Below are 57,671 nucleotides of genomic sequence, written 5' to 3'. Positions count from 1 at the left end.
CAACGCGCAGGATTTTCGCCGCGGCGCCCGATACGCTGGGTGACATCGCGTGTCGCGCGGGTCGTTCCGTTCGTGGCCGGGCGCGCGCACGGTTCATCACGGAGAACTAATGAGGAACATGTCCCGGCACGCGTGCGTTGCGCATGCGGCCCGTTTGCTGATCGTGGCCGGGTGCGCGGGCCTGTTGGCGCCCGCGGCGTTTGCGCAGGCCGGCGTGCAGCCCGACGCCCACGCCAATGCGCAGCCCGAAGCGCAATCCACGGCGCCAGCCCCTGCCGCGGGCCAGCAGCCCCCCGGCTTCTATCGGCAGAAGATCGGCGACTTCACGGTGATCGCGCTGTCCGACGGCACCCATCCGTTTCCGGTCGACACGGTGTTTCGCGACATCTCGAAGGACGAGATCCGGCGCGACCTCGACCGCGCATTCCTGGAGCCGCCGGTGCAAGGGTCGATCAACGCATTCCTGGTCGATACCGGATCGAAGCGGATCCTCGTCGATGCGGGCGCCGGCACGTTGTACGGCGACTGCTGCGGCAAGCTGCTCGACGACCTGCGCGCGGCCGGCTATGCCCCCGGGCAGATCGATGAAGTGCTGCTCACGCACCTGCACAAGGACCATGTCGGCGGCATTGCGTCGAACGGCGCGATGACGTTTCCGAATGCCGTCGTGCGGGTGAACGCCGTCGAGGCCGCGTATTGGCTCGATCCCGCCAACAAGGCGCAAGCGCCGGCGTTCCTTGCGTCGTTCTTCGATGCGGCCGCCGCGGCGGTCGCGCCTTACGTCGCGGCCGGCCGTTTCAAGACGTTTCGCGGCGAAGCGACGCTCGCGCCCGGCATTCGCGCGGTGCCGATGCCCGGCCATACGCCGGGCCATACGGCTTATCTGATCGAGAGCGGCCATGCAGGCCTGCTCGCGTGGGGCGACATCGTGCACGTGGCGGCGATCCAGTTGCGCGACGTGAACGCGACGGTGCAGTACGACAGCGATGCCGGCACCGCCCGCCGCACGCGGCGGGACACGCTGAAGCGCGTCGCCGATCGACGCTATCTCGTCGGTGCCGCGCATATCGCGTTTCCCGGGCTCGGCCACTTGCGCCGGGACGGCGCGCAATACGACTGGGTGCCGGTGAACTATGACGCGACGCCGGTGCGGTGACGGCCCGGCGTGCGTCCCTGCCGCCGATCAGCGCGACCGTGCGCGCCGCCACGCGCCGGGCGGATGACCGACGATCCGCGCGAAGACGCGGTTCAGATGGCTCTGGTCGGCGAAGCCGCACGCGACCGCGATGTCGGCCAGCGTCATGTCGGACGTCTCGATCAGGTCGCGCGCGCGCATCACGCGCTGTTCGAGCAGCCACTGGTGCGGCGTGCGGCCGGTGGTGCGCGAGAACGCGCGGATGAAATAACCGCGCGACAGATCGCATTCGTTCGCCACTTCCTCGATCGATACGCCGAGGTCCGCCTTTTCCATCAACAGTTCCTGGGCGAGCGCCACCTTCGCGGGAGACAGCACGCCCTTGCGCTCGAGCTCGCGCGTGCGCGCGTTGCCGTAGCGGCGCACCAGATGCGTGCCCATCGCGAGCCCGATCTGCTCGATGAACAGCGCGTTCAGCGGGCCGCCCGCGTCGAGGCTGTCGGCTACCGCGTGCGCGAGATGGCCGAGGACCGGATCGCGTACGTCGGGGCGGCACGTGAGGCCGCCGATCGCCTGGCCGCCGTGCTCGGGGCCGACGCGTTCGAGATACGCATGCGGCAGCTCGACCAGCACGAAGTCGAAGTTGCCGTACAGGTCCGCGTGGAAATGACGGGAAAAGTCGCGAATGTAGATCGAGTGATGCTGGAACCGGCGCTCGCTCGCGCCGGCGCGCCCATAGAGCGTGCGGCGGTGGCCGCCACTCAGCGACACGCCGACCAGGAAGCCGCGATCGCACGCGGGCATCTCGATGCGTTCGACGTGCGCTTCGCGCATGCATTTGCGGTGCAGCTTCAGGCCGCCGGATGTCGTTTCGACATCCTTCGCCAGCAGGCTCGACACGCAGCCGAGCGTGTCTTTCGGCCGCCGTGGAGGCGATGCCACCGGCGCGGCGATGACGGAGTCTGACATGGAATTCCCCAGCGAGGGACTCGGAGCGTGAAACGACGAGTCCAGTTTAGATGCGCACGCGAACGTTCAAAATGAATTTGCATAAACGTCCGCTCGTCATCCTGACAAATTGATTTCAATGCGTGCGTGCGGTGACTGCGTGTCCCGGCGCAACGCCTGCGCGAGCGGCCCGGCAGAGTATAGCGCCCCACTTTTACATGCAAGTGATCGTGCCGGTCGCGTTCGCCCGGAATGCGCGGGCAGCGCATTTTCCTTCAAGATTTTCTGCGACTGTCCGTCTACACTCGGTCCGGAATTCGATATTTTCCGTCCGGTGCAACGGTGCGCCGGACGCGGACTTCCTGCCGGGTGAACTGCCGCGTTCATCCGGCAGTCATCCCGAGGGACCGGAGGCGGCCATGATCCAGATCGGAACTTTGTCGGTGGATTTCGAGCAACGCGACATTCGCCGTCACGGCGCGTCGCTGCGCATCGGCGCGCGCGCGCTCGACATTCTCGAAGTCCTGCACCGCGCGAGCGGGTCGGTCGTGTCGAAAGACGACATCATGGATGCGGTCTGGCCGGGCCTGATCGTCGAGGAAAACCGGCTTCAGGTGCATGTGGCGACGCTGCGCAAGGCACTCGGCGCGAGCCGCGATCTGATCAAGACGGTGCCCGGCCGCGGCTACCTGCTGGTGGCGAGCGCGTCGTCCGGCCCGGACCTCGTGTCCGCGGCCGAGGCGCCGGCCGTCGAGCCACCGCCGGCCGTCGACGCACCGCCCGATGCCGCCGTGTCGTCGCTGCTCGCGCCGCTCGTCGGGCGCGACGCCGAACTCGCGCAGATCGTCGACATGCTCGAACGCACGCCGGTCGTCACGCTCGTCGGCGCGGGCGGCATCGGCAAGACGAGTCTTGCCGTGCGCGTCGCGCACGGCGTGCGCAGCCGTTCGCTCGAGCGCGTGCTGTTCGTGGAGCTGGCGCGCGCGTCGACGCGCGACGACATGCTGATCGCACTCGCCACCGAGCTCGGCCTCGATACGCAGGGCGTGCCGGCCATCGAGCGCATCGGCGACGCGTTCGCGACGTCGCGCTGCCTGCTCGTGCTCGACAACGCGGAGCACATCGTCGATCTGGTGGCGAGCCTCGTCGAAACGCTGACGTCGAGCGCCGGCTCGCTGCGCGTGCTCGTGACGAGCCGCGAGCCGCTGCACATCTCGGCCGAAGCGGTGCTGCGCATGAGCCCGCTCGCTGTGCCGGACGGCAACGCGTCCGTCGACGAAATCGTCCGCTGTTCGGCCGTCGAGCTGTTCCTGGAGCGCGTGCGCGCGGCCGCGCCGGATTGCGCGATCGACGAAGCCGGCGTGCGGCTGATCGGCGACATCTGCCGGCGCCTGGACGGGCTGCCGCTCGCGATCGAGCTGGCCGCGGCGCGCGTGGCGACGCTCGGGCTCGCGGTCGTCGCATCGCGCCTCGACGACCGGCTGAACCTGCTGACGGGCGGGCTGCGCTCGGCGCTGCCGCGGCATCAGACGCTGCGCGCGACGTTCGACTGGAGCTACGTGCTGCTCGATCGGGCCGCGCGCGCCCTGTTTCGCCGGATGGGGTGCTTCATCGGGCCGTTTTCGTTCGATGCTGCGCGCGCGGTCGCCACCGAGCCCGGCACATCGGCCGCGGACCTGATCGCGGTGCTCGGCGAGCTGGTGGCGAAATCGCTGGTGACGGTCGAGTTCCATGGCGCGTATGCGCGCTACCGGCTGACCGAATCGACGCGCGCGTACGCGCTGGAAAAACTGCACAACGAAGGCGAGTTCGAGCGCATCGTCGCGCGCCACGCGGAATACGAGCGCGAGCGTGCGCCCGTGCGTCTCGTGGCGCCCGCGACGCTTGCCGACGCGCCGCCCGCGGATGCGCCCGCGCCGGCCGTGGACGAACCGGCGGACGCCGCCGAGGCTGCCGGCGTGCCCGAGCCCGACCGGCTGGCGCGCGCGCTGCTGGAGCCGTCGCGGATGCGCGCGTGCACGGCGCGTGCGCGCGAGGTGCTCGACGCACTCGACACGGGCGACGCGGGCCCGGTCGACGCCGCGCGCGAGATGCGGCTGCGGGCGGCCTGCGCGTCGGCACTGCTGCATACCGACGGCGACGCTCTGGCCGCGGCCGCGATGTGGGACCGCACGCTCGGTCTCGCCACGCACATCGGCGACGATGCGTTCGACGCGCGCGCGCTGGTCGGGCTGTGGAACACGATGCTGACGCTGTCGGACATTCACGAATCGCTGCGCTACGCGACCCGCTTCGAGCGGGCGGCCGAGCGGCGCGGCGACCGATCGCAGCGGTTGCTGGCGAATACGATGGTCGCGACGTCGCTGCATTACTTCGGCGAGCACGCGCAGGCGCGCGAGCGGCTGGAAGCGGTGATGGCCGAGCTCGCCGACGCGGGCGAGCCGCCGTGCGCGCAGGCCGCGCTGGGCGTCGACATGGCGACGCTGGGGCGCACGATGCTGATCCGTCTGCTCTGGATGCAAGGCGAGCCCGAGCACGCGATGCGCGTCGCCGCGCAAGCGGTCGAGCATGCGCATCGCAGCCCGTCGCCGCTCACGCTGTGCATCGTGCTCGGCGCGGCCGCCGTGCCGATCGCGCTGCGCTACGGCGATCACGACATCACCTCCGACTATCTCGCGACGCTGCGCGCGACCGCCGACGCGCACGGTTTCGACATCTGGCGCAGTCACGCGGAATGCCTGACCGGCCAGTTCGACATCCAGGCCGGCCATCCCGGCGCCGGCCTCGCCCGGCTCGAACCCGCCCTGCGGCGCGTCGAGGCGAGCGGATTCCGGCGCGTGCTCGCGCCGTTGACCGTCGCGTACGCGGAGGGCCTCGTGCGGACCGGCCGCGCGGATGAAGCGCGCACCCGGCTCGATGCGACGCTCGCGCGCTGCCGCGCGCACGGCGAGCATCTGTTCGTGCCCGAGCTGCTGCGCGTGAGAGGCGTCGCGATGCTCGAACAGGCGCGCACCGTCGGCGCGGATCTCGCCGCGGCGTACGAGGCCGACGGGCATCGCCATCTGCAGATGGCGATCCAGACCGCGAACGCGCAGGGCGCCGCGATGTGGGCGCTGCGTGGCTCGCTCGATCTCGCCGATCACCTGATCGAACGCGGGCACACCGCGCAAGCGTCGGCGCTGGTCGCCGGGGTCGCGCGGCACTTCGATCCGCATTCGCGCGCGCACGACGTGCGCCGCTTGCTGCGGGTGCAGAACTTCGTTCGTCAGGATGCGCCGCTCGCGCCATGCCTGACGCGCACGCGACGCGATGCCGCCGACGCGGCGCAGCAGGCGGCATAACGATGCGCGCATCGGGTGCAGCCGCGCGGCCGCGCGATCGCAGCATGCGTGCCGATGCGCGCGGTGCGGCCGCTTTCCAGGCAGCGGCGAGACGCAGGATGTGCCGCGCGGCGTCGCACGCAGGCGCGCACGGGAGGCCCGACGGTGCTTAGAGCGACGGAACCCGCGCGTTCGGCGGACCTCGTCGTGTTCAACGGCAAGATCGCGACCCAGGACGAACAGCGCTCGTTCGTCCGCGCGCTCGCCGTGAAGGACGGGACCATCGTCGCGACCGGCGACGATCGCGACGTGCTGCGCCATGCGCACGACGACACGACCTGCATCGACCTGAACGGCCGTACCGTGATTCCGGGCCTGATCGACGCGCACCTGCAGGCAATCCACGGCGGCATGAACTTCAACCTCGAGGTGCGCTGGGACGGCGTGCCGTCGCTGGCCGACGCGCTCGACCTGCTGGGCCGGCAAGTGCGACGCACGCCCGCGCCGTACTGGGCGCGCGTGGCGGGCGGCTGGACCGCGCTGCAGTTCGCGGAAAAGCGCGGCCCGACGGCGGCCGAACTCAACGAGATCGCGCCCGACACGCCGGTATTCATCCAGCATCTGGGCGACTGCGCGTGGCTGAATGCGGCCGCGCTGCGCGCGCTCGGCTACGGGCGCGACACGCCCGATCCGCCCGGCGGCGAACTGCGGCGCGACCGCCATGGGCGGCCGACCGGGCTGCTGCTCGCGCGAGCGGACCCGGCGGTGCTGTTCGCGGCGCTCGCACGCGCGCCGATGCTCGATGCGGCCGACCGGGTCAACTCGACGCGGCAGTTCATGCACGCGCTGAACCGCGTCGGCGTGACGAGCGCGATCGACGCCGGCGGCGACGGCCTCGCGTATCCGGACGACTATGCGGCGGTCGCGACGCTTGCGCGGCGCGGCGAATTGACGACGCGTATCGCCTATGCGCTGGGCGCGCGGCACGCCGGCCGCGAGCTCGACGATTTCGCGAAATGGATCGCGCTGACCGCGCCCGGCGACGGCGACGCGTTCCTGCGCGCGAGCGGCGCGGGCGCGCGGCTGCTGTGCTCGGCAGTCGATCTCGGGAATTTCCTCGAACCGCGCGTCGACCTGCCCGCGTCGATCGAGGTGGAGCTGGCGGCCATCGTCCGGCTGCTCGTGCACCATCGCTGGCCGTTCCGGTTGCATGCGACCTACGACGAATCGATCGGCCGCTTCCTCGACGTGTTCGAAGCGGTGGATCGCGACACGCCGTTCGGCGGGCTGCGCTGGTGCTTCGACCGTTGCGAGACGATTTCGGATGCCAATATCGCGCGGGTCGCGGCACTGGGCGGCGGCATCACCGTGCAGCCGCGCATGGCGTTCCAGGGCGAAGCCTTCATCGCGCGCCATGGTGCGGCAGCGGCCACGCGCGCGCCGCCGATCCGCGCGATGCTCGCGGCCGGGCTACCGGTCGGCGCGGGTTCCGGCGCGACGGGCGCGGCGAGCTACAACCCGTTCGTCGCGCTGTACTGGATGGTGTCGGGGCGCTCCGTCGGCGGTACCGCGCTGTATCCGGCGCGCAACCGACTCGGCCGGATGGAGGCGCTGCGCCGCTACACGGTCGGCAGTGCGTGGTTCTCCGCGGACGAGCATCGCAAGGGCGCGCTGGTGCCCGGCCGGTACGCCGATTTCGCGGTGCTGAGCGACGACTACTTCACGGTCGACGCGCGGCGCATCCCGGCGTTGACGTCGGTGCTGACGGTCGTCGACGGCAAGGTCGTGCACGCGGAACAGGAGTTCTCGCCGCTTGCGCCGCCGCCGCCACCCGTCAGCCCCGCATGGTCGCCGGTCGCCGCAGGCGGCGTCGACGATGCGGCCTGCGCCGACGCAGCGAGCGCCGACGCGCGCGATGCTCCGCACGCATCGGCGGCGGGCGACGCGTGCGCGGTGCCCGGCATCGATGCGTGCCGTGCGCGCGGTCACGGACGCCGCTTCGCGCGGCCGCGCTATCCGACCGCAAGTGCGGCCGCCGAACGCTGCGAAGCCTTCGGCCGCTGCTGCGTCGCGTTTTGAGCGGTGCGTGCCGGTGCGCGCCGCGCTGCACGTCGGGCGCCGCCGGGCATTGAACGATTTTCCGCCCCTGCTACGGGGCATGAAGGAGACAGAATGAATGTTGCGCACCCGCGCACATCGGTCACCGGCGACGAAGTGGCCGGCGTTCGCATTCCGCGCACGCCCGTTGCGGTCGAGGCAGCCGACGCGGCCCGCGCGTCGTTGCCCGCCGCGCTCGCCGATCATGCGGCGCGCGTGTTCGTGTTCGCGTCGCTCGCCGCGCGGCGTGCAGGCGACGCATGCGACGCCGACGCACTGTACGTCGCCGCGATGTACGCGAACATGGGGTTGAGCCCGGCGTACTGCCGGTCGACCGAACGCTACGAGCTCGACGGGGCGGATGCCGCGCACGCGTTGCTGCTGCGGCACCGCCGGTCGCGGCGCATGCGCGACGACGTGTGGCATGCGATCGCGCTGCATACGACGCCGGGGGTGGCCGCCCGCGCGTCGCCGCTCGCGCGCGCGTTGGCAGGTGCGGTGTCGACGGACCTGATGGCGACCGACTTCGACGCCTATACCGCCGACGAGCGCACGGCGCTGCTCGCGACTTACCCGCGCGGCAGCGGTTTTAGCGAAGTGTTTCTCGACATGGTCGCGCGCGGCGTCGCGCATCGGCCGCAGTCGACGTTCGGCACGTGGAGCGCGGACGTGCTCGAACGCGCGGATCCGGATTGTCATCGGCCGAATTTCTGCGGGCGCGTGCTGGGCGCGCGGTGGAACGACACGTGACGGCGCCGGTCCGGCGTGCGGCAGCCGGACGTACGACCGGCTGCGTCGCGACACCGCGCCCGGCATGCCGAACCTTGCACGCCGCATGCGTGGGTCACGCGTGCGATTGCGCCGCGTCGTGCCGCGCATAGTCGACGTAGCCGGCGCGGTCGCCGCCGTACCAGCCGGCGGCCTTCGGTTCCGCGAGCGGCGCGCGGGCCGCGATGCGCTCGACGAGATCCGGGTTCGCGATATACGCGCGCGCAAACGCGACGAGATCGGCGTCGCCCGCGTCGATCAGCGCGTTCGCCGCATCCGGTGAAATACCGCCGTTGACGATCAGCGTGCCGTGGAACGACCGGCGCGCGTGATCGACGATGCGCGGCAGGTCAGGTTCGCCGCTCCAGCCGTTGGTATCGGCCGCGTGCAGATAGGCGACGCCCGCTGCGTCGAGCATCCGGCCGACGTACGCGAGTGTCGCGTCCGGATCGGCGTCGCGCACGTTGTTGTATTTCGCGTACGGCGAGATCCGCACGCCGACGCGGCTCAACGGCATCACGCCGCCCACCGCATCGACGATTTCCTCGAGAAAACGCGCGCGGTTCGCGACCGATCCGCCGTAGCGATCGTCGCGGCGGTTCAGCGTCGACGACAGGAACTGGTGCGGCAGGTAGCCGTTGGCGGCGTGGATCTCGACGCCGTCGAAGCCCGCGGCCATCGCACGCGCGGCCGCCTGCCGGAATTCGTCGACGGTCGCGACGACTTCATCGGTCGTCATCGCGCGCGACGGCGTCGCATGAATCTTCGTGTAGTAGCCGTTCTGCAGCTGCGCCCAGACCTGCAACTGTTCGAGGTCGTCGTTCACGCCGGACGGCGACAGCGGCGCGGCGCCGTCGAGCAGCGTCAGCGAGCTGACGCGGCCGCCATGCCACAGCTGCGCGAAGATGCGCCCGCCGTTCGCGTGGACGGCATCGGTGACGATTTTCCAGCCGGCGGCCTGGGCTTCGTCGACCAGCCCCGGCGTCAGCTCGAATGCCGCGGAGGCCCGGCTGACGTTGGTAGCTTCGGTCACGATCAGGCCGGCCGACGCGCGCTGCGCGTAGTACTCGGCCATCAGTTCGGTGGGCAGCCCGCGCGACGGCGCGCGCGAGCGCGTCATCGGCCCCATCACGACGCGGTTCGGAAGCGCGAGGCCGCGCAGATTGTAGGCACTGAGCAGGGAAGACATGATGGACTCCTTTCCTTTGACGAAGGGCGGGGCAACGACGCACCCCGCGAACGGATCGGTTTGACGAAGGGGCGGCGGGTCAACCCGCGGCGTGACGTTGCGCGTGCGGCCGCCCGACGAGCAGGTAGTGCGCGAGCGCGACGATCGGGAATGCGCCGGCCACCGCCGCGACGAGCGGCCAGCCGCCATGCGCGTACAGCGGGCTCGCGAGCGCGGAGCCGACGGCGCCGCCGACGAAGATGCTCGTCATGTACAGCGCGTTCAGCCGGTTGCGGCTGGCCGCATGCAGCGCGTAGATCTCGCGCTGGCCGAGCACCATGTTCATCTGCACCGCGAAGTCGAGCACGATGCCGGTGACGACGAGCCCGTACAGGCCGGCGCCGTGCACGAACCCGACCGCATACGCCAGCGCGCCGGCGACGAGCGCGATCAGCGTCGCGCGCACCGTATGGCCGGCGTCCGCGAGGCGCCCGGCCACCGGCGCCGACGTCGCGCCGATCGCGCCGACCAGCGCGAACAGGCCGATCGCCGATTGCGACAACCCGTAGTGACGCGTCAGCTCGACGGGCACGGCGGTCCAGAACAGGCTGAACGACGCGAACATCAGGCCCTGGTAGAGCGCGCGGTGGCGCAGGACCGGCATCGTGCGAACGAGGTGCAGCAGCGAGCCGATCAGTTCGAAATAGGTCGCGCGGTGATCGGGCTGGCGCGACGGAATCGTCAACGCGAGCACGACCGTGACGAGCGTCATCAGCACGGCCGCCGCCGCGAACACGAAGCGCCAGCCGAACGCGTCGGCGACGACGCTCGACAGCGGCCGCGCCAGCAGGATGCCGAGCAGCAGCCCGCTCATGATCGTGCCGACCACCCGGCCGCGCGAATGGTCCGGCGCGAGGTGCGCGGCGAGCGGCACGAGGATCTGCACGGCCACCGAGCTGAACCCGATCAGCAGCGAAATCGCGAGAAAGAGCCCGGGCGTGCGCACGAGCGCCGCCGCCGCGAGGCTCGCGATCGACACGACGGCTGTCACGATCATCAGCTTGCGGTTCTCGAGCAGGTCGCCGAGCGGCACGATGAAGAACAGGCCGAGCGCGTAGCCGATCTGCGTCAGCGACACGATCAGGCTCGCCGTGTTGCCGGACATGTGCAGGCCCGGCGCGATGAGCTCGGTGATCGGCTGCGCGTAGTACAGGTTCGCGACGATCGCGCCGCAGCTGAAAGCGAACAGCAGGATCAGCCCCTGCGTGAGTTTGACGCCGTGCGCGGGCGGCGCGAGCGGTGTTGAATCCGTTGACATGGTCGACTCCTGGAAAAGAGAAAGGCCGGACACCGAAGCGTCGCGCCGGCGTTGAACTTGCCCGGCCGCGCTATGGTGCATCGCATTGCCGCCAATACTATTGATCAATCGATAAAGCCGGAAGCGAGACGCCGCGCAATCGAGCGTTGCGCGGCACGCAAAGGTGCCGCGCCGCATGGGGTCAGCCGCGCTTGCCCTGCAGCGTCGGAATCTGCTCGAACAGGCCCGCGAGCCAGTCGACGAACACCTTCAGCTTGACCGGGATGTGGCGATTGGGCGGATACAGCACCGAGATCGGCTTGGGCGGCGCGTTGAAACCGGTCAGCACCTCGCGCAGCCGGCCCGACTTCAGGTACGGCTCGACGAGGTACAGCGACGTCTTGATCAGGCCGATGCCGGCGACGCCGCACTCGATGTAGTTGTCCGCGTCGTTGACGGCCACCGTGCCGCACATCTGCACGATGCGCGGCTCGCCGTCGACGACGTAGTCCCACACGCGCGGCCGCCCGGTGTCGGCCGAGATGTGGCTGACCGCCAGGTGCTGCGCGAGATCGTCGACGGTCGCGGGCTCGCCGCACCGCGCGAAATACGCGGGCGAGCCGCAGGTGCAGGTGGTCAGGCTGCCGATCCGCCGCGCGATCATCCCCGAATCGTCGAGCGCGCCGATGCGCACCACGCAGTCGACGCCTTCGCCGACGAGGTCGATCTGCCGGTCGGTCACACCGAGTTCGATCATGATGCCCGGATGCGCGTCGAGAAACGCCGGCAGCGCGGGCACCACGACCTGCTTGGCCATTGCCGGCGGCAGGTTCACCTTCAGCCGGCCGCGCGGCACGTTGCGGGCCTGCGACACCGACGCCTCCATGTCGTCGATCTCGCGCAGCACCGCGACGGAACGTTCGTAGTAGGCCTGACCGTCCTCGGTCAGCGAGATCCGGCGCGTGGTGCGGTTCAGCAGCCGGCAGCCGAGATGCTGCTCGAGTGCGCTCAGCAGCGCGGACACGCGCGGCGTGGTGAGGCCGGTCGTGTCGGATGCACGCGTGAAGCTGCCGGTTTCGACGATGCGCGTGAACACGCGCATCGAAAGCAAGGTATCCATCGTCGGAAGTTCTCCAGCCTGTCGGCTCGCCGCGCCGGGACGTGTCGGCGCTGTCTTGTCCAATATCGGGTATCGCCCGCCGGGCGAACCGCTATGCGTCGATGCGCTTTCTCAGCGCGTCGCCGGCAAACGGCATTTCGCGCATGCGCTGGCCGGTCGCGTCGAAGATCGCGTTGGCCAGCGCGCCGGCGGTCGGCCCCATCGACGCCTCGGCCGCGCCGAGAAATGGCGCGCCGGGGCGATTGACCAGATGGACCTTCACGTTCTGCGGCACGGCCGAGAAGCGCAGGATCGGGTAGCTGCTCCAGTCGAAGCTGCGAATCCGCTCGGTGTCGTACTTCAGCGCCTCGTACAGCGTCCAGCTCGCGGCCTGCACGATGCCGCCCTCGATCTGGTTGCGGATCCCGTCCGGCGACACGATCTGGCCCGCGTCGACGGCGGCTTCCGCGTGTTCGAGCGTCACCTGGCCGGTTTCCGGCACGACCGACACCTCGACCGCGATCGCGACGTAGGCCATCAGGTTCTTGTACTTGCCGAACGCGAAGCCCACGCCGCGGTTGCGCGCACGCGGCGGCCGCGGCCAGCCGAAGTGCGTCGCGGCGAGCTTGATCACCTGCCGCGCGCGATGGTCTTCCATGTGACGCAGCCGGAATTCGACCGGATCGACGCCGGCCGCATGCGCGAGTTCGTCCATGAAGCTTTCGATCGCCCAGACGTTGGTGTGCGCGCCGAGCGAGCGCATCGCGGACGTCTGCAGCGGCATCGTCGGCGAGAAGTTGTTGACGATGTGCTGGTTCGGCAGCGCATACAGCGGGATCGCGTTGCGATCGCCGCCGCCCTCGGGCTGCAGCATCGGCGTCGACGGCGCGGGCACGAACGGCGGCTCCAGCATGCGCGCGGGCAGCAGCCGGCCGGCGTTGACGATCCGCTCGTTGTGCGAGCTGCTCCACAGCGCATAGTTCCAGTCGACGATGCGGCCGCTCGCATCGAGCGATGCGCTGACCTCGGTCACCATCGCCGGCGTGAAGTGATCCCACGTGTGTTCCTGTTCGCGCATCCATTGCACGCGGATCGGCTTGCCGGGCATCGCGGCCGCGATCAGCGCGGCATGTGCGGCTGCGTCGTCCGCCGCGTTGTGTCCGTAGCAGCCCGACCCTTCGGTGTGAATGCAGCGGATGCTCGCCTTCGGCATCGACAGCATCTCGGCGAGCGCGTCGCGCAGCGGGTAGACGCCCTGCGAGTGGGTCCACACCGTCATCGTCCCGTTCTCGATATGCGCGACTGAACACGACGGCCCGATCGACCCGTGCAGCAGGTAATTCTTGAGGAACGTCGCGTTGAGCGTCTTCGTGGCCGGCGCGGTGGCCGCGTGCGTGTTCGCGATCTCGATGCGCTGCGTCGAGATCCGTTTCAGGTCCGCGTGCACGGTGCTGCGCTCGGGCAGCTTGCGGCCCGGCGACCAGCGGCAGCCGGCCGCGAGCGCGCGCTGCGCGACCACCGCTTGCCACTCGCCCTGCGCGACCACCGCGAGCATGCTGCCGTTGCGCACGATCCGCACGACGCCCGGCAGCTTCAGGATCGCGGCTTCGTCGAACGACAGCAGCTTCGCGTCGTACACCGGCGGCATCACGACGCGCGCGTGCAGCATGCCGGGCAGCTGCATGTCCTGCACGTAGCTGACGCCGCCCGTGACCTTGTTCGGGATGTCGACGCGCGGCAGCGACGTGCCGATCACGGCGAACGTCGCCGGGTTCTTCAGCGGCGACGTGGGCGCCGCGTTGCGGTGCAGGTCGACCGTGCGGATCGCGTCGCCGTAGGTCATCGTGCGGCCGTCCGGCGCCGTGATCACCGCGTCGGCGGTCGTCAGCGTGCGCGGGTCGACGCCGAAGCGTTTCGCCGCGCCTTCCACCAGCAGCGCGCGCACCTGCGCGGTCGCGTTCAGCAGTGCGGAGCCGCTGTCCGCCATCGTATGGCTGCCGGCGGTCAGCCCTTCGTCCGGCGACGCGCCGGTGTCGGCGGTCAGGAACGTGATCAGCGACGGCTTCATGTCGAGTTCCTCGGCGGCCACCTGCAGCAGCGCGGTGCGCACGCCGGTGCCGAGCTCGACCTTGCCGGTAAACACGGTGACCTTGCCGTCGGGCGTGATCTTGACCCATGCATCGAGCAGCGGATTGGTCTTCAGGCTGCCGGCCAGCGTCTGAGTGGCTTTTGCCACGTGCACGGCCGCGCCTTCGTCGGCGATCACCAGCTGCGCGGCCGCGCGCGACGCAGGCGCGAGACTGAACGCGACGAACAGCGCGCCGGAGACGATGAAGTGCCGGCGGCCTTCGTCGATGTCGTCGTGGGAATTCATCACAGCCCCTTGCTGATCGTGACGGGAGCGGAAGCCGGTTCGGGGGGCGGCAGCCCCGCGACCGAGCGCACCGCCGCGAGAATCCGCATGTGCGTGCCGCAGCGGCACAGGTTCGGTTCCATGTGCGTGCGCAGTTCCTGTTCGGTCGGCTTCGGGTTGCGTTCGAGCAGCGCCTGCGCGCGCATGATCATCCCGGCGATGCAGTAGCCGCACTGCGCCGCCTGATGCTCGATGAACGCGCGTTGCAGCGGGCCCGGATGCTCGGCGGTGCCGAGGCTCTCGATGGTGCGCACGCTGCGCGCGCCGACCGCGGCCACCGGCATCAGGCACGAGAAGGTCGGCTTGCCGTCGACGATCACGGTGCAGGCGCCGCATTGTCCGAGGCCGCAGCCGAACTTCGCGCCATGCAGGTGCAGGTCGTTGCGCAGCGCATACAGCAGCGGCGTGGACGGATCGATGTCCAGCGTGTGCCGCACGCCGTTGACGGTGAGGGTGATCATCGTACGGTGTCCTCTTTTCTGAGCTTCGCGGCCATCGCGTCGACGCCCGACCAGGCGGGACGATCGGTATAGGTCTCGCGCACGTACGCGGCGAGATCGGCGATCTGCGCGTCGTCGTACTGGTCGATGAATGAAGGCATGTAGTTCAGCGTGTCCTCGCCGTGCCAGCCGATGCCGTTGAACATCATCTGGATCGCGTTGCGCGGCGTGTCCGCGTTGACTGCCGTGCTGAACGAAAGCGTCGGCCGCTCGCCGATCGACTGCATCGGCGCGGCCGGCCCGTGGCACTGCGCGCACGACGCCTGGAACAGCGTCGCGCCGCGCTGCGCGGCCGGCGTCGTCGCGGCGCGTTCGACCGGATTCGCAGCCGCACGCGCGTTCGCCGGCTTCTGGATCGACAGGATGTACGCGGCGATCGCTTCGACGTCCTCGACCGGCACCGTCGCGAGGTCGCGCGTGACCGGCAGCATCGGGCCGGCCGCTGCGCCGTGCTCGCTCGCACGGCCGGTGCGCAGGTAGGTGACGAGCTGCGCCTGCGTCCATGGCCGCGCGGCACCGGCGAGCGTATTGAGCGGCGGCGCTTCCCAGCCGTCGACGATGCCGCCGTCGAACGCGCGGCCGCTGCGTTCGCCGCCGATCGCGTTCAGCGGCGAATGGCACGACGCGCAGTGGCCGAGCCCGTCGACGAGCATCCTGCCGCGGTTCCATTGCGCGGACTGCGCGGGGTCGGCTTGGTACGCGCCTTCGCGCAGGAACAGCACGTTCCAGAACGCCACCAGCGGCCGGAAGTTCAGCGGAAATATCAGGTCGTTGGCGGGCGTCGTCGCGTGTACCGGCTCGCGGGTCATCAGGTACGCGTAGGCGGCGGCGATGTCGTCGTCCGACATCCGCGTGAAATGAATGTACGGAAACGCCGGGTAGAGCGGCTGCCCGTTGCGTCCGATGCCGGTGCGCAGCGCACGGGCGAATGCATCGCGCGACCAGCGGCCGATGCCCGTTTCGGCGTCCGGCGTGATGTTGGTCGCATAGATCGTGCCGAACGGCGTCGCGAGCGGCAGCCCGCCCGCGAACGGCTTGCCGTCCTTCGCGGTGTGACACACGATGCAGTCGCCGAGTGCGACGACGCGCGCGCCGGCGCGCACCAGTTGCGGATCGAACGAAGCAGGAGCGGGCGGATCGATCGGCGCGATCGACGGCCGCACCATGATGCCGATCGCGACCGCGATGCCGACGACCGCGACTCCCGCCGCGCCGAACCAGAGTCGTTTGTGCTTCATGCGCGCTCCACGCGACGTGGTGCGCCGCAAGTCATGCGATGCGCGGCAACACCGGACGATGCGTGTCGGCCATGCGTGGTCGTCCGATGCGGCCGCGACCGTCTTGCGGCGCGCCGGTGATTGGCGACGGGGATCATTTTGTCACTCCAGCAGTCGATAACGAGCGCAAGCGCGGTCCTGCGCGGCAGCTCATGAACGCAGTCTACGCAGCGGCCGCGATCATTGCCTGAAGCGGCGCTGAAACGTTCTGAACGGTGTCCGGCGCCGGATCGGCCGGGGTTCGGCGCCGCAGACGGATGACGGACGCGCACCGTCGCGGCCGCCCCGCGCGTCGCGTCACGACGGAATCTCGCCGGCGACGACTTCGTCCGCGTAGCACCAGATCCAGCGCTCGCCGGGCTCGATCGAGCGGACGAGCCGGTGGCCGGTTTCGCGGAAATGCCGGCTCGCGTGGCGATTCGGCGACGAGTCGCAGCAGCCGACGTGCCCGCAGACCAGGCACATCCGCAAATGCACCCAGCGGCTGCCCGATTTGACGCATTCCTCGCAGTAGTCCTTGTCGGTGTCGAACACGCGTGCTTCGTCGAGATGCGTACAGGCGTTGGCCATCTTGCGCTCCGATGCCGGCGCGGGGGTGATGCTTGCGGCGGGGCCGGCGCGAGGCCGCAAGCGGGACGGATACGCGGCATTGTGCAGCGTCGCGTCGCGGCCGGACCTTAATTGTCATGAAGCGGCCCGCGCGGCGCGCGTCGGCGGCGTACAGTCGCGATGCGTCCGGCCGCAGCACCGGCCGGGCCGCATTCGACATCGACATCATCGGGAGGCGCTCATGGATCAACCGCAACACGTGCGGATCGTCGGCCTGCCGCGTAGCAGGGACGCGTACGCGATCCGCGATTTCCTGCAGCGGCGCATGATTGCGTACGACTGGTGCGAGCTGACATCCGACGCCGACTGCGCGCAGGCGCTCGGTATCGCGCCGCTGCGCGACATCCGGCTGCCGGTCGTGATCTTTCCGGACGGCTCGCGCCTGTATCAGCCGACCCTGGCCGAGATCGCCGCGCGGCTCGGCTGGGTCGCGCGCCCGCGTTTCGTCGAATACGACGTGTCGATCTACGGCGCGGGGCCGGCCGGGCTGTCGGCGGCGGTCTACGCGGCGTCCGAAGGGCTGCGCGCGGTCGTGATCGAGCGCGGCGCGGTAGGCGGGCAGGCCGGCACGAGTTCGCTGATCGAGAACTACATGGGGTTTCCCGACGGCATCCCGGGCGCGGAGCTCGCGGAACGCGCGCGCGAGCAGGCGGTGAAGTTCGGCGTCGAGCTGCTGACGATGCGCGAAGGCGTGCATGCGACGTTCGTCGACGGCAAGATCCGCGTCGAGCTCGCCGACGGGTCGATCCTGGTCGCGCGCGCGAACATCTGCGCGACCGGCATCGAATATCGCAGCCTCGGGCTGCCGGAGGAATCGGCGTTTCTCAACGCTGGGCTGTTCTACGGCGCTGGGTCGAGCGAAGCGCCGATGTGCGCGGGCGAGCAGGTCTTCATCGTCGGCGGCGGCAATTCGGCCGGCCAGGCCGCGATGAATTTCTCGCGGCATGCGCGTCAGGTGACGATGCTCGTGCGCGGTGCGTCGCTCGCCGACACGCTGTCGCGCTACCTGATCGACCGGATCGAGCGGACGCCGAACATCGAGGTCCGCTACCGGTCCAGCGTCGCCGCCCTGCACGGCGACGGCTGGCTCGACGCGATCGAGCTTTGCTCGGCGGACGGCACGCGCGAACGGCTGCCGGCCACGCGCCTGTTCGTGTGCATCGGCGGCGCGCCGAACACCGACTGGGCGAAGGACACCGACATCATCCGCAATCCGGGCGGCTATCTCGTGACCGGCGGCGACCTGTACGACTGCCCGGCGTTCGAGCGCGTGTGGCCGCTCGAGCGTCGGCCGTACCATCTGGAAACCAGCGTGCCGGGATCGTTCGCGGCCGGCGACGTGCGATCGGGGTCGGTCAAGCGCGTCGCGTCGGCGGTCGGCGAAGGCGCGATGGCCGTGACCTTCGTGCACCGGTTTCTCGGCGAGGATGCGCACCGGCTCGCGGGCGCGTGACGCGGGGCGCGGGCGCGGTTCGCCCCGCCCGCGCCATGCACGCCCGGTCAGCGGGCGGCCGCCACCGGCAGGCGGAACGTCAGCGCGGTGCCGCCCGCATCGCGCGGCACGGCCTCGAGCGAGCCGCCGTGCGCCTCGGTGATCGATCGGCAGATGGCGAGGCCCATGCCCATGCCGTCCGATTTGGTCGTGAAAAACGGATCGAAGATGCGGCCGGCAATCTCCGCATCGATACCGGTTCCGCGATCGGCGACGGTCACGACGACGCGATCGCCGTCGCGGGATGACGTGATCTCGAGTTCGCGCGGCGTCCCGAGGCCGCCCATCGCATCGAGCGCGTTGGTGATCAGGTTCAGGACGACCTGCTGGATCTGCGTGCGATCGGCCATGACGCGCACGTCGTCGCAGCGCAGGTCGACGTGCAACGCGACGCGTTGCGCGTCGATCTCGGTCGCGGTCAGGCGCAGCATGTCGCGGATCAGCGCGTCGAGCGCGAGCGGCGCCATCGCCGGCGGCGCCTGCCGCGCCAGCGCGCGCAAGGCGCGCACGATGTCGGCCGCCCGCACGCCGGAGGTGCGGATGTCGTCCAGGCTCGCGAGCGCTTCGCCGATATCGGGCTGCTCGCCGCGCAGCCAGCGCAGGCATGCGCCTGCGCTCGACACGATGCTCGTGAGCGGCTGGTTGATCTCGTGTGCGATCGATGCGGCGAGTTCGCCCATCACCGTCGTGTGCGCGGTGCGCGCGAGCTCGGTGCGCGCGTGCTGCAACGCGGCCTCCGTCTCGAGCCGCCGCGCGCTCTCGTCGACCAGCTCCGCGTAAAGCCGTGCGGATTCCAGCGCATTGGCGGCTTGCGGCGCGAGCATTTCCAGCATCGCGATGCGCCGCGCCGAAAACACGCCGTTGGCCAGCGCGTTCTCGAGATACAGGATACCGATCAGCGTGCCCTGTTTCAGCAGCGGCAGGCAGAACAGCGAACGCGTGGGGTGCGTGCGCAAGCTCTCGACGTGGTCCGGCATGCCTTCGCGCTGCGCGTCGGCGAGGACGATCGGCTTGCGGGTGCGCGCCACCGCGTTCAGGATCGACAGCGGCACGTCGTCGCCGGTCGGTTCGCTGCGCGCGATATCGACGATCACGTCGCTGTCGACGACGCGCGCGGCCGCCTCGATCGTGAGCCGGTCGTGACGCGCGAGCAGCAGCAGGCCGGAGCGGGCGCCCGCGTGGACGAGCATGTTGCGCATCAGCGTCTGGATCAGGCGCTCCAGCACGATTTCTTCGGACAGCGAATGCGCGGCGCGCATCGCGAGCGCGAACTCCGGGTCTTCGTGCGCGGGCGCGGCCGTGCCGCCGGCGCCCGGGGCCATGATCAGGAACGGATGCCGGCTTTCCATCGCCCCCGTCTTGCCGAGCGCGCCCCAGCGCCGGTAGCACGCGTGCGCGAGCTGAAACTGGTGGCGCGCGCGCCCGGTCAGCTCGAGCGACGCGGCGTGGTGTCCAGCCAGTTCATGCGCGAGCGCCTGTTCGTGCACGAAGCCGCCTTCCGCCGCGAGCCCGGCCGCCGCTTCGTACTGCTGCATCGCGACGACGTGCTCGCCGCGCACGCGCGCGAATTCGGCGTCGATCAGCGCGAGCTTGTTGCGAAACGTTCGCGGATTGAGCGCGCTCCACGCGGCGAAACGCGCGCGCTGCGGCGCGTAGCGTTCGAGCAGCTGCTCGGGCGGCGTCGTGCCGCGCTCGCTCGCGATGCCCGCCAGCACGGTGAACAGGTGGAAGTCGGACAGCATGATGTGCGCGGGTGTCGACCACGCGAACGACGCGGCCGCGTCGAGTGCCGCGCGTGCGGCGTCGGCATCGCCGAACAGGAACGCGGCCTGGCCGTCGAGCACGCAGGTCCAGAACTGCAACACGGACATCGGCGTTTTCGTTGCCGCGCGCGTGCGCCACGTGCCGACCGGCCGGTCGTATCCGCGCTGCAGCGCATCGACGAATTCCGACTGGGTGGACACGAGATCGACGATGTCGTCGTAGCGCGCGCCGCGCGCGATCGCCAGCAGCGGATCGATTTCGTCGCGGATGACCGGCAACGCTTCGCCCATCGCGAGCAGGTCGCTCACGATGTGGTTGCAGCTGTAGCACATCCAGCGCAGCTCGGCGCTCGCGTTGCCCGCTGCCTTCGCGTCGCGGGCCCGCTCGAGCGCGTATGACAGCGGCTGGGACCAGACGCTTACCTGGTCGAGCGCGATCAGCGCCGCGGAGCGGTAGCGCTCGAACCCGTGGCGCTCCACCAGCGCGAGCGCCACCTTCGCGAATTCGAAGCCGGCTTCGTACGCGGCGTCGTGTTCGGCGATGCTCACGCCGTACCACGCGAGCCCCTGCACCGACGCGGCCGTGACGCCGTGGCGCAGCGTGAGCTGCACCATCGTCGCGAAGTGCAGCAGCATCAGCCCGTTGCTCGGATAGAACATCGCGGCCTCGAGCGCGGTCAGCAGCGCCATCGTCGCTTCGACGCGCGCGTCGGTCGTCACGGGCAGGTCGACCAGTTCGCCAATCGCGCGGCCGGCGAGGGCGTCGCGCACCGCGTCGCGCGCTGCTTCGAGGTCGGCGTCGGATGGGCGCTCCGGTAGATGAACCCCGAGCACCGCAAGACCGGCCAGCGCGACGCGGACCGCCTCGCGGTAGTTCGATTCGACCGTGAGCTGCGCTGCCTTGAGCCGGTGTGCCTCCGCGCGATCGGCCGGCGTGCCGGCACGCGCGAGCAGTTCGTCGATCGTGTCGGCGGCCTGCGCCGTTTCGCCGCTCGCGAGGAGCAGGCCGCCGCGCAGCCTGCCGATCCGGCTCATCACGTCGTAGTGTTGCGACCACGCGTGCGGTCCGAGCAGCGTTTGCGCCGACGCGAGAAACGACAGTGCGCGCTCGCGCGCCGCGATCGCGGCGGCGGCCTGCGCGGCCCGCACGAGCGCATCCGCGAACGCGAGCGCAAGGCCGTCGTCGAGCGGTGCAGCGATCCCACGCTCGATCTGCGTCGCGAGCGCGAGCAGCGTGTCGGTATGCTGCGGCTCCGCGCACGCGAGCATCGCGGTCGCGACGGCCGCATGCCGCGCCGCCTGCTCCGTGGGCGCGCTCGCCGCGTAGACGGACTCGAGCACGCGGTCGTGCGTGAAGCGCCAACGGTCGCCGTGCAGCGATACGAGGCCGGCCTGCCGGGCCGGGTCCAGCCAGAACCGCAGTTCGTTGCGCGTGTTGCCGGAGGTCGTGCCGAGCAGCGCTTCTTCGGCTTCGCTGCCGATGCATGCGAGCAGCGACAGCAGCGTTCGCGACTGGGCCGGCAACCGCTGCATCCGCAGCGAGACCAGATCCACGACGTTCTCCGCCGCGCGGTACGCGACGATTTCGTCCGCACGCCACTGCCATGCGTGCGCGGCGCTGTCATACGCGAGCAGCCGCTCCTCGATCAGCGAGCGCAGCATCTGCTGAATGTAGAACGGATTGCCGCCTGTCTTGCCGTGCACGATGCGCGCGAGCGCGGGAAGATCGCCGGACGTATCGCCGAGCATGCCGGCGAGCAGGGTCGTGACGTCGTGCGGTTCGAGCGGCGCCGGCGTGACGGTCGACACGCGGGTGCGCTCGAGGTCGCGCAGGAAGCGGCGAAATGCCGGCGAATGCTCGGCCTCGCTGCGATAGCCGGCGACGATACAGACGTTCGCCGGCGGATCGGCGGCGATCGACGCCAGAAACGCGAGCGTGGCGTCGTCGGCCCCATGGATGTCGTCCAGCAACATGACGAGCGGGGCCGCGGGCGCCGCGAACGCACGGCATGCGTTGACGACGGTCTGGCACAGGTGAAATTCCGGGACCGGATCCGTACGGCCGAGCGCAACCGGGTCCACATCGAGCAGCCACGCGAGTTCCGGAAAGATGCCCGACAGCAGGTTCGCATGCGCGCCGATGCAGTCGCGCAGCCGTGCCGCGACCGCGGCGATCTCGTCGTCGGGCCGGGCCAACACGCTGCCGAACAGCGAGCGCAACGCCCGCACGACGGGCGCGTACGGCGCGGCGGGCCGGAACGGGTCGACTTTCGCCGAGGTCCGCCACGACGCCGGCGCGGTACTGCGCGCATGGCGCGCAAAGTGTTCGGCGAGTGCCGTCTTGCCCACGCCTGCCGGTCCGTCGATCAGCACGAGCGCCGTTTCGCCGGTGCGGGCCACGCCCGCCAGCGTGTCGGCGAGCCTTCGGGCGTCGGCGTCGCGGCCCACCAGCAGGTCGGGCGCATGCACGCGGGCGAGCGCATTGCCGCCGCCCAGCGCGAACGGTGCGACGCGGCCGAGCGCGTGCCAGTCGCGGCGCAGCCGTTCGAGATCGTCGCGCAGCGCTTCGCACGACGCGTAGCGATCGGCCGGCTCCTTGGCAATCAGCTTCAGCACGAGATCGTTCAGCACGGCCGGCGTGTCGTCGCGCAACGCCACCGGCGAACACGGCTGCATGGCGACGTGCGCGTGTACCCATTCGGACGTCGACGCGGCGTTATAAGGCAGCGCGCCCGTAAGCAGCCGAAACAGCGTGATGCCCAGCGCGTAGAGATCGGCGCGTTCGTCGACGTTCGCGTCGTGCGCGAGTTCGGGCGCCGCGTACGGGGCGAAATCCGCGCGCGGCGTATGCCGCGCAGGGGGTTCCGCCGGGTCGGCGTGCCGCTTGCGCGCATGGGCGAACGCGCCCAGCTTGACGGCGCCCGGTTGCGTGACGACGAAGCTGGCCGGCCGCACGTCGCCATGCAGCCAGCCGCGGCAATGCAGTTCGTGAAGCGCGCGCACGGCACCGAGTGCGAGATCGAGAAACGTGTCGAGCGCCATGCGCTCGTTGGCGAGCGTGTCGAACGTGCGGCCCTCGACGCCCGGATAGACGAGCACCGGGCCGCCGCCGGCCCGGATCAGCGCGACCGGTGCGATCGCCCGCGCCGGATCGAGCGCCGTGCCCAATGCGTATTCACGCTCGAACTGCCGGCAGCGCAGATCGAACTCCCAGCGGGTCTCGCGCGCGGACCACACGATGCCCGTCGCCGGGTCCGTGAGGTCGAACGTCAGCATGTCCTCGGCGCGCGCGACATTCGTCGGCGTCGCACGGGCCAGCCAGTCGGGGTCCATCCGGGTAGCGCCTTCGTCGGCGCGCAAGGGAATGTTCACGTTCGTGGTGCGGTAAGGTGGAATGGCGCAGGGCGGCAGCACATCGTGCCGCGCAGCCGGTCGTGCCGCCCGCGTCAGGGGCCGGCGCGTGCATTGTCCGACAGCCGGAGAGAATTTGCAGCCCCCCTGCCAGCGCGGCACCGCCGCAGACGTTAAACCTATGGATAGTGGTCGAGGTCGGCGGCACGCCCTAGCATACGGTCAAGCCTGCTTTCCACCCGCGCCGATGCGCCGGAGCCGGCGACAGCGCGCGACGCCCGCCACACGGCGCGCGACGCGCAACACTTCAGCGACGGTCAAGCGGATGAGCATCATGTATACGTTCGGGCGGGTCACGGTTTCCCTGGAATGCCGGGAAGTCTGCGTCGACGGGCAGCCGCACTATGTCGGTGCGCGCGCCTTCGAGATCCTCGAGCTGCTGGTGAGGGCGGCCGGCAGGCTCGTGTCGAAGGAGGCGATCATGGATGCGGTCTGGCCGAACACGGTCGTGGTAGAAAACAACATCCAGGTGCATATCTCGACGCTGCGCAAGCTGTTCGGCGGCAAGCACGGCTGGATCCGCACCGAGTCGGGCCGCGGATACCGTCTCGCTCCGCCGCTGGAGCTGGCCGGAACCGAACGCCCGTTCGACGGCACACCGCGCGCGATGGCCGCGCGCGGATGGTCATCGCCGCGCAAATGCCCGCTGATCGGCCGCGAACGGGAGGCCGCTGAACTGCACGCGCTCCTCGAGCGCGAGGCCTTCGTCACGCTCGTCGGCCCGGGCGGGGTCGGCAAGACCCATCTGGCCCTCGAGGTGGCCGCCGCGCGCGCGGCGTCGCTCGGCATCGACCTGTATCGGATCGATCTGGCGTGCTGGCCGCGCGGCACCGCGCCGGAATGCGCGGTGCTCGCGGCGCTTGGCAAGCCGGACGAGCACAACGCTGAGCCGGCCGACGTCGTGCGCGCGATCGGCGAGCGGCGCGTGATGCTCGTGCTCGACAACGCCGAACAGCACGTCGACGCGCTGGCGGACCTGTGCGACGCGATCGTCGAATCGAACCCGGGGGCGATGCTCGTCGCGACGAGCCGCGAACCGGTGCGCGTCGGCGTCGAGCGCGTGTACCGGCTCGGCCCGCTCGCCGTGCCGCCGGCCGGCGCGAGCGATGCCGAGATCGTCGCATGCTGCGCCGTGCGCATGTTCGTCGCGCGTGCGCGGGCGATGGGTACCGACATCGCCGCGGACACGCATACGCTGAATGCGATCGCGACCGTGTGCCGGCGCCTGAGCGGTCTGCCGCTGGCGCTCGAACTCGGCGCCTCCCGCGTCGCGTCGCTGGGGATCCAGGGGCTGGCCACCGATCTCGACAAGTCGCTGCTGTCGCTGTCCGGCGGGTTGCGCACCGCGCATCCGCGCCAGCAGACGCTGCGGGCGACGATCGAATGGAGCTACCGGCTGCTCGACGATGCCGAGCGCACCGTGCTGTGCCGGCTCGCGGCGTTTCCGGACGCGTTCCAGCTCGACGCGGCGTGCGCGCTCGCCGCATGCGACGAGTTGAGCGCCGAGCAGGTGCTCGACTGCCTCGTCAGTCTCGCGTCGAAATCGCTGCTGGTCGTCCATCCGCTGGGGCTTTCGAAGCGCTATTCGCTGCTCGAGCTGGTTCGCGCTTATGCGCTCGAGAAGCTGGCCGAATCCGGCGAAGCAGGCCGCGTGCAGGCGCGCTGCGCGTCGTTCGGCGTCGGCGTGCCGGCGCTCGCGCACGCGCGGCAGTCGGCGCGCGCCGACATGCAGTGCGCGTGACGCGTTCGCGTGCCGCGATGCGGCGCATTGACATCCATTTCAGGTTTTCATTTCATGGCGATTGTTTGCATCATCGATGACGATGCGTCGGTCCGTAAGAGTCTGGGCAACTTGCTGAAGTCGGCGGGGCATACCGCCTTGACGTATGCATCGGGCGAGGAATTCCTCGCGGCCGGGCCGCGGGACACCGCGGCCTGCGCGCTCGTGGATCTGAAGATGAAGGGAATCAGCGGCCTCGAGGTGCATCGGCTGCTGATTCAGCGCGGCTCGACGATGCCGGTGATCATGATGTCCGCCCACGGCGACGACGAGTCGGTCCGGCGCGCGCTCGCGCAGGGCGCCATGGCGTTCATGCGCAAGCCGTTTTCGTCCGACGATATCCTCGATCTGATCGACGACATCGCGTCGGGCGCGCGCGGCGCGTGAGCCGCGGAAACCCGCCACGATGCAGCTTCGCTGCGCGTATTTCACCGCGCAGCCGCTTCGTTTATCATCCGATCACATCAATTCAGCGCTGGGCAGGAAACGCGATGGCGAGCACGCCGGATACTCCATCGATCGGTCACCGCGACGCGGGCGATGCCGCGTCGATCGTCTACGTGGTCGACGACGACGACACGCTGCGACGCGCGCTGAGCGCGCTGCTGCGCTCGGCCGGGTTTCGCGTCGAAACGTTCGGATCGTCTCGCGCGTTTCTCGCGTTCAGCCGGCCCGACGTCCCGAGCTGCCTGATCCTCGACGTGCATCTCGACGAAGAGAGCGGGCTCGCCGTGCAGGAAGAAGCGGCGCGCGCGGGACTGCACCTGCCGATCCTGTTCATGACCGGCTACGGTGACGTGGCCACCACCGTCAAGGCGATGAAGGGCGGCGCGCTCGATTTCATGACGAAGCCGTTCGACGACGACGAGATGCTCGATGCGGTCGGCCGCGCACTCGCGCGCGACGGCGAGCGCCGCGCGCAGGCCCGCGCGCTGGATTCCATCCGCGATGCATACGCGACGCTGACGCCGCGCGAGCGCGAGGTCATGAGCCAGGTGATCGCGGGGCTGATGAACAAGCAGGTCGCCGCGAATCTCGGCCTTCAGGAAATCACGGTCAAGGTCCATCGCGCGCAGGTCATGAAGAAGATGCTCGCGCGCACGCTGCCCGATCTCGTGCGCAAGGCCGAAGCGCTGGGTATTCAGCCCGTCGGCGGTCGCGACTGAGGCCGTGGCAGGCGCCGGCGAGCGAGCCTGAGCGTGAGGCCGCCGGCAGGCGCCGCGAGCGAGCCCAAGCGTCGCGCTCACGCGGCCATCGGGTTGGCGGCTTCACGCGCGCACGCGTATGCGATGCGCGGCGGCACGTCGCCGCGCGGTTGCGCATTCCGTATGTCGGGGGTGTCGGCGAATGCCGCGACGAGATGCTCGGCGAGCGTCCGGATGCGGGCGGGCAGATTGCGGCGCGAATGATAGAGCAGCGACGCGTCGAGATCGGCGACCTGCCAGTCCGGTAATACGCGCACGAGTTCGCCGGTGCGCTCGAGCGGCCGCGCGAGCGGCTCGGGCAACACCGCAAAGCCGGCGCCCCGTACCGTCGCGAGCATCAGCGTGGCCGCGCAATTCGACCGGATCGCGCCGGCCAGCCGGATCTCGGCGCTCGCACCGGTGCCGCGATGCCGCAGCGGCCAGGCCGACACGTCGCCGGCCGGCCGCGCGCCGCGCGCACCCACGCGTTCGAGTGCCTGCGGCGAATCCGGCCTGCCGCACTCCGCGTGATGACGCGGGCTCGCATACAGGCCCATCGGCACCCGGCCGAGGCGCCGTTCGACGCACGTCAGGCTCGACGTGGGACCGGTGACGATCGACAGGTCCGTGTCGCCGCTGAGCGTCGCGTTCGCGTGATCGACCCAGTCGATACGGATCTGCACCAGCGGATGTTGCCGATTGAAGTCGGCGAGCACGGGCACCAGACGATCGGCGCCGAACAGGTTCGACACCGCGATCGATACGCCGCCTTGCATCTCGTTCGCGTTGAAGCGGCAGCACGCGGAGAAACGCTCGTATTGCTGCAGCAGCGCATTCGCCTGCTCGAGCACGTCCTGGCCGACCCGGGTCAGCGTGACCTTGCGCGTCGTGCGATGCAGGAGCAGCACGCCGAGCGACGTCTCGAGACACCGGATCGCGCGGCTGATGTGCGGAACGCCGAGCTGATGCGCTTCGGCGGCCTTCGTGAAGCTGCCTTGTTCGGCGACGGTCTTGAGAATCTCGAGCGTTTTCAGGCGATCCATATCGGGTCCCGCTTCGTGAATGCTGACAGCATTCAATTTATGCGTGGCGGGCGCGCCGGGCAACGCAAAAAACGTGAGTTAAGCTTAAGCGGCGCCTGAATATCCTTGCGCCTCTATCAGGCGTGCGCGGCGCACTTTTCAGCGGCGCTCGGCGCGATTCGCATCGCGCGCCGCGGTCGATTCCGGCGGCGTCCACCCGCCGCCCAATGCGTGCACGAGACTCACCGTCGCGATCGCGAGCGCCTGCCGGCTGTGAATCAGCTGACGTCGCGCATTCAGCGCATCGCGATCGGCATCGATGACTTCGAGGTAGCTGACATAACCGTGCGCGTAGCGGCTCAGCGACAGTCGCGCCGCCGCGTCGGTCGCGCGCGCCGCGTTGTCGTAGCGCACGATCCGCTCCTTTTGCGCGGCGATGTCGTTGAGCGCATCCTGCACGTCGCGCAATGCGGCGATCGCGGTCGCGCGATAGTTCGCATCGGCGAGGTCCATGCCGGCCCGCGCGGCGGCCACCGCGGCATCGCGCTTGCCGCCGTCGAACAGCGTCAGCGCGACGTTCGCGCCGAGGCTCCACAACGAACTGTTCCGGTCGAGAAACGAGCGCAGGTCGCGGGTCGCGAAGCCGCCGTCGGCGGTCAGCGTCAGCGTCGGCAACCACGCGGTGCGCGCGATGCCGAGCTCGAGCGACGCCGCATCGGCGCGCCGCGCGGCCGCGAATACATCCGGGCGCTGCGCGAGCAGCGTGGACGGCAGCCCGGGCGGCACGTCCGGCATGCGCACGGGCACTGCGCTCGCGCCGATGTCGAACGCGGTCGGCGACACGCCGGTCAGCACCGCCATGGCGTCGACGAGGTCCTCGCGCAGCCGCTGGCTGTCGGCGAGATCCGCACGCGCGGTATCGAGATCGGCCGATGCGCGCAGCGCGTCGAGGTCGCTCGCCGCGCCGGCCCGCACACGTGCGGCGATCACGTCGAGTGCGGTGCGCCGCAGCCCGATCGCACGCGTGAGCGTCACGAGATCGTCGTCGACGTAGCGCAGCGTCAGGTAGTCGACGGCCGCTTCGGTCGCCACCCGCAGACGCACCGCATCGCGGTCGGCCGCCGCCTGCAGCACGTTCTGTTCGCCGATGTCGGCATCGCCGCGCAAGCGGCCCCATAGATCGACTTCGTAGCTCGCGGCGACGGGCACCGACCAGTTGTGCATCGTGCGCTTCGGCAGCGCGTTGTCGACCGTGCCGGATACGCGCGTGCGGCTGAACGACGGGTCGACGCGCACGTTCGGCGCCAGCGCGGCATCGCGCACGCCGAGCAGCGCCTGCGCCTGGTCGACGCGCGCGGCCGCCGCGCGAATATCGAGGTTGCGCGCGAGCGCGGCGTCGACGAGCGTGCCGAGTTGCGGATCGCCGAACCACGTGGGCCACGCGGCAAGCGACGCCGCGCGCTCGACCGATGGATCGGCATGGCGAAACCGGTCGGATTCGACCGGAACGGGCGCGAGCGGCTGCGGCGCGATCGAGCACGCGGCCAGCAGGCTTGCGGCGAGCAGGGCGAGCGCGCGCGTCATCGCGATTCGCGGCTGCGCTGCAGCGTGACGACGACCGACAGCCCGGGCCGGATGCGCGGCTCCGATACGGCCGGGCCATCGAGCAGGATCTTGACGGGCACGCGTTGCGTGACCTTCGTGAAATTGCCGGTCGCGTTGTCCGGCGGCAGCAGCGCGAACTGCCCGCCCGTCGCGGGCGACAGGCTGTCGATGTGGCCGGTGAACACCCGCTGCGGCAGCGCATCGAAGCGCAATTGCACGACGTCGCCGGTGCGCACGTGCCGAAGCTGCGTCTCGCGGAAATTGGCGACGACCCACGGATGCGGCTCGACCAGCGTGAGCAGCGCCTGGCCGGGCGCGACGTGCTCGCCGGTCTCGACGGTTTTCTTGCCGACGTAGCCGTCCGACGGCGCGACGACCGTCGTGTACCCGAGCTGCAGCAGCGCGTCGCGCAACTCGGCATCGTTCTGGCTCGACGCGGCATCGGCGGCCTGCGACGCGGCAAGCGCGCTGCGCCGTTGCGCGTCGGCCGCCGCGACACGCGCACGCGCGGACTTGCGCGCGGCATCGGCCGCGTCGAACTCCTGCTTCGACAAGCCGCGCGGCGTCTCGCGGGTCAGTTCGCGCGCGCGGGCGTAATCGAGCTCGGCCTTGTCGGCATCAGCGTGGGCCGACACGAGCGCCGCGTCCACCTGCTCGATCAGCGCGTGTGCGCGGCTCGCATCGGCGTGCGCCTGCGCGACGCGTGCGCGTTGCGCCGCGACGCGCACGTCGAAATCGCGCCGGTCGATCTGCACGAGTGCGTCGCCGGCATGGACGAACCGGTTGTCGTCGACGAGCACACGCTCGACCGTGCCGGCGACGCGCGGCGAGATCACGTGCAGGTGGCCGGTCACGTACGCGTCGTCGGTGCCGCGATCGCGTGCATCGAACTCGTACACGAGGAGTGCGACGAGCAGCAGCGCAATCGCGGCGATCGCGACGATGGCCGGCCGGTGCGAGCGTGCGGGCGCGGCAGGCGGCGCCGGCGAAGCAGCCGGCGTAGTGGAAGAAGGATTCGGTGAGGGTGAGGTCATCAGAATCTGCTCCGAGAAACCCCGCCATTGATGGCGGGAAGGAAAGGAGCGCAGTTGACAGGCAGCTTCTTCCACGGGTTAGGATCGCCTGCATGATCCTTGTCTACCGCTACCGGGTGAAGTCGCTCAACGGACTGCTCAACAAGCAGAGCCGCGCGGTGAACTACGTCTGGAACTTCTGCAATGACACGCAGAAGCATGCGCTCAAGTGGAGCAAGAAGTGGCCAACCGGCTTTGACCTGAATGTTTTGACGACCGGCAGCAGCAAGGAACTCGGCATCCATTCCGGCACGGTCAACGCGACGTGCGAGCAATACGCGAAGTCGCGCAGTCAGCACCGTCGCCCGTACCTGCGTTATCGCGGCAGGAAGTCGCTCGGCTGGGTGCCGCTGAAGGGCCGAGACCTGAAGCGCGAAGGCGATGCGTTCCGCTTCGCCGGCAACACGTTTCGCGTGTTCAACAGCCGATCGCTTCCCGAAGGCAAGATCAAGGACGGGACCAACTTTGCGCAGGATGCACGCGGCAACTGGTTTCTCAACATCGTGATCGAGATGCCCGATGTGCAGGCTCGCCCGATCCGTTCCGGCGTCGGCATCGATCTCGGTCTGAAAGACTTCGCCACACTTTCGACCGGCGAGAAGCTGCCCAATGACCAGTTCGGTCGACGAGCGGCGGAAAAGCTGGCGAAAGCGCAACGGGCGCGAAAGCACAAGCGGCATATCGCGAAGTTGCACGCCAAGGTGGCAAATGCCCGTGCCGATTTTCAACACAAGCTCGCGCTCGATCTGGTGCGGCGCTTCGATTACATCGCGGTCGGCAACGTGTCGGCCGCGACGCTCGCCAGAACCAGGATGGCGAAGAGCGTCTACGACGCATCCTGGTCGTCCTTCCGAAACAAGCTCCGCTACAAAGCGATCGCGCACGGGGCCACGTTCGAGGAAGTCGACGAAAGCGGTTCGACCCAGTCCTGTTCGTCGTGCGGATCGAAAGACAGCACGACGCGGCCGAAAGGTATCGCGGGACTGAGAATAAGAGAGTGGACCTGCAGTGACTGTGGTGTCGAGCATGATCGAGATACCAACGCTGCGTTGAACATTCTCCGATGCGGACGTGCATCGCCAGGTGTGGGAATCTTCCGCCTTTAGGCGGAAGAGGACGTCAACGTACGGGCAGGTTTCGACGCACCGCGTTATGCTTGCGCCAGCTTGACAGGCGGGAGCCGCTCCACGATGAACACGACGTTCGCCACCGGCAGTGCCGTGCCGGCGCCGGCCGCAGGGCCGGCCTCCGACATTCCGACGTTTCGGTCGATCGCCGCCATCGCGGCCGTGCTGCTCGGCGCGATCATCGCGACGCTGACGTCGCGCATCACGTCGCTCGGGCTCGCCGACGTGCGCGGCGCGCTCGGCGTCGGCTTCGACGAAGGCGCGTGGATCAACACCGCGTTTACCGCATCGCAGATGTTCGTCGGGCCGCTCGCGATCGCGGCGGCCTTCATGTTCGGCACGCGCCGCGTGCTGGTCGCGGGCGCCGTCGTGTTTCTCTGCGCCGAAAGCATGCTGCCGCTCTGCACGCAATTCGGCGCGTTCATCGTGTTCCAGGCCGTCGCGGGGCTCGCGTCGGGCGTGTTCGTGCCGCTGACGGTCGGCTTCGTGGTGCGCACGCTGCCGCCCCGGCTGATTCCGTTCGGCATCGCCGCGTACGCGATGAATCTCGAGATGTCGCTGAACCTGTCGGCCACGCTCGAAGGCTGGTACAGCGAACACCTGAGCTGGCGCTGGCTGTTCTGGCAGAACGCGGCGCTGACCGTGCCGTTCATCGCGTGCCTGATGCTGTCGCTCGCCGACGAGCCGATCAAGCGCTTCGCGTCCGGCATCGATGCGCGCGGGATGCTGCTCGGCGCGGGCGGGTTCGCGTGTCTGTGCATCGCGCTCGACCAGGGGGAACGGTTGTTCTGGTTGCAGTCGCCGCTGATCGTCGCGCTGCTGGCCGTCGGCATCCTGATGGTGGCCGCGTTCCTGATCCACGAACTCGCCTCGTCGCGCGCAGGGCTCGATCTCGGCTACCTGGCGCGGCCCAACATCGCACTGCTTATCGTGCTCGTCGGCCTCGTGCGCTTCACCGTGCTCAATACGAGCTTCATCCCGTCGCTGTTCCTCGCCAGCACATACGGGCTGCGGCCGCTGCAGATCGGCGATACGCTGCGCTGGATCGCGATGCCGCAGCTGCTGTTCGCGCCATGCGTCGCGCTGCTGCTGCAGCGTGTCGATCCGCGCCGGCTGATCGTCGCCGGCTTCGCGATGGTGGCGATCGCGTTCGCCCTGGGGGCGCGTCTCACGCCCGTATGGGCCGAACCCGACTTCATTCCGTCGCAACTGCTGCAGGCGCTCGGGCAGACCATGGCGCTCACGTCGGTCATCTTCTTCTTCGGCAAGCACGTGACCGCCGAGCATGCGCTGACGTTCGGCGCGGTCGTGCAGACGACGCGCCTGCTGAGCGGGCAGCTCGGCACGACGTCGATCGCGGTGATTCAGCGGATCAGGGAGGCTACGCATTCGAATCTCGTCGGTCTGCATGTGTCGCTGTCGGATCCCGAAACGCTCGAGCGGCTGCGGGTCGGCGCGGCGTCGCTCGTGTCGCACGGCGCCACCTTCGCGACCGGCAACCAGGCGGCCTATGCGCTCGTCGATCGCGCGGTGCGCGTGCAGGCCACCACGCTCGCGCTGGCCGACAACTTCCGCGTGGCGATGGCATGCGCGCTCGCCGGCGCGCTGCTCGGCATCCTGCTGCGCCCGGTGCGGGCGCCGTGAGCGCCGCATCGCGCGGCTGAAATTTCCTGAAAAGTCCTGAACGGCGCGTCTGCCGCGGCGGCATGCGCGCCGCCGCGGCAGACGGCGCGCTTACGCTTGCAGGAACGCGAGCAACTCGGCGTTGATGCGATCGGCGTTCACGACGCACATCCCGTGCGCGCCGCCCTCGATCACCTTCAGCACCGCGTGCTTCACGATCTTCGACGACAGCCGCGCCGAATCGTCGATCGGCACGATCTGGTCGTCGTCGCCGTGCAGCACGAGCGTCGGCACGTCGATCTTCTTCAGGTCTTCCGTGTAGTCGACTTCGGAAAACTCCTTCACGCACAGGTACTGGCCGTGGATCCCGCCCATCATCCCCTGCGACCAGAATGCGTCGATCGTGCCCTGCGACACCTTCGCGTTCGGGCGGTTGAAGCCGAAGAACGGCACGGCGAGATCCTTGTAGAACTGCGAACGGTTCTCCGCGACGTTCTTGCGGATGCCGTCGAACACGTCCATCGGCAGGCCGCCGGGATTGGTCGCCGACTTCACCATCTGCGGCGGCACCGCGCCGATCAGCACGGCCTTCGACACGCGCTTCGTGCCGTGGCGGCCGATGTAGCGCACGACTTCGCCGCCGCCGGTGGAATGGCCGACGAGGGTGGCGTCGCGCACGTCGAGCGCGTCGAGCAGGGCGGCGAGATCGTCCGCGTACGTGTTCATGTCGTTGCCGTGCGACGGCTGGCTCGACCGGCCGTGGCCGCGGCGGTCGTGCGCGATCACGCGATAGCCGTGCTGCACGAGGAACAGCATCTGCGCATCCCAGGCGTCCGCGCACAGCGGCCAGCCGTGCGAGAACACGACGGGCCGGCCGCTGCCCCAGTCCTTGAAGTAGATCTGCGTGCCGTCCTGGGTGGTGATCGTGTTCATCGTGTGCGCTCCTGGGTGGGCTGAAGAAGTGCTGCGGGAAGGCGTGCCGGCCGCGGCCGCCATCGCGGGCAGCGCGGCTGCCGCGACGGCCGTCGCGCCGGCGAGCAGCATGTCGCGGCGGCGGGCCGACGCAACGGCATCGGTCTGTTCGGGATGCATCTGGACTCCTGAGGTATGCGGCGGCGAGGCCGCACGGGATGGTGGATCGGTGGCGGCCGGCCGCGGCCATCCCGCCCGGCAGCCGTCCGGCGTGCGCCGCCGCGCGTCGATGGGGGCGCGCGGACGAACGAAGGCCGTCGGCAGCGTATCCCGGCGCGATGCGCGCCGTACTGAAATCCGGCTGAATTTTCTTGAAAGCCGCGGCGCCGCGAGCGGATTTGCCGCGCTACAGAAAAATTAAGCGCGCGACCGGGACTCTTCAGCGAACGGCGACTATCGTCAGCATCGGGTCACCGGCACACGTTGCGCGCCACGCAAACGAGGCCGACCGGCCCGCGCCGCCCGTCACCTGCCTGGATATGCCGCCATGGACGCCTTCAATCGTTGGGAGCACATGATCACGTCGCTCAGGCCGTCGCCCGCCGCGAGCCTTCGGATGATGCCGATGCCGCGCGAGCGGACGGCGGACGGCTCGCGTCGCCCGCATCGGGACGACGCGCCGATACCGTCGAGCGGCGACGTGCGCCGCCGCTGCGCGATCATCGCCGTCGAGCGGCAGACCGATTCGTCGATGCTGGTGTCGTGGAGCGACCCGACGCGCTGCCGCTACGACGAACAACGCTGGATCAGCGCGAAGGCGCGCGGGCGCGGGCTCGGCCGCTGCGCGCTCACCGGGCAGCCGATCCGGGCCGGCGACGCGATCTACAAACCGCAGTGGCGCGGCGAGCGACGCCCCGCGAACTGCCGCGAAATGATTCTCGTGGCGGCGCTCGAGCAATTCGTCGCCCGGCAGTCCCGGGCATGATGCGCGGCGCCGCACGCTTCGGGCGCGTTTGCGTTTGCGTCTGCGGACGCGGCGTCCCTACTCGAAAGGAACCCTCATGAGCACGTTCACCACCCGCGACGGCGTGTCGATCCACTACAAGGACTGGGGCACGGGACGCCCGGTCGTGTTCATTCACGGCTGGCCGCTGAATGCCGACATGTGGGACGTGCAGATGCATCATCTCGCGTCGCACGGCCTGCGCTGCATCGCGTACGACCGGCGCGGCTTCGGGCGGTCCGATCAACCGTGGAGCGGATACGACTACGACACGCTGGCCGACGATCTCGCGACGCTGCTCGAGACGCTCGACCTGCATGACGTGACGCTCGTCGGCTTTTCGATGGGCGGCGGCGAGGTGGCGCGCTACATCGGCCGGCACGGCACGCACCGCATCGCGAAGGCGGTGCTGATCGGTTCGGTGACGCCGCTCGTCGCGCGCCGCGACGATCATCCGGAAGGCGTGGACGTCGCGGTATTCGACGGCATTCGCGCCGGCATCGTGGCCGATCGCGCGGCGTTTTTCGACGGCTTCTGGCCGCTGTTTACCGGATCGAACCGCGACGGCTCGACGGTGTCGCGCGCAGCGCTCGACTGGACGTCGTTCATGGCGCTGCAGGGCGGCCTGACGGGCACGCTCGATTGCGTCCGCGCGTTTTCCGAGACCGATTTCCGCGCCGACCTGCAACGATTCGACGTGCCGACGCGCGTGATTCATGGCGACGACGACCAGACGGCGCCGCTCGCGCTGACGGGCGCCGCCACGGCGCAACGCATCCCGCATGCGACGCTGAGCGTCTACGAAGGCGGCCCGCACGCGCTCTACCTGACGCACGCGGCCAGGCTGAACGACGAGTTGCTGGCGTTCGCGCAGGCCTGAGCCTGCGACGCAGGCCGGAAACGCACGCAAATAAGCCGACGAATATTCGACCGACCCAATTGAAGGGCCTGAAAATAAACCGGCCGGTCGAATCAAAACGAAAATGCGTCGCATGCGCCGATCGAAAAACCTTTCGTCTGATATATCGGAATCGCATTCATGGACGCATGCACGATTTGCACGTGAAACGTGCGTGGCCCTGCCGCATTTCGGTGCGTGCGCGCAAAGCGGCGCGGCGCCTCGCGGCGGCGTTTTTTTCGTCATTTCAAAAAATTCGTGCCGTTCATTCTGATAATTTGAATCATTCGACCATGCAAATACCGTAGCATTGATGCCGAACCGGCACCCTATTTCAGTCGGGGCGCCGTTAAATGTCACCTCAAGAAATTCTCATGATCCGGATTGGCACACTTCACGTTTTTCTCGACAGACGTGAAATTCGTTCGAACGGCAAGCTGCTGCGCATCGGCAGCCGCGCATTCGAAATTCTCGAGCTGTTGATTCGGGCGAACGGTGCGCTGGTATCGAAAGACGACATCATGCAGCGCGTATGGCCGCACACCGTGGTCGAGGAAAACAACCTGCAGGTGCACATCGCTTCGCTGCGCAAGGCGCTGGCCGGCGACCGGAACCTGATCGTGACGGTGCCGGGTCGCGGCTATCGGCTGGTCGTCAGGCAGGACGACGGCGACGCGCCCGTGCGTCCCGCGATGTGGCGGCCGTCCGCTGCGCCGAGTGCGTTGTTGGGCCGCGAACAGACGATCGCCGACGTGCTGGCCGCGCTGCGAGCGGCGCGCGTCGTGACGCTGGTCGGCGCGGGCGGCATCGGCAAGACACGGATCGCGATCGAAGCGGCGGCGCGCGCCGACGCGCACTTTCCGGAAGGCACCGTATTCGTTTCGCTCGCCACCGTCGCGTGTCCGCGCTTCGTGCCGGACGCGCTCGCCGGCGCGTTCGGCATCACGCAGTCGATCGGGTCGCTGACGCTCGAAGCGGTGCTCGCCAGCGTCGCGCGTCGCCGGATGCTGCTCGTGCTCGACAATTGCGAGCATCTGCTCGACGCCGCCGCGCAGATCGCGAGCGCGCTCACCGATGCGGATGACGGGCTGTGCGTGCTCGCGACGAGCCGGGAATCGCTGCGCATCCACGGCGAGCGCGTGTGCCCGGTGCCGCCGCTCGACGTCCCCGACGAAGGTGCCGGCGATCACGAGGCGATGAATGCGAGCGCGGTGCAGTTGTTCGCGGCGCGCGCCCGTGCGGCCGATCCGCGTTTTCCGCTCGATGCGCGCAGCCTGTCGTTGATGGCGTCGGTCTGCCGTCGCCTCGACGGCCTGCCGCTCGCGATCGAGCTGGCCGCGGCCCGTGCCGCCGTGCTGGGCATCGACGTGCTTGCCGCCCATCTCGACGATCACTTTCGGCTGCTGACCGGCGGCTTTCGCACCGCGTTGCCGCGCCATCAGACGCTGCAGGCGATGTACGACTGGAGCTACCGGTTGCTCGGGGACGCCGAGCGCCTGCTGCTGCGCTGGCTCGGCGTGTTCCGCGACGGCTTCTCGATCGAGGCCGTGCGCGCGGTCGTCGGCGCCAACGGGCCGGCCGGCGCCGACCTGCTCGACACGATCGCAGGCCTCGTGTCGAAGTCGCTGCTGATCCTCGAGACCGCGCACGGCGCGCCGCGCTATCGGCTGCTGACCACCACGCGGGCCTACGCGCAACAGCAGCTCGACAGTCACGGCGAGGGAGCGGCTGCGGCGCGCGCGCATGCGACCTACTTCCTCGCGTTGTTCCGGCGCGCGACCCACGGTGGCGACGAGCCAGGCAGCGAGGCGAGCAGCACGACCCGGCTCGATGCGGTCCGGCGCGAACTCGGCAATCTGCGTGCCGCGCTCGACTGGGCATTTTCGGCGCATGGCGACGCGGCGCTCGGCATCGCGCTCGCGGCCGTCGCGGTGCCTTGCCTGTTCGATCTGTCGCTCGTCGACGAATGTCGCGAGCGGGCGCGTGTCGCGCTCGATACGATGCGCGACGCGGATGCGACCCCGGTGTCCGACGATGCGCGCGTGCGATTGCTGGCCGCGTATGCGGCTGCGCTCGCGCATACGGCAGGGTCGACCGAGGTCGTGCATGACGCGTGGTCGGAAGCGCACGCGCTCGGACTCGATGCGGCCGAGGCCGAACTGCCGTCGCGCGAGTCGTGACGCCGGGTTCGTGCGCGTCAGTCATGTTTCAGAACGATTCAGCCTGGTTACAGGACAGCGGCAGGCGGCACGCGTAGATTGCCTGAACGGAGGGCGCCGGTACCCCGTCGGCACGCGTGCGCGCCGACCCCGTGCGTTCGCCGACATCGCGCGACCCCACTGAACGCCGGCGCGGCGAAACGCCCGGCGTGCGCGTCGCCGTGCATCCCGCTCAACCGACGAACCGCCGCATGAAACCTGACCAACCCGACCTTTCCCGTCACGCGATCGACCTCGGCCTGCTGTTTCTGCGTGTCGCCGCTAGCGTGCTGCTGATCGTGGTTCACGGCTTGCCGAAGATCGTGCATTACACGACCGAAGCCGCGGCCATCGAGGATCCGTTCCATCTCGGCCGCACGCTGTCGATCCTGTTCGCGATCTTCGCGGAGGTCGTGTGCCCGATCTTCATGATCGTCGGTCTGTACCCGCGGCTGGCGGCGCTGCCGGTGATGATCGTCACGCTCGTCGCGCTGGTGTTCGTCCACCCGGACTGGCCGCTGCGCGATGCGCAGTTCGCGTGGATGCTGCTGATCCTGTTCGGCACGATCGCGATCGCGGGCGCCGGCCGCTATGTGTTGCCGCTGCCGCTGCCGGGCGTCATGCGTCGGCCCAGCTAGCCGCTGCCGGCGCGACGGCGGCCCGCCCGCAATGTGCCCGACGATGCCGTCCCCGCAGCGACATACGTGCTGCGGCCCCCATCCTTTCGCGCGCCGCGCTTGCGTTCCGCTATGTTGAATTTCTCCGATACGGTGCTCTACGGCGCGCCGATCTCGCCGCGTGGCGGCTGTTCGGGCGCGATCGCCCCGTGGCGCGCGCCATCCGGCGCTGTGCGGCGTTCGCCGCGCTGAGCGCCGTGCTGTTCGCGACCGGCGTCAGCCCGCTCGCCGTTCCCGCGTCGAGCGGCGGGCTCGACCGGATCGTGGTCCAGGCCATCTGCATTGCCTGGTGGCTCCAGTGCGCGATCGTGTTCAGTCTGCTGATCAATCATCTGCTGCTGCCGCGTGCGTGGCGCAACCAGCGGCTCTTTCACGACATCGCCGAAGGCATCGTGTTCGGCGCTGCCGCGGTGGCCGCGCTGGGCTACGTGCTCGGCCTGCCGTTGAGCGGCCTGGTCGCGACCTCCGGCGCCGTCGCGGTGATCCTCGGTCTCGCGCTCCAGAACACGCTGAACGACGTGTTCTCGGGGCTCGTGCTGAATACCACGCAACCGTTCCGGCTCGACGATACGGTCTCGATCGGTGAACTCGAAGGGCGGATCGTCGAGAGCAACTGGCGTGCGACGAAGCTGATCGACAGCCTCGGCAACCTGGTCGTCGTGCCGAACAGCACCGCGGCGCGTGCGACGATCGTGAATCTCAGCGAACCCGCCGGCCTGCACGGCGTGACGCTTGCGCTCGACCTCGATCCCGCGGTGCGGCCGGCCGTCGCCGTCGGCGCGCTGGAGCGGGCTGCGGCGAGTTCGCTCGACGTGCTCGCGCGCCCCGCGCCGATCGCCGTCGTGAAGGCCTTCCGCGCGAACGCGATCCAGTACGAACTCGTCTGCTACGTCGACGCACTGCAGAAGAAAACGACCGTGCGCAATGCGCTCTACGATCTCGCGCATCGGCATCTGGCCGCGGCGGGCGTCGCGTGGCGGCCGCTCGTGGGCCCTGCGCCGGCGTCCGCATCGACATCGCAAGGGCAGTCGGTTTCGCGTCGGCTCCTGCTGTTGCGCGCGGTCGAATTGTTCGCGCGCGTCGACGACGACGATCTGGCCGTGCTGGCCGATGCGCTGGTATCGCGTTCATTCGGCAAGGGCGACGTGATCTATGCGTCGAATTCGGAGTCGCGCGTGCTGACGATCGTCGAATCGGGCATTGCTGCCGTGTTCGTGCCGGGCGCGTCCGGCGATGTCGAAGTCCGGCGGATGGCGCCGGGCGATGCGATCGGGCAGTCGGTCGTGCTCGCCGGCACGCGGCTTCACGCGACCGTTCACGCGGTGACCGCGATGACCGTGCATCAGCTTCGCAGCGAGGATCTGTCGGCGTTGATCGGCAGGAAGCCGGCGCTCGGCAGGCTGATGTGCGAGTCGGTCACCGAACATCTCGCGACCGAGGAAAGGATGATGATTCCGCCGGTCGAGAAGGCGCACGCGTCGTTCAGCCTGATCGGGTGGCTCGAGAAGGAAATGAAGCGGCTGCACGATTCGCTCGGTTGACGCACGACGCGGATCGCGAGGGGCCGCCGGCGGGGAGGGGATGGGCGTGCGCTTTATTTCACGGCGCGCGGCGCCGTGCCGGGGCGCGGCATGATGTGCGCGATGCCGGGCCGTCAGCCATCGACGGGCGGCCCCGGCGTGCGTACGGGCCGGCGGTCCGTGAACGGGCGCGTCAATCCGGCGTCGTGAAACGCTCGACGAGATCGGGCTGGTCGAGTTGCTCGACCCACCAGTGCAGCGCGCGGCCCGCTTCGTCGCCGCGCCACGCGAGATAGCAGTGCGTGGTATCGCGCATGCCCGTCACCTGGCGCGCGACGAGCTTGCCGTCGGCGATCGCGCGCGCCGCGATGCATTCCGGCAGGGTGCCGACCGCGAGCCCTTCGCATTGCGCTTCCAGTTTTGCTGCCAGCGTAGGTACCGCAAGGTACGGCTGCCCCGCATCGATCGCGACCGACTGCGGCTGCAATTCGCGCGACGTATCGCTGATCACCGCGCCGCGATACTGGACGACCGACGCCATCGCCAGCGGTTCGGGCAGCGATGCGAGCGGATGGGACGGCGCGACCGCAAACACGTGTTTCAGCGAGCCGATCGGCCGCGCGATGATGCCCGGCAATTCCGGCGGTTCGCCCGCCGCGCCGACGACGAGATCCGCCCGACGCGAAATCAGTGCATCCCACGCGCCGCCGAGCACTTCGGTCGACAGCCGCAGCCGCGTGTCCATCCCGAGTGCGTAGAACCGGTGGACGTACGGCCACAGCGCGTCGAACGGCAAAATTTCATCGATACAGACGCGGACTTCCGTTTCCCAGCCCTGTTGCGCACGCAGCGCCTTCAGTTCGAGTTGTTCGGCCGCGCGCAGCAGGCGCCGGCCTTCCTCGACGACGATGCGTCCCGCATGCGTGAGTTTCGCGCGCCGTCCGCTGCGGTCGAACAGCGCCACGCCGAGATCGCTTTCGAGTTTCTGCACCAGGTAGGTCAGCGCGGACGGAACGCGATGCAGCAGTTCCGCTGCTTCGGCAAAGGTTCCGGTGCGGTCGATCGCGTCCAGGGCTTCGAGCGCTTCGAATGACAGCTTCATCGCGAGTTCCGGTTGAGGTGGCTGGCGCATCATACCAGTGCGAGGTGCGGCGCGAGCAGCGTGCGTCGCCGCGATTTGCTAGAGTGGTGAGCATCGTCATTTACCGTCCCGCATCGCCCCATGAGCGCCCCTCTGCCGGACACCGCATCCTCCGATTTCATCCCGGCCGACGTCAGGCAGACCGTCGTCACGCAAGCGTTGCCGAACGGGCAAATCGGTATCGTCCGACTCCAGAGCTTGCGCAGGAACTCGGGGCTGACCGCACCCTATGAACTCGAGAATACGGATCTCATCGTATTGCAGTTGCGTCCGTTCGGCGAACAGGATCTGTGGCTCGATGGCCGCCCCGCACCGTTCGTCCCGTATGGCGCGGGAACCGTGTCGATCTACGATCTCGACCGTCGCTGGGTGGCCGACCTCCAGGGTGCGTTCGATTGCCTGCATTTCCATCTGCCGCGCCACACGCTCGAGGAAACGGTCGACGACCTCGGCGGCCGGCAGCGGCCGCAGCTTTATCTGCCGCCGCATCTGAGCACCCACGACTCGATCATCCATTCGCTCGGACACGCGCTGCTGCCCGCGCTGGCCCGGCCGGACGAAGCGTCGCAGCTCTTCATCGATCACGTGGGGCTGGCGTTTCAGGCACACGTCGCTCACCGTTACGGCGGCATCAGCGAACGGCGGGAAAGGTCGGACGGCAAGCTCACGCCGTCGCAGGCGCGCCGCGCGAAGGAGCTGTTGCTCCAGCACCTCGACGGCAACATCGGGCTGGCCGACGTGGCGAGCGCGTGCGGGCTGTCTCGCAGCTATTTCATCAAGGCGTTCCATCGAACGACCGGGCTGCCGCCGCATCGCTGGCTCATCGTGCAGCGCGTCGAACGCGCGAAGGAATGGATGCGCAACCCGAACGTGCCGATGAGCATGATCGCCCTGGCATGCGGCTTCGCCGATCAGAGCCATTTCTCGCGAACGTTTACGCGGTTGACCGGTGTCACGCCTCGCCGGTGGCGCGCGGACCACACGTGATCGTCGCGAGGCGGAGGCGGGGCGCGCCGGTCCGTCGCGACGTGCACGGCGCCTACGCGTAGAAATCGATCAGCGTGTCGAGATTGCGTTGCGCGCACGGCTCGAGCGGCGCGAATTCCGCCGAGCGAAACAGTGGAACCTGCTCGCGCAGATGTTCGAGCGCCTGCTTGCGGCCGATGCGGAAGCTTGCCGACGGCGCATCGGGATCCTGCGCCCATTCGCGCGCGATCGCACGGTCGTACTCGCGAAGCCGGTCGGGCGCGGCCGCGAGGATCGCGAGATCGGCGTCGAGAAAAAGCTGCCCTGCGCGCTGCAATGCCGGATCGGCGGCGAACGTTTCAGGCAGCCGGTGCGACTGCGTCGCGAGGACGAGCTCGGATGCAACGGACACATGCGATGCGTGCGCGTGCAACCATGACGCGGTACAGTGCGTGTTCGTAACCTGCGCGAGCCATCGTGCGCTGCGCGCTTCGTTGTCCGCGTAATCCGGCAGCGTTGTCGCGTAGACGACATCGTGGGCCCATACCGCAAGCTCGATGGCCGGCCACAGCGGTTGCGCGCGATACGGCGCGAGGTGCGCGAACAGTTCCGCCAGATGCGCGAGCGTGTGATAGAAGCGCTGCGGCTCGCCATAGGCGTGCGCGACGAGCGGCCACACGGCCGCCGTGCCGAAGCAGGCGTCGCAGGCGGCGCGCAGCGTGCGCTCGATATCGGGGGTGACGGCGTTCATGGCGGCGATCGGCTCGGGCGGACGATGCGCGCAGCATAACAAACGCGGGACGTGCAGGCGCGCAACTTGCGCGCGAGCACGGGCCGCACCACTTCGGAGGTTTCCATGAAACGACACTGGCCGCGACAACCGATGCTCGCGATAGGTGTGTGCGCAACGTTCGGGCTGCATGCAGCCGTCGCATCGGCGGCGCCCGAGGTCTCGGTCAGCCGCGCCGATTACGGGACGACCGCGACCGGGCAGGCGGTGAGCCAGTACACGCTCGCGAACCCGCACGGCGTGACGCTGAAAGTCATCACGTATGGCGGTATCGTGACCACGCTCGACGTGCCCGACCGCACCGGCCACGTGGCCGACATCGTGCTCGGCTTCGATTCGCTGCGCGACTACGAAGCGCACAACGGCAACATCCATTTCGGCGCGCTGATCGGCCGGTATGCGAACCGCATTGCGGGCGGGCGTTTCGCGCTCGACGGCAGGACGTGGAAGCTGCCGGTCAACGACGGGCCGAACACGCTGCACGGCGGCCCCGACAGTTTCGACGCCAAGGTGTGGAAGGTCACCGGCACGCACAGCGACGCGGCCGGTTCGAGCGTCACGCTGCGCTACGTGAGCCCCGACGGCGAGAACGGCTTCCCCGGCACGTTGACGACGGACGTGACCTACACACTGACCCGCGACGACCAGATCCGCATCGACTACCGCGCGACGACCGACCAGGACACGGTCGTCAACCTGACCAACCACAGCTACTTCAATCTGGCGGGGCAGGCGGGCGGCAGCGTCGAGCGGCAACTGATCGAGATCGCCGCCTCGCGTTTCACGCCGACCGACAATACATCGATTCCGACCGGGCAACTGGCGAGCGTCGCGGGCACGCCGATGGATCTGCGCCAGTTGACGCCGATCGGCGCGCATTTGCGCGATGCGTATCCGCAGCTCGCGATCGCGCATGGCTACGACCAGAACTGGGTGCTGGACCAGGGCGGCCAGCCGGCGCCGGCGTTTGCCGCGCGCGCTTACGATCCGGCGTCCGGGCGTTTTCTCGAGCTGTACACGACGCAGCCGGGGCTGCAGTTCTATACGGCCAACGGGTTGAACGGCAGCGTCGCGGGCAAGGGCGGGACGGCCTACCGGCAAACCGATGCGTTCGCGCTGGAAGCCGAGCATTTTCCGGATGCGCCGAATCATCCGGCCTTCCCGTCGACGGCGCTCAAGCCGGGCGAGACGCTGCACGAAGTGACGGTGTGGCGGGTGGGCGCGCGATGAGCGGCGGCGTCGGCGGGCGCGCGTCGATCACACGTTGATCACGCCGCGCCCGATTTCGATCACGCGCCCGCCGACGCCGATTTTGCCCGCTGCATCGACCGACAATCGCAGCAGGCAAGGCCGGCCGACGGCTTCGCCTTGCTCGACCCGAAACGCGGCCGGCAGCTCGTGTCCGGCGGCCAGCAGCCAGCCGCCCAGGTTCGCACAGGCCGATCCGGTGCCCGGATCTTCCGACACGCCGCCGCCTTGCTTCACGAAGAAGTAGCGGGACACCACCGTCCCGGGGCGCTCGGCGTCGAACGCGAACACATACGCGGTCCTGCGGCCGAGACTGCTTGGTGGCCAGATGTCGAGGCGCGCGCTGTCGGGCCGCGCGCGCCGCACGGCGGCCGGGTCCTTGAGCGCGACCAGCAACTGGTCGGCTCCGGTGTCGACCCACAGCGGCGGCGCGAGCAGATCGTCCTCCGCGAGCCCGAGCAGGGCCGCGGCCTGCGCATCGGGCAACGTGCACGGCGCCGTGTTCGGCATGCCGGCGTGCGGCGCGATGAAGGTCCACACGTCGTCGCGCGCCGTGACGTCGACGACGCCGGCCTTGAATTCGAGCGACAGCGCATCACCGGCGTTCAGCCGGTCGCGCACGACATGCGCGGTGCCGAGCGTCGGATGGCCCGCAAAGGCCATCTCGTAGCCGGGCGTGAAGATGCGCACGCGTGCATGCGCCCGCTCGGACGGCAGCACGAAGGTTGTTTCCGACAGGTTGAACTGCACGGCCAGCGCCTGCATGGTCGCGTCGTCCATGCCGCGCGCATCGTCGAACACGCAAAGCGGGTTGCCGCCGAACGTCGATTCGGCGAAGACGTTCAGCAGGCGGAAGGTGTATGGGGTCATGGGCATTTCGTGTGGGTCAGCTCTGTTTGTCGAGCGGCGCAAGCATCGCCTGCATGTCGGGATGCTTCAGGACCTTCCGGTATTCCGCCGGACTCATCGCGTCGATCAAGACGCGGCCGCTCACGTCGGCCTTGATGTACTCGACCGCGAGCAGCGCGATGACCGGATTGGTCGTCAGCGTCGCGTGGTCGGGCGACTGGTCGCCGAATTCCGCGACCACTGCCTCGGTGTTGTCCGCGACCGCGACGGCCAGCCGCCGCCCCGAGAGCCGAAGTCTCGCGCTGGCGCCGCATTTGGCCATGTCGTAGTGGCGCGGGCCGTTGAGCGTGCGATTGCCGTAGATCGCCACGTGCGTATCGACACCGCGCGCCGCGGCCGCTTCGAGCAGCGGCCCGAGATCGTCGATTTCCTCGTCCCAGACACCCGCGAAGATCTCCGTCTGCGCATGGTCGATCACGCGCGCGAAGGCGCTGACGATCGCGTCGCGTCCGCTCAATGACCAGACCAGCCCCGGCTCCTGCCGCACCGGCAGCCGGTCGAGCGCGCCCGCTGCCAGTTCGAGATCCGCGTTGAAGCGCGTGCGCAATTCTTCCAGCAGCGATCGGTGTGGCACGGCTGCATAGCGGACCGGTTCGGAGCGGTTGACGAGCACCGCGCCGCGCGCCTCCAGGCGGCCGAGGGTCTCGTAGACCTTCGATGGCGGCATGCCGGCGCGCCGGCCGACTTCGGCACCCGTCAGCGCGGCTTGCCCGACGAGTGCGGCGTACGCCTGCGCCTCGTATTGCGTAAAGCCAAGCCGGATCAATGACGTGATCAGTTCCGCGTTTTCGTTCATGTGGATGGACTCGAATGGCCGTGATGCGCATCACGGGGGTGCTTGATTAACTACCGGAGTAGTATAGAATCGATCTCGCTTACTACCGAAGTAGTAAGCGAGATTTCCGAACCTTACCGAAGAGGATCATCAAGATGCGTCAACGGATCAGTACCGGCTCCCCGTGGGAGCCCAAGGTGGGCTATTCGCGTGCAGTGGTCGTCGACGACACGATCTACGTGTCGGGGACGGCCGGCAAAGGCGACGACGTGTATGCGCAGACACGCGATGCGCTGGCGACGCTCGGCAAGGTCCTCGCGGACAGCGGATTCGCGCTGTCGGATGTCGTCCAGAGCCGGCTGGTGGTCGCCGATTTCGACCATTGGGAAGACGCGGCACGTGCGCACGGCGAGATATACGGCGATATCCGGCCGGCGTTCTCGCTGGTCCATGCGTTGCCGTTCATCGATCCGGAGATTCGGGTCGAGGTCGAGGCGATTGCGGTCCGGACCGCCGCATGACGGTCGCCGGCCCGCCCGCATCCCTGTCCCGCACCGCGATCGCGATGCTTGCGCTCGCGGCGGGCGTCGCGATCGCCAACGGCTATGCGCTGCAGCCGTCGTTGTCGGCGATTGCCGGCGACTTCGGCGTGCCGGCAGCGCGGATGGCGACCCTCGCGTCCGTGACGATGCTCGGCTATCTGGCCGGCCTAGCGCTGCTGGTGCCGCTGGTCGACCGGTTCGGTCCGCGCACGCTCATTCCGGCGCAAATGGGCGTGCTCGCGATGTTGCTCGCGGGCGCGTCGCTGTCGTCGGCGCCGCTCGCGCTCGACGCCTGCTTTGTCCTGGTGGGGGCGGCCACGACGGTCGCGGCGCAATGCAGCGCGGTGGTCGGCAAGCACGCGGATCCTCATCGGCGCGGCGGGGCGATGGGTGTGGTTTCCGCGGGCATTTCCGCCGGCATTTTGCTGAGCCGTTTCGTCGGCGGTGCGTTGTCGCAATGGTGCGGATGGCGGGGCGCGCTGCTCGCATTGGCCGGCTGCGTGGCGCTGGCGGCCGTCGGCAGCGGCGTGCTGTTGCCCGGCGGTCGCCCCGAAGGGCATTCCGGCCACGCGTCCACGATCGGTGCGATTCCGCGGTTGTTGCGCGACAGCGCCGCATTGAGGCGCCGCACCTGCGCCGGCATGCTGTGGTTCTTCGCGTTCAATCTGGTGTGGGTGGGATTGGCGATCCGGCTGGCCGCGCCGCCGTACAACATGGGGGCGGCCGCGATCGGCGCATATAGTCTTGCCGGCGTGCTCGGCCTGGGCGTGACGCGGGTGGCGGGCAAGCTCACGGATCGCTTCGGCGATCGTGCCGTGATCGGTGGCGGACTCGCCGTGGCTGCGCTTTCCACGTTGCTGCTTGGCGTTGCGCTGGGTCATCCGGGCTGGCTGGGCGTCGGGCTGGCCTTGTTCGATGCCGGTTGTTTCGCCGCCCAGGTCGCGAACCAGGCCCGTGTCGTGGCGATTCAGCCGGCGCGGGCCGGTGCGTTGAACGCCGCGTACCTGACGTTGTACTACGCGGCCGGCGCGGGCGGCGCCGTGGCGGCAGGCATGCTCGTCGAACGGATCGGGTGGGGCGCGATGATGCTCGTCGCGGCGGGTGCGGTGACGCTGGCCGGGTGGGTCGGGGCCGCACGCGCGAGGGCCGCTGCCGCGGGCGAAACGGCGTCCGCCGGTTGAGCGTGTGCGGGACCGGCGAGCGCCATCGGCCGGATGGGCATTTTTCATGCATCATCGGGCTGCTCCGATTCGTCGGTGACGATCCGGTCGACGTATTCGGCTCAGCGGTTCGCAACGGTGCCGTGCCCATGCAACCCATGTCGGGTTCGGTGTCGCCCCGCGCTTGCGGGTTCCGGCACACCTCAATGCGACGACACGAACACCGCATCGTCGAACGGCTGCGGAATCGCGAAGCTCGCGCGCATGCGCTGCGTTTCCTTCGCAGGCGTCAGGCCGAACAGGCGTTTGAATTCCCGGCTGAACTGCGACGGGCTCGTATAGCCGACCGCGTAGCCGGCGGCCTCCGCCGTCAGGTCCTGGCGCACCATCAATAATCGCGCCTGATGCAGGCGCGTCGACTTCAGGTACTGCATCGGCGACACCTGCGTGATCGCCTTGAAGTGACTGTGAAAGCTCGGCACGCTCATGCCGGCTGCGTCGGCCAGTTGCGACACGTCGAGCGGCTGCGCGTAATCGGCGTGGATCACGCGCAATGCGCGCCCGATCCGGCCGAATTGCCCGCGCATCGCCAGTGCGCTGCGCATCGCATCACCCTGCGCGCCGGTCAGCACACGGAAATACAGCTCGCGAAGCAGCGCCGGGCCGAGCACTGCGGCGTCGAGCGGCCGCTGCATCGCGTCGACGAAACGCAGCACCGACGCGTGCATCGCTGCGTCCATCGGCGTCGACATCATGCTCTTCGGCGCCTGCACGGTTTCCGCGAGGCCGGCGCGGTCGATCTGCGCGGCGAGTTCGGCGGCCAGCGTGAAATCGAGGTGCAGGTACAGCGCGAGCAGCGGGCGCTGGGGCGTGGCGTCGGTTTCCATGCTGAATGGGACGGGCACGGAGACGGCCAGGTAATGGTGCTCGTCGTACAGATAGCGCTCGCCGCCGAAGTAGCCGCGCTTCGATCCCTGGCACACGATCACGATGCCCGGGTCGTACAGTACCGGCGTGCGCGACAGCGCGCGGTTCGAGCGCAGGATGCGCACGCTCGGCAGCGCCGTCAGGTTGTAGCCTTCGTCGGGCGCGAGCGCGCGCAGCAGCGTCACCAGGCGCTTCCGGTCGCGCGGCGATAGCGCTGGAGGTCGGGATGAGGTCGGCATGGTGCTCATAGTTTTGTGCAAGAAAATAAGCGGAATCTGGCTTATTCGGCGCAGTTCGTCAGACTAGTATGCATGCTTCAATCGACATTCGGGAGAAGCTCAGATGGCATCCGGCAACATCATGCTCATTACCGGCGTCAGCAGCGGTTTCGGCCGCGCGCTGGCCCAGGAGGCGCTGGCCGCCGGTCACACGGTGGTCGGCACGGTGCGCAGCGCGCAGGCGGCGCGCGACTTCGAAGCGCTGTCCGCGCAGGCGGCCGTCGCGCGCGTGCTCGACGTGACCGACTTCGACCGCATCGACGGCGTCGTCGCGGACATCGAGGCGAACGTCGGGCCCGTCGACGTGCTGGTGAACAACGCGGGTTACGGGCACGAAGGGATCATGGAGGAGGCGCCGCTCGACGAGATGCGCCGGCAGTTCGACGTGAACGTGTTCGGCGCGGTCGCGATGATGAAGGCCGTCGTGCCGTTCATGCGCGAACGCCGGCGTGGCCGCATCCTGAACATCACGTCGATGGGCGGTCACATCACGATGCCGGGCATCGCGTACTACTGCGGCAGCAAGTTCGCACTGGAAGGTATTTCCGAAACGCTCGGCAAGGAGCTCGAGCCGTTCGGCATCGCGGTGACGGCCGTCGCGCCGGGTTCGTTCCGCACCGACTGGGCCGGCCGCTCGATGGCGCGCACGCCGCGCTCGATTGCCGACTACGACGCGCTGTTCGACCCGATCCGCCGCGCGCGCGAGGAGAAAAGCGGCAAGCAGCTGGGCGACCCCGCGAAGGCCGCGCGGGCGATGCTCGCCGTGATGGCGGCAGACCATCCGCCCGCGCATCTGCTGCTCGGCAGCGACGCGCTGCGGCTCGTGCGGAACAAGTTGGCGGCGCTGGACGACGAAATCCGCGCGTGGGAAGCCGTGACGGTGTCGACGGACGGCTGACACGCGCGGCGTCGTTCGTTTCCTGCCGGTGGATGATCGGCCGTTGCGTCGCACGATGGCATCGCGGTTTCACAATAACGGCCGATAATGGCAATCGGCCCGTTCGCCACGTTTGTCCACCTCACAGGAGCATCGCGATGCCATACGTCACCACGAAGGATAACGTCGAGATTTTCTACAAGGATTGGGGTCCGAAAGACGCGCAGCCCGTCATGTTCCACCACGGCTGGCCGCTGTCCAGCGACGACTGGGATGCGCAACTGCTGTTCTTCGTCCAGAACGGCTATCGCGTGATCGCGCACGACCGGCGCGGCCATGGCCGCTCGGCGCAGGTCTGGGACGGCCACGACATGGATCATTACGCAGCCGATGCGTTCGCGGTCGTCGAGGCGCTCGACCTGCGCAATGCGGTGCATATCGGTCACTCGACCGGCGGCGGCGAAGTGGCGCGCTACGTCGCGAAGCACGGCGAGCCGGCCGGCCGCGTCGCGAAGGCCGTGCTGGTCAGCGCGGTGCCGCCGCTGATGCTGAAAACCGAATCGAACCCCGAAGGTTTGCCGCTCGAGGTGTTCGACGGCTTCCGGAAAGCGCTCGCCGACAATCGCGCGCAGTTCTTCCTCGACGTGCCGAGCGGCCCGTTCTACGGGTTCAACCGCGAGGGTGCAACCGTGCACCAGGGCGTGATCCGCAACTGGTGGCGGCAGGGGATGGAAGGCAGCGCGAAGGCGCATTACGACGGCATCAAGGCGTTTTCGGAAACGGACCAGACCAACGACCTGAAGTCGATCTCCGTCCCGACGCTCGTGCTGCATGGCGAAGACGACCAGATCGTGCCGATCGCGGATGCCGCGCTGAAGTCGATCAAGCTGCTGAAGAACGGCACGCTGAAGACCTATCCGGGCTATTCGCACGGAATGCTGACGGTCAATGCGGACGCCCTCAACGCCGACCTGCTGGCGTTCGTGCGGGCATGACGGTAGCGGCGCTGGCCCGCTGCGGCGGGCGGCGCCGTGATTGAAGGCGGGCGATCCGGCTGCGCATAGAAAAGGGCGGATTGCCTGCCGCCTGCATCACCCCAAATCGATGAAGCGCACCCCCGGATGCGCGAGGCGCGGCATCCGGCCGGCCAGGAACGCATGCAGTTCGCGCACCTGCGCGGCCTTGGCGGAGTCTTCCGGCCACACGAGGTAGTACGCATCGCCGGTGCTGACGGCCGTCTTGAACGGCAGCACGAGCTGCTTCTCGTCGATGGCCGTCGCACACAGCGCGAGGTCGCCGATCGACAGGCCGTGGCCGGCGATGGCCGCCGCGATGCCCTGTTCGAGCATGTCGAACACCTGCCCGCGCGTGATGTCCACATTCAGATCGTGACCGCTGCCGTTGAGCCAGCGGCGCCAGTCGCGCCGGTCGGGTGACGGGTGGATCAGCTCGCACGCGGCGGGATTCGCGCGCGCGACCGTGGCGGTTGCCCGCGAGCACACCGGAATCAGCCATTCGTCGAACAGCTTCACGCAATGCGTGCTTTCGCCGAACTTGCCTGCGCCGAGCAGGATCGCGCAATCGTAGGATTCGCTGAAAAAATCGACGGTATCGACATCCATCCACACGCTCGCGATCTGCACCTCGAACGCCGGCCGCGTGCCGCGAAAGGCGGCCAGTGCGTCGAGCAGCCAGCGCATCGTGAGCGTGGAAGGCGCCTTGAGCCGCAGCACGTCGCGTTGCGTGCGGAACAGCATGCATGCTTCCTCGACCTGCCGGAACCCGCGCCTGAGGCCGGCCGCGAAGATGTGGGCTTCCGCCGTCACGGTCATCCTGGGCCCGTGCCGGACGAACAGCTTCCGGCCGAAGTAGGCCTCCAGCGTCTTCACGTGCTTGCTGACCGCGCTTTGCGTCAGGCTCAGTTCGTCGGCGGCCAGCGTGAACGAGCCGGTGCGCGCGGCGCTCTCGAACGCGCGCAGCGCATAGACGGGGGGAAGCGGTTTGGCCTTCATGGGTTTCGAGTATGAATAAAACTCATGTCATCAGACAGGATTTTCCGTTTTCGATCGACAGCCCGGGCGCGTGATACTGCTTGCAGCCGCGTTTTTCGCCACGTCGGGCCTTCATGATGCCACCGTGACGGGCGCGCCTCTCGACTCATCGCTCAACTTTTTGTCATGACGCTCCATTACCCGCTGCTGTTCGCCTATCTGGCCGCGATCGTGCTGCTCATTGCGACGCCCGGCCCGGTCGTCATGCTCGTGACGGGTACGGTTGCGCGGCGCGGGTTCCGTCAGGGCGTGCTGACCGCGGTGGGCGCGAACGCCGCAAGCCTCGTGATGATCGCGGGCGCGATGCTGATGGTGTTCGGCGTCGTGATGGTCAGCGCTCGCCTGCTTGCCGGACTGCATGTCGCGGGGTGCCTGTTCATCGCGGTGCTCGCCATCCGGACGCTGCTCGGCGAATGGCGCGCCGGCCGCGCGCGGGGTGGCGACGGCACGGTGGCGGGGGAACCGGCGGCGGGGGAACCCGTGCCGCAGCCGCGCGGTTTGCCCGGCGTCGTGCGCGGCTTCCTCGTCGGCATCGCGAATCCGAAGGACCTGCTGTTCTTCGTCGCGCTCTTTCCGCAGTTCGTCGCCATCACGCCCGATTCGCGCGTGAGCCTCGCGATCCTCGCCGCGTTGTGGATCGCGGTCGATTTCACGATCCTGACTGGCTACATGGCCGCGATCAACCATCCGGCGATTCATCGGAAGCAGCGATGGGTCGTGGCATCGTCGGCGCTTGCACTGCTCGCGATTGCGCTCGCCGGGCTCGGCAGCACGCTCGCGGGCGCCGCGTAGCGCATCGGCGATTGACGTCACGCTTCATTGGCGCCGCGGTTGCGCCCGCTAACCCGCTAGTCGTTGCGCAGAAACACGACGTAGCCGCGGAACCACGGATTCGCTGCGAGATACGGCGGCGCGTCCCACTCGCCGCCCTGGATCACGCCGATGCGAAACGGCAGTTGCAGCCGCGCGACGCGCGGCAGATAGGCCGCATAGTCGGGAATCGTGCTGCGGCCCTGGTAGGTCTGCACGACCACCTCGTCGACGATTCCCTTGAGCTGGTTGACCTGGTCGGTATCGATGCGGCTGCTCCAGTCGAGCAGCCCCGTGATGCTCAGCCGGCAATCGGCGGGCAAGGTCTCGCGCAGCGTGCGCAGGAACGCGAGGTAATCCTGCAGGTGGCGCGTACCGGCATCGAAGTCGATCTGGATGCCGGCGATCGTGCGGCCCGACGCCCGCCAGCGTGCGAGCTGCGCGAGCATGATCTGCGTGACGCGCGGCGTCCAGCGCAGCGTATGCGCACGATAGACGAGCCACACCCGCGCGTCGGGCGCGGGCGGCAGCGCGACGCCCTGCGCGATCACGCGCACCTGCGACTCGTCCCGCGGCGACGCCTCGATCTGACCCTGCAGCACGTAGACGGCGCGCGCACCGTGCACGACCGCCTGCGGCTTCACGCCCGCCCACAGCCAGAACGCGTCGTAGCGCGCGGCGTCGACGGTGCCGGCCAGCGCGACGCGCGCGGCCAGCAGCAGCGCGATGCACGCGATGCGCTTCAAGCGGCGCTTACCAGTAGTAGCGCAGCTTCTGCGCCCACGGGCTGTCCGGATAGGCGGTCTTCAGCGTGTCGAACCAGCGCTTGCGCGTGCTCTTCGACACCTCCTTGCCGCCGCATTCGTTGGAGCCGCCCGGCGCGTAGCACTTGATCGCGCGATAGAACGCGTACGCGCGGTCGTTCGGGTTCGCCTGCGTATCGGCCATCACCGTCACGTAGCTCGACATCCGCTCGTACGGCTTGCCCGCGAACTGCGACGGCGCCGCGCCGAGCGTCGGCGGCACGCGCGTGGCGGCCGTGCTCGATGCGTTGCGGACCCACGAAGGCACCGGATCGATTTCGAGGCCGGACGCGGGCGGATGCAGCCGCACGAAATCGGCGAGGCAGTTCAGCCCTTTCGGATCGGCGGGATTCTGCTGCAGCGTCGCGGCGATGTCGCGCGCCGACAGGCACATGTAGCCGTCTTCGTTTTTCGCGCCGGCTGCGACGAACGGTTTCAACGGATCGGCGGGCGCGCCGGGCACCAGCGCGGTATCGGCGAGGAAGTCCGCGTAGTGCGAACGCGTGAGTTCCTTGTACAGCAACGTGTACAGCGCGGTGTCGCGCAGCGCGCTGCCGGTTGCCTGGTTTTGCGCCTGCGCGCGCAGCAGGTCGGCATTGGCCGCGCGCTGCAGCAGCACCGCGCGGATCGCGGCGTTCTGCACGAGCGAATCGTCGGCAAAGGCGTCGTTGACGAGCCCGGCCTGCTCCAGGTTGATCGCGAGCGCGAGTTCCAGCATTTCGCGCTGAAAGCGGAATGTCGCGAGCGGGATCAGGTCGCGCCACAGCTGGCGCGCCTTGTCGTTCTGGCCGCTGTCCTCCAGCGCGAACCCGCGCAGCGCCTGCTGGCTCAGCCCGAAGTAGTCGAGCGGCGTGGCGGGCGTTGGCGGCAGCAGGTCGAGGGCGGCGTCCGGCTTGCGCCCGATCTGCACGTACCAGGTCGCGAGCAGGTAGTCGTAGAGCGCGGGCGCGTTCGCGAAGCGCGGCTTCTGCGCCTGCAGCTCGTCGAGCGTCATCGGCTTGCGGCTTGCATCGCTGCTGTCGGACGCGCGCATGCGCTGCAGGTCGACGGTGGCGAGGACAGTCGGCGACTGGATCTGGCTTGCGTCGAATGCCGAGCCGAACAGCAGCTTGCTGTCGAGTTCGTTCGCCAGCTGCATCAGCGGCACGTTCGACGTCGCCGGCGACCAGCGCGCGAGCGCATGGCCGTACAGGTCGGCCTGCTGCGTGACGTTCCCGCCGAGCCACGCGACACGTCGCAACAGCCCGGTCGCGGACACCGCATAGCGCCCCTTCGGATACACCTTCAGGTAGGTCCGGAACACCGTGTTCGCCGCGTCGAGCGACACCTTCGTCACGCGCGCGCGCGTCGGCGTCGGGCTGTCGTTGTCGAATACGTTGGCTTGCGCGGCGTTCAACTGCGCGCGCCCGGCCATGTAGAGGCCGGTTTCCTTCAGCCACGGGTCCGCGCTGTGCGATGCGTTCGCGAAGGCGCGGGTCGCGGTGAGGAAGTCGGCGCGGTAGAACGCGTTCGTGCCGTCGAGGTACGCGGCGAACTGCTGGCCGAGCGGCGACTTGACCGGCGGCTTCGTCCACGCGGCGCTGGCGCCGCCCGCGGCACAGGTCTTCTGCGCGATGTCGGCGCGCGCCGCACGCAGGCGCGCGGCTTCGTCGGCGGGCAGGCCGCCGGCGCCGCCCAGTGCGTCGTTGAACGCGTCCGCGCCCGCGCTCATGCTGCGGCAGATGCTGCCTTCGCCGTCCGCGTACCGGTTCGACGACGCCTCGGCATCCGCTGCGCCGCCGGTCTTGTCGGGCTCCTTCTGGCCGATGTAGATCCATCCGGAGAAATCCATCGGGAACGGCACGACGATCTGGTTGATCCGCTCTTTCGCCGGGATGGTCTTCGGGTCCGGGAACACCTGCGCGACCTTGCCGCTGTCGACCATCATCAGCATCGCATTGATGCGCGTGTCGTTGGCGGGCGTCAGCATCGGCACGTTGCCGCACGAATATGAAGTCTGCCGGAGCGTGTTCGGCACGTAGCAGCCGTCGTCTCCGCTCGCATGGGCGGCGGGTATCCAGAGCAGGCTGGCCGCCAGCGCGGCGAACAGGTTTCGGTGCAGCGTCGGGTTTCTTCGCATTTTTCTTGTGCTGGGTGGGTGGCCGCGACGGCCGGTTCTCTCAGGGGGCGCTTTGCCCCGGCGCGTATCGTACCTCACGGGGCGTGATGGCCGGCGCTGCGCGGGGCCGCCAGCCGCGCCGAGGGCAGGCCCCCGTGAAATGGAAATCCACTCAGTGTGGACGCAACGCCACCTTGAATCCGGATCGCTTGAATTAAGATGCAGCCGGCAGTGGCGGACGTCCGACGATAGACGACCTGACGTGGTCCGTACTGCCCGACGGGGAAGGTCTGCCGAAAGCGGCGTTCGCGTCGATCCGCACGACGGAATCGATCATGAAAGGGACGCGAACAGATGCCGGTTTACCTGCCTATTCAATAGCATTACTTAACAATTTTAAGGACGAAACGATACGTCGTATCGGCCAACGGCAGACGAGAGTGCGCCGGCAAATGAAAACAAGAGGAGTCCAATGAAACCCATTACATGGATGGTCATGGCGGCCGCGCTCGCGCTGACCGCGTGCGGCGGCGACGATGTCGCGACGAACGGCGGCGCGTCGTCATCGTCGTCTACGCCGAACAATCCCGGCTCGCCGTCTGGCTCGACGTCGGGCGGCGGCGGGGCGAGCGGCGGGTCGAACGGTGGCCCGACAGGCGGCGCCACGCAGCCGCAGGCCGGCTGGTCGACGGCCGCCGCGGTGGACGGCAAGGGGCCGGAGGGCGCCCCCAGCGTGACGATCGATGCGAGCGGCAACGCGCTCGCCACCTGGATGACCAACGGCCCGGCCGGCGCGAACGGCAACGAGATGTGGGGCGCGCGCTATGCCGCGGGCTCCGGCTGGGGAACCGCGACGCGGCTCGACACGGGCGACGGCTCGCATTCGATGAACACGACGAGCTCGAGCCCGTCGCGAGTGGTCGGCAACGCGAGCGGGCAGGCCGTCGCGTTCTGGACCGAATGGATGCCGGGCCCGAACACGTATGCGCTGTGGGCGCGCCCGTACACCCCGGCCGGCGGCTGGGGCGCGGCGTTCGAAGTGGCGCCGGACGTGACGGGGTCGACCTATACGGCCGGGATCGACGGCCAGGGCAACGCGCTCGTCGCGTGGTCGCAGTCGATCAGCCTGCTCGATACGCGTATCGCATGGACGCGCTACACGCAGGCCGGACAGTGGTCGCCGACGGCGCTGATCCAGATGCCGGTGCAGACCGGGCCGGGCGCGGTCACCGGCGACACCGACAACGTGAGGCCGATGATCTCGGTCCTGTCGTCCGGCCGCGCCGTGCTCGCGTGGCGGCAGACCAACCATACGCACTCGGCGCTGTGGACGGCCACGTACGACGCGGCCAACGGCTGGACCGACGTCAACCAGGCGGTGTCGAACACGAGCCTGTTCACGACGATCATCTCGCCGGTGGCCGGCATGGACGCGAAGGGCAACATCACGCTGCTCTGGGGGCAGCTCGACGTGACGGGCGGGAAGCTCACCACCGCCACGATGTCGCAACGCTATGTGTCCGGCACCGGGTGGCAGCCGTCGCAACCGGTGGCGCCCGCGATCGTCGAGCCGACCGGTTTCATCGCGACGCCGATGCTGGCCGTCAACGAAAACGGCGTGGCTGCCGCGATGTGGGCGGAAGGCGGCGCGGCGCTGCAGGTGAGCGTGTCGGATGCCAGCGGCAACTGGGGGCCGTTGCAGCGGCTGACGGAACACCTGAACGGCGCGGCAAACCAGTACCCGCCGCTCGTGGTCGACGCCGGCGGCAACGTGACGGCCGCGTGGCAGGACACCGGTTTGCCGGGTGCGTCGGCCGTCATCGCGGCCAGTTACCGGAACGGCGCGTGGAGCGCGTCGACGGTGGCGCCGCAGAGCGCGTCGTGGCCGGCGCTGGCCGTCAACGCGACGGGGGCGATGGCGCTGCTCTGGCAATCGTATGTCGCGACTATCGGCAGCCAGGTGCAGGCCAGTTTTTATACGCCGGGCGCGTAAGCGCCTCGCACTGGGGAAATCGAAGGAGAAGCCATGAAGCAAACCTTGCATTGCACCGTCCGGACCGCGCTGGGCGTCACGGTCGCCGGCCTCGTGCTGGCCGCATGCGGCACGACGCAGATGAACATGGTCGACGTCCAGACGTCGACCGCGAAGACGCTCGGGCTCGCGTCGTCGGACGAGATCACGATCGCCAACGTCCAGTACGGGAAGAAGGACGGGCTGGGCGGCCAGAAGATGAGTTACGACGCGACGACCGGCAAGGGGCGGCGTTTCGGCTGTACGGTGTTCATCAGTTGCTATATGAACGCGTCCCGTTTGCAACAGTTTTCGTGTGTTTTGATAGACAGGATGGGCTGCAGCTCTATATGCGGCCTTGATGCA

At 69.0% G+C, this 57,671-nt stretch carries 46 protein-coding genes; 25 read left to right on the top strand and 21 right to left on the bottom strand.

The annotated features are described in order from the left end of the window. Positions 1–109: 109 nt before the first annotated feature. Positions 110–1,156 carry an MBL fold metallo-hydrolase gene (locus HWX03_RS29070; RefSeq protein WP_175873643.1) on the top strand — a complete coding sequence of 349 codons (1,047 nt, stop codon included), beginning with the start codon at positions 110–112 and terminating at the stop codon, positions 1,154–1,156. A 27-nt stretch (positions 1,157–1,183) separates the two neighbouring features. Here the strand turns inward: HWX03_RS29070 and HWX03_RS29065 are convergent, their stop codons facing one another. Continuing rightward, positions 1,184–2,104: an AraC family transcriptional regulator gene (locus HWX03_RS29065; RefSeq protein ID WP_175873642.1), complete on the bottom strand. Its 921-nt coding sequence runs from the start codon at positions 2,102–2,104 to the stop codon at positions 1,184–1,186. Positions 2,105–2,502: 398 nt separating this feature from the next. Between HWX03_RS29065 and HWX03_RS29060 the strand changes: the two genes are divergently transcribed. From HWX03_RS29060 to HWX03_RS29050, 3 genes are all read left to right on the top strand, one after another. Beyond that, the gene (locus HWX03_RS29060; protein ID WP_175873641.1) at positions 2,503–5,424 is read left to right on the top strand and encodes a winged helix-turn-helix domain-containing protein; all 2,922 of its coding nucleotides are present in this window, start codon (positions 2,503–2,505) and stop codon (positions 5,422–5,424) included. A gap of 144 nt (positions 5,425–5,568) precedes the next feature. Beyond that, positions 5,569–7,482 (top strand): amidohydrolase, encoded by a 1,914-nt coding sequence (locus HWX03_RS29055; RefSeq protein ID WP_175873640.1) that lies wholly within the window; start codon positions 5,569–5,571, stop codon positions 7,480–7,482. A gap of 93 nt (positions 7,483–7,575) precedes the next feature. Further along, entirely contained in the window at positions 7,576–8,250 is a 675-nt protein-coding gene (locus HWX03_RS29050) for a phosphohydrolase (RefSeq protein WP_175873639.1), read from the top strand. A 94-nt stretch (positions 8,251–8,344) separates the two neighbouring features. Here the strand turns inward: HWX03_RS29050 and HWX03_RS29045 are convergent, their stop codons facing one another. The 7 genes from HWX03_RS29045 to HWX03_RS29015 form a co-directional block, all read right to left on the bottom strand. Further along, positions 8,345–9,457 carry an alkene reductase gene (locus HWX03_RS29045; protein WP_175873638.1) on the bottom strand — a complete coding sequence of 371 codons (1,113 nt, stop codon included), beginning with the start codon at positions 9,455–9,457 and terminating at the stop codon, positions 8,345–8,347. A 79-nt stretch (positions 9,458–9,536) separates the two neighbouring features. Continuing rightward, on the bottom strand, positions 9,537–10,754 hold the full coding sequence (locus tag HWX03_RS29040; RefSeq protein ID WP_175873637.1) for an MFS transporter: 1,218 nt from the start codon (positions 10,752–10,754) through the stop codon (positions 9,537–9,539). A gap of 181 nt (positions 10,755–10,935) precedes the next feature. After that, positions 10,936–11,853, bottom strand: a complete 918-nt coding sequence (locus HWX03_RS29035) for a LysR family transcriptional regulator (protein ID WP_175873636.1) — start codon at positions 11,851–11,853, stop codon at positions 10,936–10,938. A 91-nt stretch (positions 11,854–11,944) separates the two neighbouring features. Beyond that, positions 11,945–14,206: a molybdopterin cofactor-binding domain-containing protein gene (locus HWX03_RS29030; protein ID WP_175873635.1), complete on the bottom strand. Its 2,262-nt coding sequence runs from the start codon at positions 14,204–14,206 to the stop codon at positions 11,945–11,947. Further along, positions 14,206–14,706: a (2Fe-2S)-binding protein gene (locus HWX03_RS29025; protein ID WP_060266436.1), complete on the bottom strand. Its 501-nt coding sequence runs from the start codon at positions 14,704–14,706 to the stop codon at positions 14,206–14,208. The genes HWX03_RS29030 and HWX03_RS29025 overlap by 1 nt, the downstream gene beginning before the upstream one ends. After that, entirely contained in the window at positions 14,703–15,983 is a 1,281-nt protein-coding gene (locus HWX03_RS29020; RefSeq protein WP_175873634.1) for a cytochrome c, read from the bottom strand. Before HWX03_RS29020 ends, HWX03_RS29025 begins: the two co-directional genes overlap by 4 nt. A gap of 336 nt (positions 15,984–16,319) precedes the next feature. After that, complete coding sequence (locus HWX03_RS29015) at positions 16,320–16,592, bottom strand: UBP-type zinc finger domain-containing protein (RefSeq protein WP_174433151.1); 273 nt, start codon at positions 16,590–16,592, stop codon at positions 16,320–16,322. Between the two features lie 220 nt (positions 16,593–16,812). Here HWX03_RS29015 and HWX03_RS29010 point away from each other — a divergent pair, with 220 nt between their 5' ends. Further along, complete coding sequence (locus HWX03_RS29010) at positions 16,813–18,084, top strand: NAD(P)/FAD-dependent oxidoreductase (RefSeq protein WP_175873633.1); 1,272 nt, start codon at positions 16,813–16,815, stop codon at positions 18,082–18,084. Between the two features lie 47 nt (positions 18,085–18,131). On the opposite strand, the gene HWX03_RS29005 is transcribed toward HWX03_RS29010, so the two are convergent. Further along, positions 18,132–23,258 (bottom strand): ATP-binding protein, encoded by a 5,127-nt coding sequence (locus tag HWX03_RS29005; RefSeq protein WP_175873632.1) that lies wholly within the window; start codon positions 23,256–23,258, stop codon positions 18,132–18,134. A gap of 304 nt (positions 23,259–23,562) precedes the next feature. Here HWX03_RS29005 and HWX03_RS29000 point away from each other — a divergent pair, with 304 nt between their 5' ends. The 3 genes from HWX03_RS29000 (at position 23,563) to HWX03_RS28990 (ending at position 26,243) form a co-directional block, all read left to right on the top strand. Continuing rightward, entirely contained in the window at positions 23,563–25,038 is a 1,476-nt protein-coding gene (locus tag HWX03_RS29000; RefSeq protein WP_175873631.1) for a winged helix-turn-helix domain-containing protein, read from the top strand. Between the two features lie 54 nt (positions 25,039–25,092). Next, positions 25,093–25,464, top strand: a complete 372-nt coding sequence (locus HWX03_RS28995) for a response regulator (RefSeq protein ID WP_175873741.1) — start codon at positions 25,093–25,095, stop codon at positions 25,462–25,464. Between the two features lie 104 nt (positions 25,465–25,568). After that, complete coding sequence (locus HWX03_RS28990) at positions 25,569–26,243, top strand: response regulator (RefSeq protein ID WP_174433146.1); 675 nt, start codon at positions 25,569–25,571, stop codon at positions 26,241–26,243. A gap of 77 nt (positions 26,244–26,320) precedes the next feature. Here the strand turns inward: HWX03_RS28990 and HWX03_RS28985 are convergent, their stop codons facing one another. The 3 genes from HWX03_RS28985 to HWX03_RS28975 form a co-directional block, all read right to left on the bottom strand. After that, entirely contained in the window at positions 26,321–27,304 is a 984-nt protein-coding gene (locus HWX03_RS28985) for a LysR family transcriptional regulator (protein WP_175873630.1), read from the bottom strand. A gap of 138 nt (positions 27,305–27,442) precedes the next feature. Next, positions 27,443–28,867 carry an efflux transporter outer membrane subunit gene (locus tag HWX03_RS28980; protein ID WP_175873629.1) on the bottom strand — a complete coding sequence of 475 codons (1,425 nt, stop codon included), beginning with the start codon at positions 28,865–28,867 and terminating at the stop codon, positions 27,443–27,445. After that, the gene (locus HWX03_RS28975) at positions 28,864–29,922 is read right to left on the bottom strand and encodes an HlyD family secretion protein (protein WP_175873628.1); all 1,059 of its coding nucleotides are present in this window, start codon (positions 29,920–29,922) and stop codon (positions 28,864–28,866) included. Before HWX03_RS28975 ends, HWX03_RS28980 begins: the two co-directional genes overlap by 4 nt. Before the next feature lie 92 nt (positions 29,923–30,014). On the opposite strand from HWX03_RS28975, the gene HWX03_RS28970 reads away from it, so the two are divergent. Both HWX03_RS28970 and HWX03_RS28965 read left to right on the top strand, forming a co-directional pair. Then, a complete protein-coding gene (locus tag HWX03_RS28970; protein WP_175873627.1) occupies positions 30,015–31,067 on the top strand; it encodes an RNA-guided endonuclease TnpB family protein in 1,053 nt (350 codons plus the stop codon). Positions 31,068–31,151: 84 nt separating this feature from the next. Continuing rightward, a complete protein-coding gene (locus tag HWX03_RS28965; protein WP_175873626.1) occupies positions 31,152–32,732 on the top strand; it encodes an MFS transporter in 1,581 nt (526 codons plus the stop codon). 90 nt (positions 32,733–32,822) lie between these two features. Here the strand turns inward: HWX03_RS28965 and HWX03_RS28960 are convergent, their stop codons facing one another. Beyond that, a complete protein-coding gene (locus tag HWX03_RS28960) occupies positions 32,823–33,644 on the bottom strand; it encodes an alpha/beta hydrolase (protein ID WP_244132813.1) in 822 nt (273 codons plus the stop codon). On the opposite strand from HWX03_RS28960, the gene HWX03_RS37085 reads away from it, so the two are divergent. From HWX03_RS37085 to HWX03_RS28935, 6 genes are all read left to right on the top strand, one after another. Beyond that, a complete protein-coding gene (locus HWX03_RS37085) occupies positions 33,616–34,044 on the top strand; it encodes a hypothetical protein (RefSeq protein WP_244132812.1) in 429 nt (142 codons plus the stop codon). The two genes, HWX03_RS28960 and HWX03_RS37085, sit on opposite strands and share 29 nt — an antisense overlap. Positions 34,045–34,170: 126 nt before the next feature. Further along, a complete protein-coding gene (locus HWX03_RS28955; RefSeq protein WP_174434078.1) occupies positions 34,171–34,608 on the top strand; it encodes a DUF3331 domain-containing protein in 438 nt (145 codons plus the stop codon). Between the two features lie 76 nt (positions 34,609–34,684). Continuing rightward, positions 34,685–35,506 carry an alpha/beta hydrolase gene (locus HWX03_RS28950; protein WP_175873624.1) on the top strand — a complete coding sequence of 274 codons (822 nt, stop codon included), beginning with the start codon at positions 34,685–34,687 and terminating at the stop codon, positions 35,504–35,506. A gap of 392 nt (positions 35,507–35,898) precedes the next feature. Continuing rightward, positions 35,899–37,704, top strand: a complete 1,806-nt coding sequence (locus HWX03_RS28945; RefSeq protein WP_175873623.1) for a winged helix-turn-helix domain-containing protein — start codon at positions 35,899–35,901, stop codon at positions 37,702–37,704. Positions 37,705–37,934: 230 nt separating this feature from the next. Beyond that, entirely contained in the window at positions 37,935–38,360 is a 426-nt protein-coding gene (locus tag HWX03_RS28940) for a DoxX family protein (RefSeq protein WP_175873622.1), read from the top strand. Between the two features lie 188 nt (positions 38,361–38,548). Continuing rightward, complete coding sequence (locus HWX03_RS28935) at positions 38,549–39,940, top strand: mechanosensitive ion channel family protein (RefSeq protein WP_244132811.1); 1,392 nt, start codon at positions 38,549–38,551, stop codon at positions 39,938–39,940. A gap of 172 nt (positions 39,941–40,112) precedes the next feature. Here HWX03_RS28935 and HWX03_RS28930 read toward each other — a convergent pair whose 3' ends face one another. Next, the gene (locus HWX03_RS28930; protein ID WP_175824315.1) at positions 40,113–41,021 is read right to left on the bottom strand and encodes a LysR family transcriptional regulator; all 909 of its coding nucleotides are present in this window, start codon (positions 41,019–41,021) and stop codon (positions 40,113–40,115) included. A 120-nt stretch (positions 41,022–41,141) separates the two neighbouring features. Between HWX03_RS28930 and HWX03_RS28925 the strand changes: the two genes are divergently transcribed. Beyond that, positions 41,142–42,047: an AraC family transcriptional regulator gene (locus HWX03_RS28925; RefSeq protein ID WP_175873621.1), complete on the top strand. Its 906-nt coding sequence runs from the start codon at positions 41,142–41,144 to the stop codon at positions 42,045–42,047. Between the two features lie 52 nt (positions 42,048–42,099). Here the strand turns inward: HWX03_RS28925 and HWX03_RS28920 are convergent, their stop codons facing one another. Then, positions 42,100–42,777, bottom strand: coding sequence for a hypothetical protein (locus HWX03_RS28920; RefSeq protein WP_175873620.1), 678 nt, complete (start codon positions 42,775–42,777; stop codon positions 42,100–42,102). A gap of 105 nt (positions 42,778–42,882) precedes the next feature. Here HWX03_RS28920 and HWX03_RS28915 point away from each other — a divergent pair, with 105 nt between their 5' ends. Beyond that, positions 42,883–44,046, top strand: a complete 1,164-nt coding sequence (locus HWX03_RS28915) for an aldose epimerase family protein (RefSeq protein ID WP_175873619.1) — start codon at positions 42,883–42,885, stop codon at positions 44,044–44,046. A gap of 27 nt (positions 44,047–44,073) precedes the next feature. On the opposite strand, the gene HWX03_RS28910 is transcribed toward HWX03_RS28915, so the two are convergent. Both HWX03_RS28910 and HWX03_RS28905 read right to left on the bottom strand, forming a co-directional pair. After that, positions 44,074–44,934, bottom strand: a complete 861-nt coding sequence (locus HWX03_RS28910; protein ID WP_175873618.1) for a PhzF family phenazine biosynthesis protein — start codon at positions 44,932–44,934, stop codon at positions 44,074–44,076. A gap of 16 nt (positions 44,935–44,950) precedes the next feature. Next, positions 44,951–45,769 (bottom strand): TrmB family transcriptional regulator, encoded by an 819-nt coding sequence (locus HWX03_RS28905; RefSeq protein ID WP_175873617.1) that lies wholly within the window; start codon positions 45,767–45,769, stop codon positions 44,951–44,953. Between the two features lie 134 nt (positions 45,770–45,903). Here HWX03_RS28905 and HWX03_RS28900 point away from each other — a divergent pair, with 134 nt between their 5' ends. Further along, a complete protein-coding gene (locus HWX03_RS28900) occupies positions 45,904–46,269 on the top strand; it encodes a RidA family protein (protein ID WP_175873616.1) in 366 nt (121 codons plus the stop codon). Continuing rightward, complete coding sequence (locus tag HWX03_RS28895) at positions 46,266–47,471, top strand: MFS transporter (RefSeq protein WP_175873615.1); 1,206 nt, start codon at positions 46,266–46,268, stop codon at positions 47,469–47,471. The genes HWX03_RS28900 and HWX03_RS28895 overlap by 4 nt, the downstream gene beginning before the upstream one ends. Positions 47,472–47,653: 182 nt before the next feature. Here HWX03_RS28895 and HWX03_RS28890 read toward each other — a convergent pair whose 3' ends face one another. Beyond that, complete coding sequence (locus tag HWX03_RS28890) at positions 47,654–48,625, bottom strand: AraC family transcriptional regulator (protein WP_175873614.1); 972 nt, start codon at positions 48,623–48,625, stop codon at positions 47,654–47,656. 94 nt (positions 48,626–48,719) lie between these two features. Between HWX03_RS28890 and HWX03_RS28885 the strand changes: the two genes are divergently transcribed. Both HWX03_RS28885 and HWX03_RS28880 read left to right on the top strand, forming a co-directional pair. Then, the gene (locus HWX03_RS28885) at positions 48,720–49,553 is read left to right on the top strand and encodes an oxidoreductase (RefSeq protein WP_175873613.1); all 834 of its coding nucleotides are present in this window, start codon (positions 48,720–48,722) and stop codon (positions 49,551–49,553) included. A gap of 137 nt (positions 49,554–49,690) precedes the next feature. Further along, positions 49,691–50,527 (top strand): alpha/beta hydrolase, encoded by an 837-nt coding sequence (locus HWX03_RS28880; protein ID WP_175873612.1) that lies wholly within the window; start codon positions 49,691–49,693, stop codon positions 50,525–50,527. A gap of 96 nt (positions 50,528–50,623) precedes the next feature. Here HWX03_RS28880 and HWX03_RS28875 read toward each other — a convergent pair whose 3' ends face one another. Next, complete coding sequence (locus tag HWX03_RS28875; protein WP_175824325.1) at positions 50,624–51,544, bottom strand: LysR substrate-binding domain-containing protein; 921 nt, start codon at positions 51,542–51,544, stop codon at positions 50,624–50,626. Between the two features lie 165 nt (positions 51,545–51,709). Here HWX03_RS28875 and HWX03_RS28870 point away from each other — a divergent pair, with 165 nt between their 5' ends. Beyond that, a complete protein-coding gene (locus HWX03_RS28870; protein ID WP_175873611.1) occupies positions 51,710–52,375 on the top strand; it encodes a LysE family translocator in 666 nt (221 codons plus the stop codon). 56 nt (positions 52,376–52,431) lie between these two features. Here HWX03_RS28870 and HWX03_RS28865 read toward each other — a convergent pair whose 3' ends face one another. Both HWX03_RS28865 and HWX03_RS28860 read right to left on the bottom strand, forming a co-directional pair. Then, positions 52,432–53,139: a DUF3142 domain-containing protein gene (locus tag HWX03_RS28865; protein WP_175824327.1), complete on the bottom strand. Its 708-nt coding sequence runs from the start codon at positions 53,137–53,139 to the stop codon at positions 52,432–52,434. Between the two features lie 7 nt (positions 53,140–53,146). Beyond that, a complete protein-coding gene (locus HWX03_RS28860; protein WP_175873610.1) occupies positions 53,147–55,315 on the bottom strand; it encodes a hypothetical protein in 2,169 nt (722 codons plus the stop codon). Between the two features lie 451 nt (positions 55,316–55,766). Here HWX03_RS28860 and HWX03_RS28855 point away from each other — a divergent pair, with 451 nt between their 5' ends. Together HWX03_RS28855 and HWX03_RS28850 are read left to right on the top strand one after the other, a co-directional pair. Continuing rightward, complete coding sequence (locus HWX03_RS28855; RefSeq protein ID WP_175873609.1) at positions 55,767–57,287, top strand: hypothetical protein; 1,521 nt, start codon at positions 55,767–55,769, stop codon at positions 57,285–57,287. A 33-nt stretch (positions 57,288–57,320) separates the two neighbouring features. Then, on the top strand, positions 57,321–57,671 hold a 351-nt coding region (locus HWX03_RS28850), incomplete at its 3' end, for a hypothetical protein (protein WP_244132810.1).

The organism is Burkholderia sp. BCC0397 (genome assembly GCF_902832865.1).
Taxonomy (GTDB): domain Bacteria; phylum Pseudomonadota; class Gammaproteobacteria; order Burkholderiales; family Burkholderiaceae; genus Burkholderia.
Note: the sequence above shows the minus strand (reverse complement) of the source record. Positions and strands in the feature narration are given on the sequence as shown.

Bases quoted from the DNA above. Each gene is read 5' to 3' on its own strand.
- HWX03_RS29070 (WP_175873643.1), top strand. From the start codon at position 110: ATGAGGAACATGTCCCGGCACGCGTGCGTTGCGCATGCGGCCCGTTTG.
- HWX03_RS29065 (WP_175873642.1), bottom strand. From the start codon at position 2,104: ATGTCAGACTCCGTCATCGCCGCGCCGGTGGCATCGCCTCCACGGCGG.
- HWX03_RS29060 (WP_175873641.1), top strand. From the start codon at position 2,503: ATGATCCAGATCGGAACTTTGTCGGTGGATTTCGAGCAACGCGACATT.
- HWX03_RS29050 (WP_175873639.1), top strand. From the start codon at position 7,576: ATGAATGTTGCGCACCCGCGCACATCGGTCACCGGCGACGAAGTGGCC.
- HWX03_RS29045 (WP_175873638.1), bottom strand. From the start codon at position 9,457: ATGTCTTCCCTGCTCAGTGCCTACAATCTGCGCGGCCTCGCGCTTCCG.
- HWX03_RS29040 (WP_175873637.1), bottom strand. From the start codon at position 10,754: ATGTCAACGGATTCAACACCGCTCGCGCCGCCCGCGCACGGCGTCAAA.
- HWX03_RS29035 (WP_175873636.1), bottom strand. From the start codon at position 11,853: ATGGATACCTTGCTTTCGATGCGCGTGTTCACGCGCATCGTCGAAACC.
- HWX03_RS29030 (WP_175873635.1), bottom strand. From the start codon at position 14,206: ATGAATTCCCACGACGACATCGACGAAGGCCGCCGGCACTTCATCGTC.
- HWX03_RS29025 (WP_060266436.1), bottom strand. From the start codon at position 14,706: ATGATCACCCTCACCGTCAACGGCGTGCGGCACACGCTGGACATCGAT.
- HWX03_RS29020 (WP_175873634.1), bottom strand. From the start codon at position 15,983: ATGAAGCACAAACGACTCTGGTTCGGCGCGGCGGGAGTCGCGGTCGTC.
- HWX03_RS29015 (WP_174433151.1), bottom strand. From the start codon at position 16,592: ATGGCCAACGCCTGTACGCATCTCGACGAAGCACGCGTGTTCGACACC.
- HWX03_RS29010 (WP_175873633.1), top strand. From the start codon at position 16,813: ATGGATCAACCGCAACACGTGCGGATCGTCGGCCTGCCGCGTAGCAGG.
- HWX03_RS29000 (WP_175873631.1), top strand. From the start codon at position 23,563: ATGAGCATCATGTATACGTTCGGGCGGGTCACGGTTTCCCTGGAATGC.
- HWX03_RS28995 (WP_175873741.1), top strand. From the start codon at position 25,093: ATGGCGATTGTTTGCATCATCGATGACGATGCGTCGGTCCGTAAGAGT.
- HWX03_RS28990 (WP_174433146.1), top strand. From the start codon at position 25,569: ATGGCGAGCACGCCGGATACTCCATCGATCGGTCACCGCGACGCGGGC.
- HWX03_RS28985 (WP_175873630.1), bottom strand. From the start codon at position 27,304: ATGGATCGCCTGAAAACGCTCGAGATTCTCAAGACCGTCGCCGAACAA.
- HWX03_RS28980 (WP_175873629.1), bottom strand. From the start codon at position 28,867: ATGACGCGCGCGCTCGCCCTGCTCGCCGCAAGCCTGCTGGCCGCGTGC.
- HWX03_RS28975 (WP_175873628.1), bottom strand. From the start codon at position 29,922: ATGACCTCACCCTCACCGAATCCTTCTTCCACTACGCCGGCTGCTTCG.
- HWX03_RS28970 (WP_175873627.1), top strand. From the start codon at position 30,015: ATGATCCTTGTCTACCGCTACCGGGTGAAGTCGCTCAACGGACTGCTC.
- HWX03_RS28965 (WP_175873626.1), top strand. From the start codon at position 31,152: ATGAACACGACGTTCGCCACCGGCAGTGCCGTGCCGGCGCCGGCCGCA.
- HWX03_RS28960 (WP_244132813.1), bottom strand. From the start codon at position 33,644: ATGAACACGATCACCACCCAGGACGGCACGCAGATCTACTTCAAGGAC.
- HWX03_RS28955 (WP_174434078.1), top strand. From the start codon at position 34,171: ATGGACGCCTTCAATCGTTGGGAGCACATGATCACGTCGCTCAGGCCG.
- HWX03_RS28950 (WP_175873624.1), top strand. From the start codon at position 34,685: ATGAGCACGTTCACCACCCGCGACGGCGTGTCGATCCACTACAAGGAC.
- HWX03_RS28945 (WP_175873623.1), top strand. From the start codon at position 35,899: ATGATCCGGATTGGCACACTTCACGTTTTTCTCGACAGACGTGAAATT.
- HWX03_RS28940 (WP_175873622.1), top strand. From the start codon at position 37,935: ATGAAACCTGACCAACCCGACCTTTCCCGTCACGCGATCGACCTCGGC.
- HWX03_RS28930 (WP_175824315.1), bottom strand. From the start codon at position 41,021: ATGAAGCTGTCATTCGAAGCGCTCGAAGCCCTGGACGCGATCGACCGC.
- HWX03_RS28925 (WP_175873621.1), top strand. From the start codon at position 41,142: ATGAGCGCCCCTCTGCCGGACACCGCATCCTCCGATTTCATCCCGGCC.
- HWX03_RS28920 (WP_175873620.1), bottom strand. From the start codon at position 42,777: ATGAACGCCGTCACCCCCGATATCGAGCGCACGCTGCGCGCCGCCTGC.
- HWX03_RS28915 (WP_175873619.1), top strand. From the start codon at position 42,883: ATGAAACGACACTGGCCGCGACAACCGATGCTCGCGATAGGTGTGTGC.
- HWX03_RS28910 (WP_175873618.1), bottom strand. From the start codon at position 44,934: ATGACCCCATACACCTTCCGCCTGCTGAACGTCTTCGCCGAATCGACG.
- HWX03_RS28905 (WP_175873617.1), bottom strand. From the start codon at position 45,769: ATGAACGAAAACGCGGAACTGATCACGTCATTGATCCGGCTTGGCTTT.
- HWX03_RS28900 (WP_175873616.1), top strand. From the start codon at position 45,904: ATGCGTCAACGGATCAGTACCGGCTCCCCGTGGGAGCCCAAGGTGGGC.
- HWX03_RS28895 (WP_175873615.1), top strand. From the start codon at position 46,266: ATGACGGTCGCCGGCCCGCCCGCATCCCTGTCCCGCACCGCGATCGCG.
- HWX03_RS28890 (WP_175873614.1), bottom strand. From the start codon at position 48,625: ATGAGCACCATGCCGACCTCATCCCGACCTCCAGCGCTATCGCCGCGC.
- HWX03_RS28885 (WP_175873613.1), top strand. From the start codon at position 48,720: ATGGCATCCGGCAACATCATGCTCATTACCGGCGTCAGCAGCGGTTTC.
- HWX03_RS28880 (WP_175873612.1), top strand. From the start codon at position 49,691: ATGCCATACGTCACCACGAAGGATAACGTCGAGATTTTCTACAAGGAT.
- HWX03_RS28875 (WP_175824325.1), bottom strand. From the start codon at position 51,544: ATGAAGGCCAAACCGCTTCCCCCCGTCTATGCGCTGCGCGCGTTCGAG.
- HWX03_RS28870 (WP_175873611.1), top strand. From the start codon at position 51,710: ATGACGCTCCATTACCCGCTGCTGTTCGCCTATCTGGCCGCGATCGTG.
- HWX03_RS28860 (WP_175873610.1), bottom strand. From the start codon at position 55,315: ATGCGAAGAAACCCGACGCTGCACCGAAACCTGTTCGCCGCGCTGGCG.
- HWX03_RS28855 (WP_175873609.1), top strand. From the start codon at position 55,767: ATGAAACCCATTACATGGATGGTCATGGCGGCCGCGCTCGCGCTGACC.